Annotated in this window: 55 protein-coding genes and 1 tRNA gene; 27 read left to right on the top strand and 29 right to left on the bottom strand. The window is 62.2% G+C overall.

What is annotated here, in order from left to right:
- Positions 1-103: 103 nt before the first annotated feature.
- From AC1D1N_RS30845 to AC1D1N_RS30830, 4 genes are all read right to left on the bottom strand, one after another.
- Entirely contained in the window at positions 104-511 is a 408-nt protein-coding gene (locus AC1D1N_RS30845) for a GFA family protein (protein ID WP_203280391.1), read from the bottom strand.
- A 41-nt stretch (positions 512-552) separates the two neighbouring features.
- Positions 553-1684 (bottom strand): peptide chain release factor 2 gene (gene prfB / locus AC1D1N_RS30840; protein WP_112564354.1). Its coding sequence is split into 2 segments (ribosomal slippage): positions 553-1617 and positions 1619-1684, totalling 1131 coding nucleotides; the frame shifts between segments, so codons are not numbered across the junction.
- Positions 1685-1814: 130 nt separating this feature from the next.
- Positions 1815-4271, bottom strand: a complete 2457-nt coding sequence (locus AC1D1N_RS30835; protein WP_112564352.1) for a penicillin-binding protein 1A — start codon at positions 4269-4271, stop codon at positions 1815-1817.
- 213 nt (positions 4272-4484) lie between these two features.
- Positions 4485-5744, bottom strand: coding sequence for an N-acetylmuramoyl-L-alanine amidase (locus tag AC1D1N_RS30830; RefSeq protein WP_477353051.1), 1260 nt, complete (start codon positions 5742-5744; stop codon positions 4485-4487).
- A 649-nt stretch (positions 5745-6393) separates the two neighbouring features.
- Here AC1D1N_RS30830 and AC1D1N_RS30825 point away from each other — a divergent pair.
- A complete protein-coding gene (locus AC1D1N_RS30825; RefSeq protein ID WP_477353049.1) occupies positions 6394-9366 on the top strand; it encodes an Rne/Rng family ribonuclease in 2973 nt (990 codons plus the stop codon).
- Positions 9367-9595: 229 nt separating this feature from the next.
- On the opposite strand, the gene AC1D1N_RS30820 is transcribed toward AC1D1N_RS30825, so the two are convergent.
- A complete protein-coding gene (locus tag AC1D1N_RS30820) occupies positions 9596-10525 on the bottom strand; it encodes a glutaminase (protein ID WP_477353047.1) in 930 nt (309 codons plus the stop codon).
- A gap of 11 nt (positions 10526-10536) precedes the next feature.
- Complete coding sequence (locus AC1D1N_RS30815; protein ID WP_477353045.1) at positions 10537-11685, bottom strand: pyridoxal phosphate-dependent aminotransferase; 1149 nt, start codon at positions 11683-11685, stop codon at positions 10537-10539.
- A 156-nt stretch (positions 11686-11841) separates the two neighbouring features.
- Here AC1D1N_RS30815 and AC1D1N_RS30810 point away from each other — a divergent pair, with 156 nt between their 5' ends.
- The 6 genes from AC1D1N_RS30810 to aat all read left to right on the top strand — a co-directional run bounded on the left by AC1D1N_RS30810 (position 11842) and on the right by aat (position 17188).
- Positions 11842-13254, top strand: coding sequence for a M48 family metalloprotease (locus tag AC1D1N_RS30810; protein WP_477353043.1), 1413 nt, complete (start codon positions 11842-11844; stop codon positions 13252-13254).
- A 57-nt stretch (positions 13255-13311) separates the two neighbouring features.
- Entirely contained in the window at positions 13312-14115 is an 804-nt protein-coding gene (locus tag AC1D1N_RS30805; protein ID WP_477353041.1) for a DsbA family protein, read from the top strand.
- A 151-nt stretch (positions 14116-14266) separates the two neighbouring features.
- Positions 14267-14701 (top strand): type II 3-dehydroquinate dehydratase, encoded by a 435-nt coding sequence (gene aroQ / locus AC1D1N_RS30800; protein WP_112564337.1) that lies wholly within the window; start codon positions 14267-14269, stop codon positions 14699-14701.
- 26 nt (positions 14702-14727) lie between these two features.
- Positions 14728-15189, top strand: coding sequence for an acetyl-CoA carboxylase biotin carboxyl carrier protein (accB, locus tag AC1D1N_RS30795; RefSeq protein ID WP_477353039.1), 462 nt, complete (start codon positions 14728-14730; stop codon positions 15187-15189).
- A 10-nt stretch (positions 15190-15199) separates the two neighbouring features.
- Entirely contained in the window at positions 15200-16543 is a 1344-nt protein-coding gene (accC, locus tag AC1D1N_RS30790) for an acetyl-CoA carboxylase biotin carboxylase subunit (protein WP_112564333.1), read from the top strand.
- 27 nt (positions 16544-16570) lie between these two features.
- Entirely contained in the window at positions 16571-17188 is a 618-nt protein-coding gene (aat, locus tag AC1D1N_RS30785) for a leucyl/phenylalanyl-tRNA--protein transferase (RefSeq protein WP_142864893.1), read from the top strand.
- A 45-nt stretch (positions 17189-17233) separates the two neighbouring features.
- Here the strand turns inward: aat and AC1D1N_RS30780 are convergent, their stop codons facing one another.
- The 3 genes from AC1D1N_RS30780 to AC1D1N_RS30770 form a co-directional block, all read right to left on the bottom strand.
- On the bottom strand, positions 17234-17620 hold the full coding sequence (locus tag AC1D1N_RS30780; RefSeq protein WP_477353037.1) for a hypothetical protein: 387 nt from the start codon (positions 17618-17620) through the stop codon (positions 17234-17236).
- Positions 17621-17694: 74 nt separating this feature from the next.
- Complete coding sequence (locus tag AC1D1N_RS30775; RefSeq protein ID WP_352585943.1) at positions 17695-18246, bottom strand: DUF2155 domain-containing protein; 552 nt, start codon at positions 18244-18246, stop codon at positions 17695-17697.
- 116 nt (positions 18247-18362) lie between these two features.
- Entirely contained in the window at positions 18363-18761 is a 399-nt protein-coding gene (locus tag AC1D1N_RS30770; protein ID WP_112564327.1) for an NADH:ubiquinone oxidoreductase subunit NDUFA12, read from the bottom strand.
- A 226-nt stretch (positions 18762-18987) separates the two neighbouring features.
- Here AC1D1N_RS30770 and panB point away from each other — a divergent pair, with 226 nt between their 5' ends.
- From panB to AC1D1N_RS30755, 3 genes are all read left to right on the top strand, one after another.
- Positions 18988-19818, top strand: coding sequence for a 3-methyl-2-oxobutanoate hydroxymethyltransferase (panB, locus tag AC1D1N_RS30765; protein ID WP_477353035.1), 831 nt, complete (start codon positions 18988-18990; stop codon positions 19816-19818).
- A complete protein-coding gene (gene panC, locus AC1D1N_RS30760) occupies positions 19815-20672 on the top strand; it encodes a pantoate--beta-alanine ligase (RefSeq protein ID WP_477353033.1) in 858 nt (285 codons plus the stop codon). The genes panB and panC overlap by 4 nt, the downstream gene beginning before the upstream one ends.
- A gap of 218 nt (positions 20673-20890) precedes the next feature.
- On the top strand, positions 20891-22051 hold the full coding sequence (locus AC1D1N_RS30755) for a helix-turn-helix transcriptional regulator (RefSeq protein ID WP_477353031.1): 1161 nt from the start codon (positions 20891-20893) through the stop codon (positions 22049-22051).
- A 17-nt stretch (positions 22052-22068) separates the two neighbouring features.
- Here the strand turns inward: AC1D1N_RS30755 and AC1D1N_RS30750 are convergent, their stop codons facing one another.
- Both AC1D1N_RS30750 and gatB read right to left on the bottom strand, forming a co-directional pair.
- The gene (locus AC1D1N_RS30750; protein ID WP_436260104.1) at positions 22069-22557 is read right to left on the bottom strand and encodes a GNAT family N-acetyltransferase; all 489 of its coding nucleotides are present in this window, start codon (positions 22555-22557) and stop codon (positions 22069-22071) included.
- Between the two features lie 4 nt (positions 22558-22561).
- Complete coding sequence (gene gatB / locus AC1D1N_RS30745) at positions 22562-24061, bottom strand: Asp-tRNA(Asn)/Glu-tRNA(Gln) amidotransferase subunit GatB (protein ID WP_477353029.1); 1500 nt, start codon at positions 24059-24061, stop codon at positions 22562-22564.
- Between the two features lie 283 nt (positions 24062-24344).
- Here gatB and AC1D1N_RS30740 point away from each other — a divergent pair, with 283 nt between their 5' ends.
- Positions 24345-24602, top strand: a complete 258-nt coding sequence (locus AC1D1N_RS30740) for a YjhX family toxin (RefSeq protein WP_477353027.1) — start codon at positions 24345-24347, stop codon at positions 24600-24602.
- Between the two features lie 48 nt (positions 24603-24650).
- On the opposite strand, the gene AC1D1N_RS30735 is transcribed toward AC1D1N_RS30740, so the two are convergent.
- Together AC1D1N_RS30735 and AC1D1N_RS30730 are read right to left on the bottom strand one after the other, a co-directional pair.
- On the bottom strand, positions 24651-25082 hold the full coding sequence (locus AC1D1N_RS30735; protein WP_112564313.1) for a CBS domain-containing protein: 432 nt from the start codon (positions 25080-25082) through the stop codon (positions 24651-24653).
- Positions 25083-25175: 93 nt separating this feature from the next.
- On the bottom strand, positions 25176-25946 hold the full coding sequence (locus AC1D1N_RS30730; RefSeq protein WP_477353025.1) for a rhomboid family intramembrane serine protease: 771 nt from the start codon (positions 25944-25946) through the stop codon (positions 25176-25178).
- 273 nt (positions 25947-26219) lie between these two features.
- On the opposite strand from AC1D1N_RS30730, the gene AC1D1N_RS30725 reads away from it, so the two are divergent.
- From AC1D1N_RS30725 to AC1D1N_RS30700, 6 genes are all read left to right on the top strand, one after another.
- Entirely contained in the window at positions 26220-27302 is a 1083-nt protein-coding gene (locus AC1D1N_RS30725; RefSeq protein WP_477353023.1) for a WD40/YVTN/BNR-like repeat-containing protein, read from the top strand.
- 5 nt (positions 27303-27307) lie between these two features.
- Complete coding sequence (locus AC1D1N_RS30720) at positions 27308-27601, top strand: MoaD/ThiS family protein (protein ID WP_192251590.1); 294 nt, start codon at positions 27308-27310, stop codon at positions 27599-27601.
- Positions 27602-28076: 475 nt separating this feature from the next.
- Positions 28077-28715, top strand: coding sequence for a PAS domain-containing protein (locus tag AC1D1N_RS30715; RefSeq protein ID WP_112564304.1), 639 nt, complete (start codon positions 28077-28079; stop codon positions 28713-28715).
- 168 nt (positions 28716-28883) lie between these two features.
- Positions 28884-29501 (top strand): PilZ domain-containing protein, encoded by a 618-nt coding sequence (locus tag AC1D1N_RS30710; RefSeq protein WP_142864907.1) that lies wholly within the window; start codon positions 28884-28886, stop codon positions 29499-29501.
- A 294-nt stretch (positions 29502-29795) separates the two neighbouring features.
- Positions 29796-30404 (top strand): transglutaminase-like cysteine peptidase, encoded by a 609-nt coding sequence (locus AC1D1N_RS30705; RefSeq protein WP_477353020.1) that lies wholly within the window; start codon positions 29796-29798, stop codon positions 30402-30404.
- Between the two features lie 250 nt (positions 30405-30654).
- On the top strand, positions 30655-31215 hold the full coding sequence (locus tag AC1D1N_RS30700) for an ankyrin repeat domain-containing protein (RefSeq protein WP_477353018.1): 561 nt from the start codon (positions 30655-30657) through the stop codon (positions 31213-31215).
- Between the two features lie 46 nt (positions 31216-31261).
- On the opposite strand, the gene AC1D1N_RS30695 is transcribed toward AC1D1N_RS30700, so the two are convergent.
- Complete coding sequence (locus AC1D1N_RS30695; protein ID WP_436260114.1) at positions 31262-31789, bottom strand: gamma carbonic anhydrase family protein; 528 nt, start codon at positions 31787-31789, stop codon at positions 31262-31264.
- A gap of 100 nt (positions 31790-31889) precedes the next feature.
- Positions 31890-32258, bottom strand: coding sequence for a DUF6949 family protein (locus AC1D1N_RS30690; RefSeq protein ID WP_477353015.1), 369 nt, complete (start codon positions 32256-32258; stop codon positions 31890-31892).
- A gap of 116 nt (positions 32259-32374) precedes the next feature.
- Between AC1D1N_RS30690 and AC1D1N_RS30685 the strand changes: the two genes are divergently transcribed.
- The gene (locus AC1D1N_RS30685; protein WP_477353014.1) at positions 32375-33100 is read left to right on the top strand and encodes a hypothetical protein; all 726 of its coding nucleotides are present in this window, start codon (positions 32375-32377) and stop codon (positions 33098-33100) included.
- Between the two features lie 262 nt (positions 33101-33362).
- Here AC1D1N_RS30685 and AC1D1N_RS30680 read toward each other — a convergent pair whose 3' ends face one another.
- The 3 genes from AC1D1N_RS30680 to AC1D1N_RS30670 all read right to left on the bottom strand — a co-directional run bounded on the left by AC1D1N_RS30680 (position 33363) and on the right by AC1D1N_RS30670 (position 35388).
- Positions 33363-33566: a DUF3126 family protein gene (locus AC1D1N_RS30680; protein ID WP_006200852.1), complete on the bottom strand. Its 204-nt coding sequence runs from the start codon at positions 33564-33566 to the stop codon at positions 33363-33365.
- Positions 33567-33719: 153 nt separating this feature from the next.
- Entirely contained in the window at positions 33720-34568 is an 849-nt protein-coding gene (gene cysE / locus AC1D1N_RS30675) for a serine O-acetyltransferase (RefSeq protein ID WP_112563436.1), read from the bottom strand.
- A 193-nt stretch (positions 34569-34761) separates the two neighbouring features.
- Entirely contained in the window at positions 34762-35388 is a 627-nt protein-coding gene (locus AC1D1N_RS30670; protein ID WP_477353012.1) for a VOC family protein, read from the bottom strand.
- A gap of 110 nt (positions 35389-35498) precedes the next feature.
- Between AC1D1N_RS30670 and AC1D1N_RS30665 the strand changes: the two genes are divergently transcribed.
- A complete protein-coding gene (locus AC1D1N_RS30665; protein WP_477353010.1) occupies positions 35499-36110 on the top strand; it encodes an HD domain-containing protein in 612 nt (203 codons plus the stop codon).
- 25 nt (positions 36111-36135) lie between these two features.
- Here the strand turns inward: AC1D1N_RS30665 and AC1D1N_RS30660 are convergent, their stop codons facing one another.
- The 5 genes from AC1D1N_RS30660 to AC1D1N_RS30640 all read right to left on the bottom strand — a co-directional run bounded on the left by AC1D1N_RS30660 (position 36136) and on the right by AC1D1N_RS30640 (position 39149).
- Positions 36136-36636, bottom strand: coding sequence for a GNAT family N-acetyltransferase (locus AC1D1N_RS30660; protein WP_477353008.1), 501 nt, complete (start codon positions 36634-36636; stop codon positions 36136-36138).
- Positions 36637-36684: 48 nt separating this feature from the next.
- Entirely contained in the window at positions 36685-37011 is a 327-nt protein-coding gene (locus AC1D1N_RS30655) for a hypothetical protein (protein ID WP_477353006.1), read from the bottom strand.
- 65 nt (positions 37012-37076) lie between these two features.
- Positions 37077-37844 (bottom strand): alpha/beta fold hydrolase, encoded by a 768-nt coding sequence (locus tag AC1D1N_RS30650; protein ID WP_436260121.1) that lies wholly within the window; start codon positions 37842-37844, stop codon positions 37077-37079.
- 9 nt (positions 37845-37853) lie between these two features.
- On the bottom strand, positions 37854-38429 hold the full coding sequence (locus tag AC1D1N_RS30645) for a DUF192 domain-containing protein (protein ID WP_477353004.1): 576 nt from the start codon (positions 38427-38429) through the stop codon (positions 37854-37856).
- Between the two features lie 123 nt (positions 38430-38552).
- Complete coding sequence (locus AC1D1N_RS30640; protein ID WP_112563409.1) at positions 38553-39149, bottom strand: cold-shock protein; 597 nt, start codon at positions 39147-39149, stop codon at positions 38553-38555.
- Between the two features lie 358 nt (positions 39150-39507).
- On the opposite strand from AC1D1N_RS30640, the gene AC1D1N_RS30635 reads away from it, so the two are divergent.
- Both AC1D1N_RS30635 and AC1D1N_RS30630 read left to right on the top strand, forming a co-directional pair.
- Positions 39508-39948 (top strand): VOC family protein, encoded by a 441-nt coding sequence (locus AC1D1N_RS30635; protein ID WP_112563411.1) that lies wholly within the window; start codon positions 39508-39510, stop codon positions 39946-39948.
- 133 nt (positions 39949-40081) lie between these two features.
- Positions 40082-40375, top strand: coding sequence for a DUF2218 domain-containing protein (locus tag AC1D1N_RS30630; RefSeq protein WP_477353002.1), 294 nt, complete (start codon positions 40082-40084; stop codon positions 40373-40375).
- Here the strand turns inward: AC1D1N_RS30630 and AC1D1N_RS30625 are convergent.
- Positions 40341-40934 (bottom strand): DUF1697 domain-containing protein, encoded by a 594-nt coding sequence (locus AC1D1N_RS30625; RefSeq protein ID WP_477353000.1) that lies wholly within the window; start codon positions 40932-40934, stop codon positions 40341-40343. The two genes, AC1D1N_RS30630 and AC1D1N_RS30625, sit on opposite strands and share 35 nt — an antisense overlap.
- Positions 40931-42187: a threonine ammonia-lyase IlvA gene (gene ilvA, locus AC1D1N_RS30620; protein ID WP_477352998.1), complete on the bottom strand. Its 1257-nt coding sequence runs from the start codon at positions 42185-42187 to the stop codon at positions 40931-40933. The genes AC1D1N_RS30625 and ilvA overlap by 4 nt, the downstream gene beginning before the upstream one ends.
- Positions 42188-42303: 116 nt before the next feature.
- On the opposite strand from ilvA, the gene AC1D1N_RS30615 reads away from it, so the two are divergent.
- The 3 genes from AC1D1N_RS30615 (at position 42304) to AC1D1N_RS30605 (ending at position 46172) form a co-directional block, all read left to right on the top strand.
- Positions 42304-43707, top strand: a complete 1404-nt coding sequence (locus tag AC1D1N_RS30615; RefSeq protein WP_477352996.1) for an aminopeptidase P family N-terminal domain-containing protein — start codon at positions 42304-42306, stop codon at positions 43705-43707.
- A 101-nt stretch (positions 43708-43808) separates the two neighbouring features.
- Entirely contained in the window at positions 43809-44882 is a 1074-nt protein-coding gene (locus AC1D1N_RS30610) for an alpha/beta hydrolase (protein ID WP_112563417.1), read from the top strand.
- 132 nt (positions 44883-45014) lie between these two features.
- Positions 45015-46172 (top strand): alpha/beta hydrolase, encoded by a 1158-nt coding sequence (locus AC1D1N_RS30605; RefSeq protein WP_477352993.1) that lies wholly within the window; start codon positions 45015-45017, stop codon positions 46170-46172.
- 8 nt (positions 46173-46180) lie between these two features.
- On the opposite strand, the gene ade is transcribed toward AC1D1N_RS30605, so the two are convergent.
- Positions 46181-47992 carry an adenine deaminase gene (gene ade, locus AC1D1N_RS30600; RefSeq protein ID WP_477352991.1) on the bottom strand — a complete coding sequence of 604 codons (1812 nt, stop codon included), beginning with the start codon at positions 47990-47992 and terminating at the stop codon, positions 46181-46183.
- Positions 47993-48334: 342 nt separating this feature from the next.
- Between ade and AC1D1N_RS30595 the strand changes: the two genes are divergently transcribed.
- The gene (locus tag AC1D1N_RS30595) at positions 48335-49186 is read left to right on the top strand and encodes an alpha/beta fold hydrolase (protein ID WP_477352989.1); all 852 of its coding nucleotides are present in this window, start codon (positions 48335-48337) and stop codon (positions 49184-49186) included.
- A gap of 115 nt (positions 49187-49301) precedes the next feature.
- Positions 49302-49958, top strand: a complete 657-nt coding sequence (locus AC1D1N_RS30590) for an outer membrane protein (RefSeq protein ID WP_436260129.1) — start codon at positions 49302-49304, stop codon at positions 49956-49958.
- A 113-nt stretch (positions 49959-50071) separates the two neighbouring features.
- Here the strand turns inward: AC1D1N_RS30590 and AC1D1N_RS30585 are convergent, their stop codons facing one another.
- The 3 genes from AC1D1N_RS30585 to AC1D1N_RS30575 form a co-directional block, all read right to left on the bottom strand.
- The gene (locus tag AC1D1N_RS30585) at positions 50072-52069 is read right to left on the bottom strand and encodes an acyltransferase family protein (RefSeq protein ID WP_477352987.1); all 1998 of its coding nucleotides are present in this window, start codon (positions 52067-52069) and stop codon (positions 50072-50074) included.
- Positions 52070-52437: 368 nt separating this feature from the next.
- Positions 52438-53094, bottom strand: a complete 657-nt coding sequence (locus AC1D1N_RS30580) for an outer membrane protein (protein WP_436260130.1) — start codon at positions 53092-53094, stop codon at positions 52438-52440.
- Positions 53091-53426 carry a hypothetical protein gene (locus tag AC1D1N_RS30575; RefSeq protein ID WP_477352985.1) on the bottom strand — a complete coding sequence of 112 codons (336 nt, stop codon included), beginning with the start codon at positions 53424-53426 and terminating at the stop codon, positions 53091-53093. The genes AC1D1N_RS30580 and AC1D1N_RS30575 overlap by 4 nt, the downstream gene beginning before the upstream one ends.
- Positions 53427-53785: 359 nt before the next feature.
- Here AC1D1N_RS30575 and AC1D1N_RS30570 point away from each other — a divergent pair.
- A tRNA-Leu gene (locus tag AC1D1N_RS30570) sits at positions 53786-53871 on the top strand.
- Positions 53872-55776 lie beyond the last annotated feature (1905 nt).

Genomic DNA, 55776 nt, shown 5'->3' with positions numbered 1-55776 from the left:
TGCATAGGTACTACAGTGCCGCACCCCGAGCGCCGACATCTGCCATCCAAAGGGTGCGCCGGCTTGGTTAACGAGAGGTTAACGACGCGGCGCCCAAGAGGCGTTAGCCGTCGGAGGCATGCCCTTCATATTGCGGCAGGTCGTCGGCGATGGTGAACCACGGCGCCTTGGAGCCGACGAAAATATGCGCGGTCGGCCGTATGGTGGGATCGTCGACCAGCGTGCCCATGGCGACATGGACATAGGCGCCATCGCGGACAAGCGAATAGAGCAACGAGCCGCAGCGGCTGCAATGCGCATCGTGGCCGCTGTCGTCGCCGAAATGAATGAGCCCGTGATGCCCTTCGGCAAGGGCAAACTTGTCGCGTTCGATGCCGGCGAACGGCTTGAAAGCCGAACCTGTGGTGCGCCGGCAGTTCGAACAATGGCAATTCGCGGCATAAACGAATTCGTCCGCCACCTCATAGTGGACCGCGCCGCAAAAGCACTTTCCGCTGAGCTTGCGTGTCACCGGCTTCTCCTTTGCCCGACGCCTGAGGATATGGACGTACCCTAGTCTAGATCGGCAACCGCTTCACCAGCCCCGCCTTCAATGCGCTGCGACAGCGAGGCTTCCATGAAGTCGTCTAGATCGCCGTCGAGCACGCTCGACGGGCTGGTGCTTTCGACGCCGGTGCGCAGGTCCTTAACCAGCTGGTAGGGCTGCAGCACATAGGAACGGATCTGGTGTCCCCAGCCAATGTCGCTCTTCGATGCCTCGGTGGCGTTGGCCACCGCTTCACGCTTCTTCAGCTCTTCCTCGTAGAGCCGCGAGCGCAGCATTTCCCAGGCCTTGGCCTTGTTCTTGTGCTGCGAGCGTTCCGCCTGGCAGGCGACCGCGATGCCCGTGGCGATATGGGTGATGCGGACCGCCGAATCCGTCGTGTTGACGTGCTGGCCGCCCGAACCGGACGAGCGGTAAGTGTCGATGCGCACGTCGGATTCAGAGACGTCGATCTCGATCCTGTCATCGACGACCGGATAGACCCAGATGCTGGAGAAGGACGTATGGCGGCGCGCATTGCTGTCATAGGGCGAAATGCGCACCAGGCGGTGGACGCCGGATTCGGTCTTCAGCCAGCCATAGGCATTATGGCCCTTGATCAGCAGCGTGGCGGACTTGATGCCGGCCTCTTCGCCGTCATGGACTTCCAGCACTTCGACCTTGAAGCGGCGCCGTTCGGCCCAGCGCGTATACATGCGCAGAAGCATCGAGGCCCAATCCTGGCTCTCGGTGCCGCCGGCGCCGGCATGGACTTCGAGATAGGTGTCGTTGGCGTCGGCTTCGCCCGACAGCAGCGTCTCGACCTGGCGGGCCTTGGCTTCGCCTTGCATCGATCGGATGGCGGCTTCGGCCTCGGCGACGACGCCCTCGTCGCCCTCTTCCTCACCAAGCTCGATCAGGCCGATATTGTCTTCCAGTGCCTGCGTCAGGCCCTTGACCGCGGCGATGCCCTCTTCGAGGCCCTGACGCTCGCGCATCAGCTTTTGCGCTTCCAGTGGTTCGTTCCAGAGACTGGCGTCCTCAGCCCGCACATTCAGGTATTCAAGCCGCTTTATGGCCTGATCCCAGTCAAAGATGCCTCCTCAGCAGGGTTATCGCCTGCCTGATCTCGTCGACAATGTTCTGCGTTTCCGCGCGCATGGCTGGTTGTTCTGTCCTGTTTTTGAAGTGGCGCTTGGGTCGGCGCGATACATAGGGACGGCATTGCTGCCTGTAAAGCGAAATGGGCCGGCTCAACAAGCCAGCCCACTCGGCATGGGAAATCAGATCGTCAGTAAAGCCCGCCGCCGGGCGCCTGGATGGCTTCCGTCGCCTGCGGCGACAGCGGTCCCCCGGCGCCATTGGAGCCGTCGGCCCCCATGCCGATCACCCAATAGCTGTCGGCAGGGCCGGTGCCCGGCTTGAAGGCTTCGATGATGGTGCCGGCATCGCCCGCCGCGGCACGCATGCCGGTCTTGCGATTGATGGCGACCAGGTTCATGCCTTCCGGCACCTTGAAGTCGACATTGGGCGTGCCGTCCAGCGCCACGCGCATGAAGTCCTTGAAGATAGGCGCCGCCAGACCACCACCGGTGGCGCCATGGCCAAGGCCGCGCGGGGTGTCGTAGCCCATGTAAAGGCCGACGACGAGGTTCGGCGTATAGCCGATGAACCAGGCATCCTTCTCGTCATTGGTCGTGCCGGTCTTGCCGGCAATATGGCGGCCAAGCTCGGCGATCGTGGCGCCGGTGCCGCGCTGGACGACACCTTCCATCATCGAGGTGATCTGGTAGGCGGTCATCGGATCGAGCACCTGCTCGGAATTGTCGACCAGATCCGGTTCGGGTTGGTTGTTCCATTCGGACGCATTGCAGCCTTCGCAGCCGCGCTCGTCCTGCTTGAACACCGTCTTGCCGTAGCGGTCCTGGATGCGGTCGATGAGCGAGGGTTTGATCGACTTGCCGCCGTTGGCCATGATCGAATAGGCCGACACCATGCGCATCACGGTCGTCTCGCCGGAGCCCAGCGCCATCGGCAGATACGGCGCCAGATGGTCGTAGACGCCGAAACGCTCGGCATATTCCACCACCAGCTTCATGCCCATGTCGTTGGCCAGCCGCACCGTCATCAAATTGCGCGACTTTTCGATGCCGGAGCGCAAGGTCGCGGGGCCGGCGACCGTGCCGTCATAGTTCTTCGGCGTCCAGGTCGTATTGCCGCTCTGGATGGTGATCGGCCCGTCCATGATCACCGAGGCCGGCGTATAGCCATTGTCGAGCGCTGCCGAATAGACGATCGGCTTGAATGACGATCCCGGCTGGCGCATCGCCTGCGTGGCGCGGTTGAACTCCGACTGCGCATAGGAGAAGCCGCCGACCATGGCCAGCACGCGGCCGGTATGCGGATCCATGGCGATCAGGCCGCCCTCCACTTCCGGCACCTGGCGCAGCGTGTAGGCGCCTTCCGAACCTTCGTTTTTCTGCACGAAGATAACGTCGCCCGGCTGCAGCACGTCGGCCGGCGACTTGGCCTTGACCGTCTTGCCATCGACCACATGGCGCATGGCAAAGCTCATGTCTTCCTTGCTGACGGTGCCTTCGACGCGTTCCTTGACGATATCGCCTGAAATCTGCCGCGTCGGCTGCAGGCCGATGGAAAGGCCGGTATCCGAGCTGTCGAGCACGACGGCAAGCGACCATTCCGGCACGTCTTCCAGGCCCTTGACGGCGCCCAGCGCCACACCCCAGTCGCCGGAAGCATCGATATGCGTCACCGGTCCGCGATAGCCGCGCAGCGTATCGTATTTGAGCAAGCCGTTCTGCATCGATTTGCGAGCGATGAGCTGGATCTTCGGATCGAGCGTCGTGCGCACCGACAGGCCACCCTCATAGAGCGCGTTCTCGCCATAGCGGGAGATGATCTGGCGGCGCACTTCCTCGGTGAAGTATTCGCCCGCGAACAGATAGGAGCCGTTGCGGCGCGGCGTCACGCCGAGCGGCTCGGCCTTGGCCTTGTCGCCTTCCTCGCGCGTCACGTAGCCGTTCTCGACCATCTGGTCGATGACCCAGTTGCGGCGCTCGATGGCGCGGTCGGCATGCTTGAAGGGATGGTAGTTGTTGGGACCTTTCGGCAGCGACGCCAGATAGGCGGCTTCCGCGACGGTCAGTTCGTTGACCGACTTGTCGAAATAGGTCAGCGCCGCGCCCGCGACGCCATAGGCGCCGAAGCCGAAGAAGATCTCGTTGAGGTAGAGCTCGAGGATGCGGTCCTTCGAATAGGCCTGCTCGATGCGGAAGGCCAGGATCATCTCCTTGATCTTGCGCTCGTAGGTTTGGTCCGAGGACAACAGGAAGTTCTTTGCCACCTGCTGGGTGATGGTCGAGGCGCCGACCTGGCGCCTGCCCGAGCCCACATTCTGCAGGTTGACGTAGATGGCGCGGCCAAGCCCGGTGATGTCGATGCCGGGATGGTTGTAGAAATTCTTGTCCTCGGCTGACAGGAACGCCGCCTTGACCCGGTCCGGAACCGCCTGGATCGGCAGATAGAGCCGCCGTTCGCGCGCATATTCTGCCATCAGCGAGCCGTCGGAAGCATGGATGCGGGTCGTCACCGGCGGCTCGTATTTGGCCAGCACTTCGTAGTCGGGCAGGTCCTTCGACAGATGGCTGATGTATATCGCCACGCCCGCGGCAACCAGAAGCGCCAGCGTCGTGCCGATACCAAAGAAATAGCCGATGAGACGAATCATGCCCGCTCCAGTCCGAGGTTCGGGAATTTCCTAGACGAAGCCGCCTTTCGCGCAAGCCTTCGCAACGGTCCCGATCCGTGATGGAAAACCCATGTCGCCACCATGTGGACAAAATGGGGCAGCGCCCGATTTCTGCATCCCCCACCGGAAATAAAAGCGCCCGGTGTTGTCGTCGTGCAACGCTGCCTCTGGTTGTAGGCGGCGTCGGCCATCTCAGCCTCCGGTTCCCGTTCCCATCTTGGCGGAGGCAAACAAAGCGACGGCGTTGGTGATGCTCTGCGCCGCCTTGCCGCGCCAGTCGGCGTCGAGTAGCTGCGCCTCGTCCTTGGCGTTGGAGAGATAGCCGAGTTCGACCAGCACCGATGGCACATCGGGCGCCTTCAGCACCTTGAAGCCTGCCGAGCGCTGTGGATTGTTGATCAGGCCGACGCTGGTGGACAGCTGACCAACCAGGGTGTGGGCGAAACTCATCGAGAAATTATGCGTCTCGCGGCGGATCAGGTCGATCAGTATGTCGGTGACTTCCTTGTTGTCGTCCTTGATCACCATGCCGGCGAACTGGTCGGAGAGGTTTTCGCGATCGGCCAGCGCCTGCGCTTCCGGGTCGGATGCCTTGTCGGAGACGGTGTAGACGGTGGCGCCTCTGATGCCCTTGACGCTGATCGTATCGGCATGGATCGAGATCAACAGGTCCGCCTCATGCTGGCGGGCGATGCGCACGCGGTCGTCGAGCCGCAGGAATTCGTCGGCCTCGCGCGTCATGAACACGTCGTAGTTGCCGACGGCGGTGAGCTTGTCGCGCAATTCGATGGCGAAGGCCAGCGTGACGTTCTTCTCGATGGTGCCGTTGAGGCCTTCGGCGCCACCGTCGATGCCGCCATGGCCGGGATCGATGACGACGGTGAAGCGATGCCCCGGGTTGGAGACCGGCCCGGTGCCGACCCTGGCGCCCTTGTCGGTGGAGACGGTCGAGCCGGTGGTCAGCGCCTGGTTGGCAAGGGCTTCATCGAACTCGCGATCCGAGGCCGCCGACATGTCGATGGCGATGCGGTAGCCGGTTCCGTCATCATTCTTGAGCACGTCGAGCTTGTCGACCGAGAACGGCCCCTTGCCGGTCAGGATCAGCCGCGATCCCTCGCCTTGATCGCCATAGCGCACCGCCTTGACCAGGCCGCGCGCCTTGGCGTCCTTCGCGCTGATTGCGAATCGTGTGCGCGGCAGGTCGACGACCAGCCGGTTGGGGCCGCGCAACAGGAACCATTTGATATCGGGTTCGCGGTCGAAATCGATGACGATGCGCATCTTGGTGGCGTCGCCCGCCATCTTGTAGGCAGTGGCGCCGAGCGGCGCATCAGCCGCGCGTGAGCCCGGCGCAAAACCGAAGCAGAGCGCCAGCAGCAAAAGCACAATCGCAGGGCGCAGCAAAAGGCCTGCACGGCCATGGCCCTTGTCTGTGGTGCCCGCCAGTCCCATCTCTTTGCAGTCGCTCCCGGTTTGGCGCCTCGCGCCCGCGTGGTTGGTCGAAATGCCGGTCAGGCCGCAGACTCGATTAACGATTGGTATCCAGAGAAGGTTAACCAAGCCTTTTCATTGAGCATTAAGGCCTGTGCTTCCGTTACGGCACTGCTTTTTGCCGGCATCCGAAATCGGGGTTGCCTTCCACCCCGTCAAATCATAAAAGCGATGGTGGATCACTGCAATCCTGGAACCGCTTCTCCCGCAGCTTCCCGCTACAGGTCAGATGAAAGGCGGCTCCTTTCGCTTCCAGCGAAAAGGCTTCAGGTGATCGCGACGAATTTCGCAGGTGTGCGCCCGTGGCGGGGGAATCGCCTGCGTGAGGAAAACGGCCGGGTTTGTTCCCGTGCCGGCTCTGTATGAGCAAACAAGCTGGTCCGGTTCGTCCGGGCTTTGGTTCAAAAGGTTCTGCTGGTGACGATGGCTTCAAGCGCAATCATGGAAAGGTCCGCATCAAACCGCGCCATTATGGCTGCGGGCGGCACCGCCATGGCGCTCAAGCGGCGGCCAGCAACCATCCAGACATCCGGCACCCACATGACAGACACGCAGCAGCGGGCTTTGCCTCGCAAGCTGCGGCTGGCGGCTGCCGGGAGGAAACGTAATAATGCCCAACAAAATGCTGATAGACGCCTCCCACCCGGAGGAAACACGCGTTGTCGTTATCCGCGGTAACCGTATTGAAGAATTCGACTTTGAATCCCAGGACAAGAAGCAGCTTAAAGGAAACATCTATCTCGCCCGCGTAACGCGCGTCGAACCTTCCCTTCAGGCAGCCTTTGTCGAATATGGCGGCAACCGTCACGGTTTCCTCGCCTTCAGTGAAATACACCCCGACTATTACCAGATCCCGGTCGCCGATCGTCAGGCTCTGCTGCGCGCCGAAGCGCAGGAAGCCGAGGACGAGGAGAACGAGGACAATGACGGCGACGACCGCCAGAGCCGTGATCGCGGCCGGCGCAGCCGCCGGCGCGGCGGCAAAGGCCGCGAGCGTGGCGAACACAAGCGCGACGCCGGCACCGATGATGAAAGCGGCGAAATTGGGGACACCGGCAGCGATGCCGTTGCCGAAGAGCCTGCTTCCGAGCATGCCGCGGCTGATACCGCCGGGCATGAAGATCACGCCGCGCATAGCGACAGCGAAACCTCCGAGACCGAGACATCCGAGACCGAACCGTCAGAAGGCGGCCCGACATCGATCGCGGCAAGCGTCGAGGCGGATGTGATCTCCGAAGCCATCCCGCCGGCTGAGGCCGGCGACGAGGCGGCCTCCAGCGAGGCTAGCGGCGAAACTGTTTCGGCCGATCACAGCGGCGAATCCACCTCCAGCGACAATGATCGCGGCATGCTGGAAGAGGTGCAGTCCTCGCATCTCGACGACCACGAGATTGAATCGGTCGGCGCCGAGGATGCGCTGGAAGAGGTGCGCAACCGCCGCAAGCCGGTGCGCCGCCAGTACAAGATCCAGGAAGTCATCAAGCGCCGGCAGATCCTGCTGGTCCAAGTGGTCAAGGAAGAGCGCGGCAACAAGGGCGCGGCTCTCACCACCTATCTGTCGCTTGCCGGCCGCTATTCGGTGCTGATGCCCAACACGGCGCGCGGCGGCGGCATTTCGCGCAAGATCACCAGCGCGGTCGACCGCAAGCGCCTCAAGGAAGTCGTTGCCGATCTCGAAGTGCCGCAGGGCATGGGCGTCATCCTGCGCACCGCCGGCGAAAGCCGCACCAAGGCCGAAATCAAGCGCGACTACGAATATTTGATGCGGCTTTGGGAAAACGTCCGCAATCTGACGCTGCAATCCACCGCCCCTGCCCTCGTCTACGAGGAAGGCAGCCTGATCAAGCGCTCGGTGCGCGATCTCTACAACAAGGATATCGACGAGATTCTTGTCTCCGGCGAGGAAGGCTATCGCGAGGCCAAGGATTTCATGCGCATGCTGATGCCGAGCCACGCCAAGGTGGTTCAGCCGTTCCGCGACACGACGCCGATCTTCGTGCGCAACGGCATCGAGGCGCAGCTCGACCGCATGCTGCAGCCGCAGGTGACGCTGAAGAGCGGCGGCTACATCATCATCAACCAGACCGAAGCGCTGGTCGCCATCGACGTCAATTCGGGCCGTTCCACCAAGGAGCACTCGATCGAGGACACCGCGCTCCACACCAACCTTGAAGCGGCGGAAGAAGTCGCCCGGCAGTTGAGGCTGCGCGATCTCGCCGGGCTGATCGTCATCGACTTCATCGACATGGAGGAGAACCGCAACAACCGCTCCGTCGAGAAGCGACTGAAGGATCACCTCAAGAACGACCGGGCACGCATCCAGGTCGGCCGCATCTCGCATTTCGGCCTGATGGAGATGTCACGCCAGCGCATCCGCGCCAGCGTGCTGGAATCGACCATGAAGCCCTGCCCGCATTGCGGCGGCACCGGCCATGTCCGCTCCGACTCGTCGGTGGCGCTGATGGTGGTGCGGGCGATCGAGGAATTCCTGCTCAAGGATTCGCGCAGCCACATCACCGTGCGGACGCCGGCGGCAACCGCGCTCTATGTGCTCAACCACAAGCGCGGCACCCTGGTGGAACTCGAAAGCCGCTTCGGCCTGACCATCACCATCGAAGCTGATGACACGGTCGGTGTGCAGCACTATGCCATCTTCCGCGGCGCTATTGCCGAAAAGCCGGAAGGCTTTGTCGAGCAGCGCAGCCTGCCCGCCTATGTCGAGCCGGAAGAGCCCGAGGACGAAATCGTCATCGAGGAGGAAGACGACGAGGTTGTGGTGCAGGTCGAGCAGCCGCGCCAGGCGCAGCCGCAGTCGCAGCAGCAGCCGAGATCGGCTGAGGACGGCGAAGGCCGCGACCGCAAGCGCCGCAAGCGCCGCAGGCGGCGTGGTGGCAAGGATCGCGACCGCGAGCACGGCGAGCGCGAGCATGGCCAGACCGCCGAAGGCGCTTCGGCCGCTGCGGCAAGCGCTGACTTTGCCTCTGAACCGGGCGGCGACGATGCTGCACCGCAAGACGAACCCCCGGTTGGTGCCGTCGAAACGGTGGAAGCGTCTGATGACACCCAGGGCAAGAAGCGCCGGCGCGGCAAGCGCGGTGGCAAGCGCAATCGCCGCGAGGACGGCGAAGGCGGCACCGAGACCGAAGCCGGCGAAAGCGCCGACGCTTCGGTGGCCGATGCTGCTGAAGCCGAAACGGTCGCAAGCGAACCGGTCGCTGCGGTAGCGGTTGAAGAAGCCGCGGCTCCCGCCGCGGCGAACGACGACACGCCAGCCGAAAAGCCGAAGAAGAAGCGCGCCTCGAGGGCGAAGAAGGCCGCGGCCGAAATCCCCGCCGAGACGGTGGCCGAAGTGCCGGCTGCCGCCGCTGTCGAGGACATTGCACCGGTCGAGGCGCAGACGCCTGCGCCTGCCGCCCCGGCCGCCGAGGAACAGGCACCCGCCAATGCCCGCCCGACCCGGCGCAAGCCTGTGGCGATCGATGCCCCTGTCGTGCCGGTGGTCTCGTCGACTGTCGCCGATGAGGCCAAGGCCGAGGAAAAGCCGAAGCGTGCCGGCTGGTGGCAGCGGAAGGGCTTTTTCTAAGCTTTTCAGCTAATTAAGATAGATTTCTGACAAAACCCGCGTCGTTCGAACCACGACGCGGGACTTTTTGTTATGTGGCGCGACGTCAGGACTTGCCGAGATTCAGGTCAGGCCGAGTCGAGAATGGTGGCTTCCGAGAACCGGAGCGGAGCGTACTTAAAGTACGTGAGCACCGGAAGCGCAGGAAGCTGCCATTCGCAGGCCGGCCTCACCTGAATATCGGTAAGTCCTAGGGCGCGAAGATCGACCAGTTCATCATCCTGGCCAGCTTTTCCAGCGCGATCGACCCCAGCTTCGAATTGCCGTTGGCGTTGAGACCTGGCGACCACACGGCGAGCGAGGCGACGCCCGGCACGATCCCCAGAATGCCGCCGCCGACGCCGCTTTTGCCGGGAATGCCGACGCGGAAAGCAAAATCGCCGGAGCCGTCATAGTGGCCGCAGGTCAGCATCATGGCGCCGATGCGGCGTGCGCGCTCGGCCGACACCACGGAATGGCCGGTCGCTGGGTTCTTGCCGCCATTGGCGAGGAAGCGGCCGGCCAGCGCCAGTTGCCGGCAGCTCATGGCGATGGCGCAATGGTGGAAGTAGACGCCCAGCGCCAGCTCCGGCGCATGGTGAAGATTGCCGAAGGATTTCATGTAGTTGGCAAGCGCAAAATTGCGGAAGCCGGTGGCGCGCTCGGACACCGCGACCTCGCGGTCGATGATGATTGTCTCGTCATCGGCCAGGAACTGGATGAAGCGCAGGATCTCGCCGATCGCTTCACGCGGCTGGTGGCCGGCGAGCAGGATGTCGGAGACGACGATGGCGCCGGCATTGATGAACGGATTGCGCGGGATGCCGTTCTCATGCTCGAGCTGGACGATCGAGTTGAACGGATTGCCCGACGGCTCACGCCCGACACGCTGCCACAGTGCGTCGCCGACATTGCCCAGCGCCAGCGTCAGGGTAAACACCTTCGAGATGCTCTGAATCGAAAACGCCTGGTCGGCGTCGCCGGCGACGAGCACGCGGCCGTCATTGGTCACCGCCGCAATGCCGAATTTCTTCGGATCGACTTTGCCGAGCTGCGGGATGTAGGTGGCGACGTCGCCACGATCGGTGCGTTCCGCCATCTCGGCGGCGACATCGGCCAGCGCCTGTTCGAGTTCCGGCATTGTCGTCCCCGCTATTTCAGCCAGCGCTCGATGCGCGTCATCGCCTCGACCATATCGTCATGGCTGCCGGCATAGGAAAAACGCATCGTTCGGTGTCCGGCCAGCGGATCGAAATCACGGCCGGGCGTCGCCGCCACATGCGCCTCGGCCAGCATTTTTCGCGCAAAGGCCATGCTGTCATTGGTATGCCGGGTGACATCGCAAAAGGCGTAGAAGGCGCCGTCCATGGGGGCTGCCAGCGGAAATCCGAGCTCCGGCAGGCGCTGCATCAACAGCTCGCGATTCCAGGCGTAGCGCGCCTTCACCGCTTCCAGCTCTTCCGTCGCCTTGAAGGCTTCGATCGCCGCGATCTGCGACAGTTCCGGCGGCGAGATGTAGAGGCTCTGGGCAATGCGCTCGATGGGCCGCACCAGAGCGTCCGGCAGCACCATCCAGCCGATACGCCAGCCGGTCATGCAATAGTATTTTGAGAAGGAATTGATCACCGTTACGCCCGAGCCATAGGCCAGCGCCGTAGTGTCGGGCGCGGCATAGGCCAGCCGGTGATAGATCTCATCCGATATGACCGCGATGCCGAGTTCTTCGGCTGTCCTCACCAGCGCCGAGAGTTCATCGGCGGGAATGACGGCGCCGGTCGGATTGGCCGGGCTGGCGAACAGCACGCCCTTCAACGGGTTTTCCCGATGCGCCACCTTCAAATGGTCGGCATGCAGATAAGCGTCCAGGCCGAGCTCGATCTCGACGATCTCGATGCCGAGCGCGGCCATGATGTTGCGATAGGCGGGATAGCCGGGTGCCGCGATGGCGACGCGGTCGCCCGGATCGAACATCGCCAGGAAGGCCAGATTGAAGGCTGCCGACGATCCCGTCGTCACGGCGATGCGGTTCGGCGCGACATCGATTCCGTAGTGATCGCCATAGTGCGCGGCGATCGCCTTGCGCAGATCCGCCAGGCCGAGCGCATCGGTATAGCCGATGCGGCCGATCTTCAGCGCATTTACGGCGGCTTCCCTGACCCCCACCGGCGCCGGATCGGATGGCTGGCCGACAGCCATGGAGACGACAGGCACGCCTGTCGCCTTCAGCCGGTTGGCCTCGGCCAGGATGTCCATGGCGTGAAACGGCTCGACTTCACCGCGGCGCGACAGCGAAACAACCATTTGACCTCACCTCTTCCGCCCAATCCTTGCCGCTCCAGGTCAGCAACCCCGATGGCAGCGCCGCACAAATGCCCGATTGATGTGAGGATCACAAGTTAGCCTAGTTTCGGTGCCGACTCTTTTCATCGTTCGCCCGCTCGTTTACCAGTGGACCTCATGCTGAGCCGACCCAAATCGACGATTTCAAAATATTCCATCGTGAAGACAGCGCGCGGCTTCGCGACGCTTTTCCTTGCCGCCACTGTTGCGATCTCCGGCACGGTGACAGCATTCGCACAGGCGGTGCCGGTGGTGCGCGATGCCGAGATCGAGGCGCTGGTGCGCGACTATGCGCGGCCGATCTTCAAGGCGGCTGGTCTCGCCAATGACGGCGTCGATATCGTCCTGGTCAACGATCAGAGTTTTAACGCCTTCGTCACCGGGCGCCGGCTGTTCATCAACACCGGCGCGCTGATGCAGGCCGAAACGCCCAATGAGATCATCGGCGTCATCGCCCACGAGGCCGGCCACATCGCCGGCGGCCATCAGCAGAAATTGCGCGACCAGCTCGAGCGCGCCAAGACGATGGCCATCATCGCCACGCTGCTTGGCGCCGGCGCCATCGTTGCCGGCGCCACCACCAACAGCCGCGGCCTTGCCGGTGCCGGCATGGGTGTCGCCGCCGGCGGCGGCGAGATGGCGCAGCGCAGCATTCTTGCCTACCAGCGCACCGAAGAGTCGACCGCCGACCGCTCGGCCATCACCTATCTCAACGCCACCGGCCAGTCCGGCATGGGCATGCTGAAGACCTTCGCCCGCTTCCAGAACGCGCTGTCTCTGTCCGGCACGCAGGTCGATCCCTACCGGATCAGCCATCCCATGCCGCAGGAGCGCATCGCCAATCTCGAAGTGCTGGTCAAGCAAAGTCCCAATGTCGACAAGGTCGATCCGCCCGCGCTGCAGCAGCGGCACGACATGATGCGCATCAAGATCGCCGCCTATATGGGCGGCCAGGCCGCCGCGACGCGGCTGATGCGCAAGGCCCCGGGCAGCCTCCCATCGCGCTATGGCGAGGCGCAGATGGCCTATCTCTACGGGAATCTGGGTGCGGCACTGACCAAGACCAACGCCTTGATCAAGGAACAGCCGAAGAACCCCTATTTCCAGGAATTGCGCGGCGACATCCTGATGAAGGCCAACAAGCCGAAGGACGCGGCGGATGCCTATGCCAAGGCGGTCAGCCTCGATCCGGTGAAGTCGGGCCTGTTGCCCGTGTCCCTCGGCCAGGCGCTGATGGCCATCGGCACGCCCGATTCACTGAAGAAGGCGGTGGTGCAGATCAACAACGGTCTCGGGCGCGACAAGGAAAACACCGCCGGGTACCGCTATCTGGCCCAGGCCTATGGCGAACTCAGCAACATCCCGGCCGCGGAGCTCGCCACCGCCGAGGGCCATTTCTATTCCGGCGACTACAAGAATGCGAAAATCTTTGCCATGCGCGCGCAAAAGGACTTGAAGCGCGGCGAGCCCGGCTGGATTCGCGCGCAGGACATCATAAACTACAACCCTTCAGGCAAACTCAAGAAATGAACCTTCCGGTCGCTCGCAGCGACTAAGATAGACCGGAACCGGTAAGAGGATCAGACGATGAACAAGGCAATATTGCTAGGCACGACGGGAGTGGCGGCTGCTCTTGCCATGCTGGCTTTCGGGTTCGTCGCCGGCAGTCCGCAGGTGGCTAAGGCCGATACGGCGCAGATCGTGCAGGTAGCGTCCTCGGACACCAAGATCGACCGCGCCGAGGTCGAGGGCATCATCCGCGACTATCTGCTGAGGAACCCCGAGGTTCTGCTCGAAGTGCAGGACGCGCTCGAGGCCAAGCAGAAGGAAGAACAGCGGATCGCCGCCCTCGGCGTTATCGAGAAGGCCAAGGATGAGATCTTCAACTCGACCTTCGACGGCGTCGTCGGCAATCCGAAGGGCAAGGTCACCATCGTCGAGTTCTACGATTACAATTGCGGCTTCTGCAAACGCGCCATCGAGGACATGCGGGCACTGACCAAGTCCGATCCGGACCTGCGCTTCGTGCTCAAGGAATTCCCGATCCTCGGCCCGGATTCGCAGAAGGCCAGCGTCGTCTCGATGGCCTTCCACCTGATGAAGCCGGAAAAGTATGGCGAGTTCCACAATGCGCTGCTGGGCGGCCAGGGCCGCGCCACAGAGGCTGCGGCCATCAAGGTGGCGCTGTCGCTCGGCGCCGATGAGGCGGAGTTGCGCGAGAAGATGAAGGATCCGACCATCACCGAGGCTTTCTCCAAGACCTTCGACCTCGCCAACAAGCTGGCCATCACCGGAACGCCGTCCTACGTGGTCGGCAACGAGGTGGTGTTCGGTGCGCTTGGCCAGGAAGTGCTGGCCGAAAAGATCGAGGCGGCGAAAGCCGCTCTCTGATCTTGCGCGCGAGCCTATTTCTCACGGGCACATTTCGGCCTGTTGTGGACAGGGAAAGATCGCACTTGCGCTCTTTCCGCGGGCGACTATGCCCATTATAGAAGGCCCTGCGCGCCGGCTTGAGGCAGGTGCTGGGAAAAGGTCGGCATTTTTGAAAACGATTTTCGTCCTGAACGGTCCCAACCTGAACGCGCTCGGCAAGCGCGAGCCCGGCATCTATGGCGGCAAGACGCTTGCCGCGATCGCCGACGACTGCAAGCAGGCAGGCGCCGCACTTGGCCTCGAGATCGATTTTCGCCAGTCGAACCATGAGGGCGACCTCGTCGACTGGATCCAGGAGGCCGGCGACAAGGCCGCCGGCATCGTCATCAATCCGGGTGCCTACAGCCACACCTCGATCGCCATTCACGACGCCATCCGCGCCATCGCGCCGCTGCCCGTCGCCGAAGTTCACCTCTCCAACATCCACGCGCGGGAACCATTCCGCCATGTCTCCATGGTCGCGCCGGTCGCTGTCGGCATGATCTGCGGGTTCGGGCCGCTTGGCTACTCGCTGGCGCTGCAGGCGCTGGCGGCACGCCTATGACCGGCCCACAAACAGAAGGCTCGAAAATGTCGATAAAGAAGACCGGTGTTGACCAGCAACTGATCCGCGATCTGGCGGGCATACTGAACGACACCAACCTCACCGAGATCGAGGTCGAGCTCGGCGACCTGAAGGTGCGCGTATCGCGCCAGGCGCCGGCGGCCGTCCACGCCGTTGCAGCACCTCAAGCAGGCTATGCGCCGGCCGCGCAGCCCGCGGCGAGCGCTGCTGCACCCGCGGCGGCCGATCCGTCCAAGAACGCGGTCCCCTCGCCGATGGTCGGCACCGCCTATCTCGCCCCCTCGCCCGACGCCAAGGCCTTCATCGAGATCGGCCAGAAGGTCAAGGAAGGCCAGACGCTGCTGATCATCGAGGCGATGAAGACGATGAACCAGATCCCTTCGCCGCGGGCCGGCACGGTGACGGCGATCCTGTTCGAGGACGGCCAGCCGGTCGAATACGGCATGCCGCTCGTCGTGATCGAGTAGAGCGGGCCGGATGTTCCAGAAGATCCTCATCGCCAATCGCGGCGAAATCGCGCTTCGGGTGCTGCGCGCCTGCAAGGAACTCGGTATCCAGACCGTGGTGGTGCATTCGACCGCCGATGCGGACGCCATGCATGTCAGGCTTGCCGACGAGAGCGTGTGCATCGGCCCGCCGCCGTCGCGCGACAGCTATCTCAACATCCACCAGATCGTCGCCGCCTGCGAGATCACCGGCGCCGACGCCGTGCATCCGGGCTACGGCTTCCTGTCGGAGAACGCCAAGTTCGCCGACATCCTGGCCGCCCACAACATCACCTTCATCGGCCCGTCCGGCGACCATATCCGCATCATGGGCGACAAGATCGAGGCCAAGCGCACCGCGAAGCGTCTCGGCATCCCGGTCGTGCCGGGTTCGGACGGCGCCGTCACCGATCAGAAGGAAGCCAAGCGCATTGCCGCCGAGATCGGCTATCCCGTGATCATCAAGGCTTCGGCGGGCGGTGGTGGGCGCGGTATGAAGGTCGCTCTTACCGAGGCCGACCTTGAGATCGCCTTGCAGACAGCCTCCACGGAGGCGGGTGCGGCCTTCGGCGACGATGCCGTCTACATCGAAAAATACCTGCAAAAGCCGCGCCACATCGAGGTGCAGGTGTTCGGCGACGGCGCCGGCCGCGGCGTGCATTTCGGCGAGCGCGACTGTTCGCTGCAGCGCCGCCACCAGAAGGTCTGGGAAGAGGCGCCCTCGCCGGCCCTCAACGCCGAGGAGCGCGCCCGCATCGGCGGTATCTGCGCCAAGGCCATCGCCGACCTCGGCTATTCCGGCGCCGGTACCATCGAATTCCTCTACGAGAACGGCGAGTTCTACTTCATCGAGATGAACACGCGCCTGCAGGTCGAGCATCCGGTGACGGAAGCCATCACCGGCATCGATCTCGTGCACGAGCAGATCCGCGTCGCCTCAGGCGGCGGGCTTTCGGTGCGCCAGGAGGACATCAAGTTCAATGGCCACGCCATCGAATGCCGCATCAACGCCGAGGATCCGCGCACCTTCACGCCCTCGCCCGGCACGATCACCCATTTCCACACGCCTGGCGGCCTCGGCATCCGCGTCGATTCCGGTGTCTATTCCGGCTACAAGATCCCGCCCTATTACGACAGCCTGATCGGCAAGCTGATCGTGCATGGACGCAACCGCGTCGAATGCATGATGCGGCTGCGCCGGGCGCTCGACGAATTCGTCGTCGACGGCATCAAAACGACGCTGCCGCTGTTTCGCGACCTTGTCGGCAATGCCGACATCGCCAATGGCGACTACGACATCCACTGGCTGGAAAAGTATCTGGCCAAAGAGGAATAGCGCCCAAATTGCCGCTATGATGCAGCGATGACCCGCCCCTACGCGCCCGGCTATCGCATTCCGACCGACCTTTTGCTCAAGGCTTATGCCTCGGGCGTCTTTCCGATGGCCGAGAGCGCTTCGGACCCTGAGGTGTTCTGGGTGCGGCCGGAGACGCGCGGCATCATCCCGCTCGAGGCGTTCCACACGCCGAAGAGCCTGAAGAAGACGATCCGCAAGCACCCGTTCGACATCCGCTTCGACTTCGATTTCGAGGCGACGATCGATGGCTGCGCCGAAAAGCGTGAGGAGCGCCGCTCGACCTGGATCAACGCGCCGATCCGCGAAGCCTATATCGAACTGCACCGGCTCGGGCACTGTCACTCGGTCGAGGCCTGGCGCGAGGAACGGCTTGTTGGCGGCCTCTATGGTGTGTCGCTCGGCCGGGTGTTCTTCGGCGAAAGCATGTTCGCCCGGGAGACCGATGCGTCCAAGACATGCCTTTATTATCTCGTCGAGCGGTTGAAGGCGCGCGGCTTCGCGCTGCTCGACACGCAGTTCACCACCGAACACCTCAAGCGTTTCGGCGCGGTCGACGTGCCGCGTGGCAAATACGAGAAGATGCTGGCCGACGCGCTGAAGGGCGAAGCAGTATTTTATCCCTGACCGGCATACCGGGCGCGGCCGGTCCGCTTGACCGGTGAAAGAAGATCAGCCCTTTGCCGCGGTCTCCATCGGTGTCTGCGAGTGGAACATCATCTTCCAGCCGTTGACGCGGTGGACATAGCCGGTGCTGACAAGCGCGGCGTAGGGCTCGCCGTTTTCCCTGACAGCGCGGGCCTCATAGGTCAGCATGATAATGTCGCTGCCCGGCTCAATGATGCCCTTGAGGTCGATCTGCAGATCGCGCCAGCGGTTGGGCTTGGTCGCGGTCTTGGCGAGGTCGGCATTGTCCATCGCCTTTGCCATCTCAGGAAATGCCACTAGGCATTCTGTGTCGGCGTTGGCCGCGTAATAGGCCGAGTCGCCCGTCCAGAACCCCTTTTCAAGGTCGAGCAGTTCTTTCTTGCTGGCCGTGATCCGCTTGCTGTCTGACATCGCAAAATCCTCCAAGCGCATAAATGCGCGGTCGTCATGGCCAAACGCGTGGTGGCCATGACGGTTCCGGAGGATCAGTTGGTGTCGGTCGCGTCAGGTTCCGCGGGATCTGGCTGTTCCACAGCCGGAGCAGCGGCGGGCTTCGGCTTGGAGGTATCGACCTTGGGGGTCTCGGCCTTGGCCGCGTCCGGCGGCGGCACATCCGACTTCTGCTTGCAGCCCTTCAGCCACACGTCATAGACGGCATGCTCGACGGCATTGAGACCGGGGCTTTCGGCGAACATCCAGCCGGTGAAGATACGGCGGATCTTGCGGTCGAGCGTGATCTCATCGACCTCGACGAAGGAATCGGTCTTCGGTTCCTCGTTCTCCGGCCGCGAATAGCAGATGCGCGGCGTCACCTGCAAAGCGCCGAACTGCACCGTTTCGTCGATATAGACATCGAATGTGATGATGCGGCCGGTGATCTTGTCGATGCCGGCGAATTCAGCGACCGGGTTAGTGATGCGTTCCGAGATTGCCGGCGCCGCGGCAGGCTCCTGGGCTGCCGCAAACGCTGTCGGGCACATGGCAACAGCGGCAACTGCCGTCAGTCCGGCCATCGATGTCAGGCTGAAAATGTTCATGCTGATATACCGGTGGTTTGGGCCCTGGGTGATTCTGTCACGCCCAAGGCTAGTCGCCGTTGTCATACCAACAAGCAGCTAAACGCCAATTGTGGCGACAAAAGACCGGCCGGCGGTCAAGAGCCAGGCGTCCACGCATCGTAATCGCCCGTCACCTGCGGACGGTGCTGATTGGTGAGCACGGAACCCTTCGGGCGATAGGCGGCCGGCGTTCCCGTGAGGTTCGGCTCATGCGCCTTTTCCCATTCGCGCGGGCGATAGTCGTCGCTCGGCGGCGCGACATCGACGCGGTGATGGATCCAGCCGTGCCAGCCCGGGGGAATAGCCGAGGCTTCCGAATAGTTGGCGTAGATGACCCAGCGGCGGGTGCGGCCTTCCGAATCGACGCCGCCTTCGTAGTAGACATTGCCGGTCGCGTCCTGGCCGACCTTGCTGCCGTGGCGCCAGGTGTGGAAACGCGTCCCCAGCGTCTGGCTGTTCCACCAGGTGAAAAACTGCGTAAGGAAGGTTTTCATCAAAATCCTCGCGGCGCGCGCGGCGGTGCCTGCTTCCCTGCTTATGGCGTCAGGTCATCGCGAAGGCAAGGGTTTTGCGGCGACTGCGGCACTGACGGCACACCGAAAGCATAAGCATGGGTCGATCCATTTCGCAGCTGCGAGCACTACGCTTGCCAAGCCGGCTGTGTCTTCCTAAAGCTCTCATCGCCCGGCGCTGGTCAACGCCGGCTGCGGGAGGTGAGGAATGGCCCCAGCTGTCGTCAGGATCAGCGCGGAGACTATACGCGCCCGCAAGGGCGGCGTGCCGATCGTCTGTCTGACCGCTTACACCTATCCCGTCGCCCGCCTGCTCGACGACCATGTCGACCTTCTCCTGGTCGGCGACAGCGTTGCCATGGTGCTGCATGGCCACAAGACCACGCTGGGCGCCTCACCGGAGATGATGATCGCCCATGGCCAGGCTGTGATGCGCGGCTCGGCAAAGGCTTGCGTGGTGGTCGACATGCCGGCCGGCAGCTATGAGAAATCGGCCGCGCAAGCCGTTGCCTCGGCGCGCCGCATCGTCGGGGAAACCGGCTGCCAGGCGGTGAAGCTGGAAGGCGGCGTTGACGTGGCCGGTCAGATCGCGGCCATCGTCGCGTCCGGCATTCCGGTGATGGGCCATATCGGCCTGCAGCCGCAATCGGTGGAAAAGGACGGCGGCTACAAGATCAAGGGCCGCACGCCGGAGAATGTCGCTGCCCTCATACGCGACGCCGATGCGGTCGAAAAGGCCGGCGCGTTTTCGCTGGTTATCGAAGGTACCGTCGAGACTGTTGCCGCCGACCTGACCCGGCGCATCGCCATTCCGACCATCGGCATCGGCGCCAGCAGCGATTGCGACGGCCAGATTCTGGTCATCGACGACATGATCGGCCTGACCGTCGACCGGGTGCCGAAATTCGTCAAGGAATATGCCGATTTGCGCAGTGTGGTCGCCGATGCCGCCGCGCACTATGCGGCAGAGGTGCGCAGTCGCACCTTTCCCGGACCGGGCCATGTCTTTTCAGCCAAAACGGGCAAGGATAACGCATGAACCAGCCTGTCGTTGTTGACACTGTGCTTGCCCTTCGCGCCGCGATCCGCGACTGGCGGCGCGACGGCCTCAGCGTTGCCATGGTGCCAACCATGGGCGCGCTGCATGACGGCCATATCTCGCTGGTCAGGGCCGCGCTTTCGACGGCCGATCGCTGCATCGTCTCGATCTTCGTCAATCCTGCCCAGTTCGCGCCCACCGAAGACCTCGACAAATATCCGCGCCAGCTGGTGCGCGATCTCGACCGGCTGACACAGGCCGGCGCCCATCTTGCCTTCACGCCGGCGGTTTCCGAAATGTACCCGGAGGGTTTCGCGACCAGGATTTCGGTCGGCGGCCCGTCGTCGGGGCTGGAGTCGGATTTCAGGCCGACCTTCTTCGAGGGCGTCGCAACCGTCGTGGCCAAGCTGTTTCTGCAAGCCTTGCCCGACCGCGCCATCTTCGGCGAAAAGGACTACCAGCAGCTTTGCGTCGTCCGAAAACTCTGCCGCGATCTCGACCTGCCGGTGGACATTGTCGGCGCGCCCACGGTGCGCGATGCGGACGGCCTCGCAATGTCGTCGCGCAATGCTTATCTCGGCGCTGCCGAACTCGGTGTCGCACGCCAGCTCAACGTCATCCTGCGCCATGCGGCGGCAGCGCTTGCGGCCGGCACCGACGAAAGCAGCGTGACCGCCAAGGCTGCCGCCTCGCTTCTCGAGGCAGGCTTCGACCGCGTCGACTATGTCGCCGCGCGCGAAAGCCTGACCCTTGCCCCCTGGCGGCGTGACAGCGACGGCCGCCTTCTCGCTGCGGCCTGGCTTGGCAGGACCAGGCTGATCGACAATGTGGAAGTTTCCTCATTTATTCCCTGAAGAATTCCAAATCCGTTCAATTTGATTTGTATCGCGGCTTGGCGCGAGTGCCCGTAAACAGCGGTCCTTCAGGGTCATATCGGCTGGTCTGATAGCGATAACACACCAAAACGTCGCTGTGAGATGTTTCACAGACGCGGCGTACCCGGCAATGTGGTGTTACCTCAGGCAGAGATAATGTGTGACCTGCCACTACGCTGCGATGCAAACGAGGCTCTATGTCTATCCAGCCCAACATCAACGGTCGCGCTCTGCCGCAGATCGTCGAGGCAATTTACGATTCGATTGCCGATGTCGGCCGTTGGCAGTCGACGCTTGAATCAATCTGCAAATTGGCGATCGGCCGGCTTGCCATGCTGGCGGTTGTCGACATATCGAGCAATTCGGCGCGGTTTTCGATGTGTTGCGGCGACCCGGCCCTGCTCGAGCCGCTGCAGCGCGACTACGCCTCCGAAGTGCCGTTCTTCAAGGCGCTGCCGAAGATGGAGATCGACATGCCGTTCACCGTCGATAGCGTCTATGCGCTGCAAGGCCCTGACGCGCGGCAGAACTGGATTGAGAGCCGCATCGTGCGCGAGTGGGTGGAACCCAACCGTCTCGACGATTTCTTCTGGGTGGCGCTGATGAAGCAGCCGGCGCGCACCGGCACGCTGATGGTGGTGACCGACAAGGACAGGCCGCAGATTTCAGCCAGGGATCTCGACCTGATTTCCACGCTCGCACCCCATGTCCGGCGCGCGGTGACCATCGGCGACCTGTTCGAGGCCGAGCGGCGCAAGGCCGACATCTTTGCCTCGATCATCGAGAGCCTGGACCATCCGGTGCTGATCGTCGCCGACGACATGCAGATCATCTTCGCCAATCCGGCAGCCGAGGCGTTGCTCTCGGAGAACACCTCGGTATCCTCGGTGCGCGGCCAGCTCTCCTTCGCCTACGGAAACGCCAACACCGCGATCGGCCGCGCCGTGCAGCTCGGCACGCGCAACGAATTCGCGCTCGGAGCTTCCGGCATCAACATCCCCCTGGTCCGGTCCATGATTCCGGCGGTGGCGCATGTCATGCCGCTGGCGCGACGCGACATTTCGGCCCGCATGTCGCAACGCGCCGCCGCCGCCATCTTCATCGCCGCCGCCGGCGCAACACCCGTGCCGGCGCTGGAAGCGATCGCAGCGCTGTTCGGATTGACCGCGGCGGAAAAGCGCGTTGCCGGCCATGTCTTCGCTGGCCGGACGCGGCGCGAAATCGCGGCTGCCAGCGGCGTCTCGGACGGCACCATCAAATCACAGCTGGCGACGATCTTCGACAAGACTGCCACCGGCGACCAGCGCGAGCTCCAACTCTTGATGCGCGAATTGACGCCGCCGCTGCGCTCGGCCTGACATGCGCCGTCAGCTATCTATCCCAGTGGCTTCTCAAAGATCAGCGCTGGCAATCCTGAGCCACCGCCGCAATCGGCAGTGCTGCCGGCTGGCACAAACCCTTTCGCCCGATAAAAGGCAATGGCCGGCTTGTTGGCCTCTTCCACCTCGACGCGCAAGGTGTTTGCCTCGGGAAAGCTGGCCTCGACCTCGTCCAGCAAGGCCTGGCCGATGCCTTGCCGCTGGCAGGCGGGCAGGACATAGAGCTGGTTCAACAGCACGATCTTCGCATCCGTCGTAGCGGCGGCGAAAGCCATGCCGCCGAGGCGCTTGCCGTCGTCGGCGACCAGGAATTCTGAATTCGGCCTTATCAGCCGCGCCTTGAGCGAGGCGATCGAATGCCAGTCGTCGGTGATTTCTCTCACCCGCTCAGTGCCGTAGATAGCGTCGTAGGTCGCATGCCAGGTTTCGACCAGCAGCGCGCGGATGGCGGCAAGGTCGCGCTCGCTGGCGGTGCGGACGAACATGGCCCTATTCGATGCCGAGCTTGGCCTTGACCAGATCGTTGACCGCCTGCGGGTTGGCCTTGCCGCCGGTGGCCTTCATCACCTGGCCGACGAACCAGCCGGCCATGGTCGGCTTGGCGCGCGCCTGTTCGGCCTTGTCTGGGTTGGCGGCGATGACCTCGTCTACCGCCTTCTCGATGGCGCCTGTGTCGGTGACCTGCTTCATGCCGCGGCTTTCGACCAGCTGGCGCGGGTCGCCGCCCTCGTTCCAGACGATCTCGAACAGATCCTTGGCGATCTTGCCGGAGATGGTGCCTTCCTTGATCAGGTCGATGACGGCACCGAGCTGCTCCGGCGAAACCGGAGCATTTTCAATATCTTTACCGGCCTTGTTGAGCTGGCCGAGCAGATCGTTGATGACCCAGTTGGCGGCAAGCTTGCCGTCGCGGCCGCTGGCCACCTGCTCGAAATAATCGGCGATCGGCTTTTCCGACACCAGGATCGAGGCGTCGTAGGTCGATAGCCCGAGCGAAGAGACCAGCCGCGCCTTCTTGTCGTCGGGCAGTTCCGGCAGGTCTTTGGCCAGCGCATCGACATAGGCCTGGTCGAATTCCAGCGGCAAAAGATCGGGATCGGGGAAATAGCGGTAGTCATGCGCCTCTTCCTTCGAACGCATGGAGCGCGTCTCGCCCTTGACCGCATCGTACAGCCGCGTTTCCTGCTCGATCTTGCCGCCGTCCTCCAGGATGGCGATCTGGCGGCGCGCCTCATAGTCGATGGCCTGGCCGATGAAGCGGATCGAGTTCATGTTCTTGATCTCGCAGCGCGTTCCGAACTCGCCACCGGGCCGGCGTACCGAGACGTTGACGTCGGCGCGCATAGAGCCTTCGTCCATGTTGCCGTCGCAGGTGCCGAGATAGCGCATGATGGTGCGCAACTTGGTGACATAGGCCTTGGCCTCGTCTCCGGAACGCAGGTCAGGCTTGGAGACGATCTCCATCAGCGCCACGCCCGAACGGTTGAGGTCGACATAGGACATGGTCGGATGCTGGTCGTGCATCGACTTGCCGGCATCCTGCTCCAGGTGCAGGCGCTCGATGCCGACCTCGATATCCTCGAATTCGCCCTGGCGGTCGGGGCCGACAGAAACGATAACCGTGCCTTCGCCGACGATCGGCTGCTTGAACTGCGAGATCTGATAGCCCTGCGGCAGATCCGGATAGAAATAGTTCTTCCGGTCGAAAACCGACTTGTGGTTGATCTGCGCCTTCAGCCCGAGACCGGTGCGGATCGCCTGCTTGACGCATTCCTCGTTGATCACCGGCAGCATGCCCGGCATGGCCGCATCGACCAGGCTGACATTGGCGTTGGGGGCCGCACCGAAAGCGGTCGAAGCGCCAGAAAACAATTTTGCTTCCGAGATGACCTGCGCGTGCACTTCGAGACCAATGATGATTTCCCAATCGCCGGTGGCGCCGGAGATCAGGCGCTTGGCGTCGGGCGTGCGGGTATCGATGAGGGTCATGGTGGCCTGCGTACCTAGAATTCTCGGATATGCATGAGACGCATATTTGGATGTGAAACTTCGCTAGTGCAAACCGCCAAAAGAGACAAGGCCAAAGCCGCAGTCTGGCCTTTTCCGCCACTTTCGCCTATAGGACGCCCATCCCAATGGAGAGTGGATGTCCACTTACGCTCAGTCCCGGTAAGGCCCTGACCTCGTAGCGAGGCAGGGCAAGAAGACCTGAAACCCCGTGCCGCGAAGCTTCGCGGCGGCGGCATTTTTCGTTTTCCCGGGAATTTCTCCAATGGATATTTCGCGCACTGAACAGCGCATCCTGCACCTGCTCGCACGGGGCGGGCGCATCGAAGTCGAAAAGAACGACAAGAAACGCATTGCCAACGTCAAATGCATGACGCGCGACGGCTGGCACTATCCAGGCGTCGATCTCGATCTGTTTCGAAAACTGAGGCGAAGGAAGGCGGTTTCATCTTGCGATGGCGGCCCCTACCGCATCACAAGGCGCGGACTGCAACTCGTCCGCTCCGAACTAGACAACCGATAGAGTAAAATACCGCCGGCCGGTCTTCCGGTCGGCGGATTCTTCGTCGAGTCAAGCCGTTGCGATATAGGCCCGGATCTCTTCAGCCTCGCGCTCGACATCCTCGATGCGGCGCTTGACCACGTCGCCGATCGACACGATGCCGTCGAGCATCCCGTCCTTTTCCACCGGCAGATGGCGGAACCGGCCTTTGGTCATAATCTCCATCACCTCGTTGACCGTGTGGTTCTCGTTGCAGATCTTCACTTTCGGCGTCATCGCCGAGCGCACCGCTATATCAAGTGCGGCAGCGCCTTCCTTGGCAACCACCCGCACGATGTCGCGCTCGGAAAGGATACCGACGATCTTGCGATCGCCATTGGTGATGACCAGTGCACCGATCTTGTGGTCGACCAGGATTCGAATGGCTTCGCTCAGCTTTTCATTCGGCCCGAGCGTGAACACGTCATGGCCTTTTTTCTCGAGAATTGCCTTAACTGTCATGGCGTCCTCCTCCTCCTCCTGCTTGCCTAGCCAGCTCCCGCCCTGACCGGCTTCACATAAGAGTGAACATCGTGCGCCGTGAACGGTTGCATTTCAAGTGTGCTGGTCGCTCTGGTCCTCGGGGATCTCCCATTCAGGCGCCTGCCAGCGCGGGTCGAACCAGCGCAATCCGAAGAAACCGGCGACAAGCCCGCCAATATGCGCCTCCCAGGCGATCTGGCCGGGCTCGCCGAGCCCGAGACCGTAAAGGCCGGTGACGAGATTGATGATCATCCAGGCGCCGAGGAAATTGACGACGCCGCGCATCCGCAGAACGATTGCGATCGGCAGCACGGGACCGGCAAAGGCAGCCCTGCCGGACGAGCGGTCGGTACGGAACCCGAAACGCGCCGCAGCACCCATCATGCCCGATATCGCGCCGGAAGCGCCGACCAGCGGCGCTTCGCCGTATGGATGGACGGCCCAGAACAGCACCACCGCGGCCAATCCGGTGGCGGCGAAAAACAATGCGAACCAGAACCAGCCGAGACGGTTGGCCAGCGGCGAACCGAAGGCGGCCAGCGCAACCATGTTGATGGCAATGTGGGCAAGGCCGCCATGCATGAAGGCATAGGTGAAAGGACGGCTGAAGAGGAACCAGTCGAAGCCGTATTGGCCGGTGTAGAGGACGGGAATGAAGGCCCCGTCGGTGAGCAATGTTATCTGCTGGTCCTCAGTCAGCACATATTGCTGCAGCAGGAAGACGGCGACGCAAATGCCGATCACCGCCAGCACCACCGGCGGCAGGTTGAACACCGGCTCGCGGCGCGGCGGCGGCGGCTCTTCGGTCTGTTCGGTCTCGGCGGGGCTTGTCGGTTCGCTCATTCACTTGGGTCCAGGATTCGTTCCCGCGAGCTTTAGAGCAAGGATGCTTCGGTTGAAACTGCCCTGCATCCTCTGACACCTCGCATGGCGCTTTCCAGCCCGGCGTCAGGTGATGACAGCACAGATCGCGCTGTCCCCGATGCCAGAGCCAGGGAGGCGGCAGATCTTCTCACCTTGGCCTCGACGGGTTTAGACTGAAAAAAATCGTTGGCCCTGTCGGCTAGGCCCGCGCTCCGCCGTCCTTGATGAAAGCGACGCAATCGGGAGGAGAAAATGCCAGAAAAAATCCTCGTGCTCATCGGCACGAAAAAAGGCGCCTTCATCGCCGAGAGCGATGGCAAGCGCGGGTCGTGGAAGCTGCGCGGTCCGTTCTGCGAGCACTGGCCGATGAACCATGTCGTCGGCGACCCCGAGACCGGCGCGATCTATGGCGCCGGCGGCAACGAATGGTTCGGTCCGGCGGTCTGGAAGTCGGACGACCTTGGCCAGACGTGGACGCATTCCAGCGAGGGTCTGGCCTATGCAGCTGGCGAGGAACCGATCAAGGCGGTGTGGAGCCTCGCCAGGCGCAACGGCAGCCTCTATGCCGGCGTGCAGCCGGCCGGCCTGTTTCGCTCCGACGACGGCGGGGCCACGTGGAGCCACATCCAGGGCCTGCAGCATCACCCGAGCCGCAAGGACTGGAACCCAGGTGGCGCGGGCCTCATCCTCCATTCCATCGTCACGCACCCCCGAGACGAGGAGCAGATCTGGGTGGGCATCTCGTCCGCAGGCGTGTTCTACACCTGGGACGGCGGCAAGACGTGGGAGCCGCGCAACCGTGGCACCCGCGCCGACTTCCTGCCCGAAGGACAAAACTATCCAGAATTCGGCCAGTGCGTACACTGTCTGGTGATGGCGCCGGGCAAGCCCGACCGGCTCTACCAGCAGAACCATTGCGGCATGTACCGCTCCGACGATGGCGGCAAGAACTGGCAGAGCATCGAGAAGGGCCTTCCCTCGACCTTCGGTTTTCCCGCGGCCACGCATCCGCGCGACCCCGACACGCTCTTCCTTCTGCCGCTCAACGGCGACAGCGCCGGCCGTTACGTGCCGGACGCGAAGGCGGCGGTCTGGAAGACGGAGGATGCGGGGGCCACATGGCTCGACGAGCGCAAGGGTCTGCCGCAGGAGAACTGCTATGCGGGCGTGTTGCGGCAGGCTATGGCGACCGACAGCCTCGAGCCGGCCGGAGTCTATTTCGGCACCAGCGGCGGCTCGCTCTTTGCCAGTGCCAACGAAGGCGAAAACTGGTCGGAGATCGCTCAGCATCTGCCCACGATTCTGTCCGTCGAGACGATGGTGGTGGGCGAGTAGGGCAAATGTCGAACAACCCCGCCCGCAGTGTGCACCATGTCATCGCGCGGCTCCCGGGCGTGCTCATCGACCTGTTTCCTGGCGCGCCGCGCCGGGTCGAACTGCCGGCCTCGACTGTGAAGGAAATGATCGACGGGTTGGACGCGCTCTGGCCCGGCATGCGCGACCGGATGTGCGATTCCCGCCCTGCCATCCGCCGCCATATGAACGTTTTTGTCGATGGCGAGAAGGCAACCCTGGAAACCGGGCTCGCGCCCGGCACCGAGGTCTTTATCCTAACGGCAATCAGTGGCGGTTAGGCCAGGGAACAGGTAGCCCACCCTCCCGACGATATCCCTGGCCGCAAGCGAGGGAGAAGGGATCAGTTGGAGGGATCCAGCTGGTGGCGGCGCGTTCATCGCTCGCCGACGGCAGGAAGCTTGGCGTCGAGACCCTCGACCGTTTTCGAAGCGCGCGAATCACCGGTCGCGAATCAAAAAGAAGCCGTCCAAGGTTTCCCTTGAACGGCCGGTCGAGCCCCTGCTCCCCCTAAAACTCTTGACTGAAGTGCTGCCGATCGTCGCGAAACGACCGCTTCTGGAGTGGTTTTGCTGTGCCATGGCGGCCTCGCGCGCGCAACGTAAACCACTCGTTAACCTTAACGTCCCCGACCCGTGAACAAGTGTTAACGACGCTGGCACGCATCCTGCGAGGCACCGCATGTAGGTCATCGGAGAGCGCCCTTTCTGTTCACCGATGGGACACCAAAAGACAGATCGCGCGGAGCCGCATAGCATGAACCAGAACGGATCAATCACGCTGTTCCAATATTGGAACCGGCTGCGTGATGGGCGCCCTGCCCCGAAGCGGTCGGAAGTCGAACCCGCCGACATCAAGGCGCTTTTGGCCGATACATTCATCCTGGAAAGAGACACGCGCGGCGAAGCGGTGTTCCGGCTTGCCGGCACCAGGCTTTGCGCCGGCTATGGCCGCGAACTCAAGGGCTTTTCCTTCCCGTCGCTGTGGCGCGACAAGGACCAGCGGCTGGTGTCGCGGCTCATTCACGGCGTCTTCGAGCAGAAATCCGTGGTGCTCATCACCTATGAGGGGTTCAGCCGCAACGGCCGTTCGAACCGCTTCGAACTGCTTGCCCTGCCGCTCGACGGCGGTGTCGAGAACCCGCGCTGCCTCGGCGTCGTCAGCGCTGTCGAAAAGCCGTTCTGGCTGGGCGCAGACCCGATTACCGACGCCTTGATCGATGCCATCCGTGTCATCGATCCCGACAAGGAACCGATGTTCTTGAAAAACCGGCCGGAAATATCCGTTCCTTCGCTGGCTCCTACCGAGCTCGAAGCGCCGGAGACCATCTCGGCGCTCGGTCGGTCGCGACGCATCCGCCACCTCGTCGTGTTCGAGGGAGGGCGTGGCGAATAATGCATGTGGCCTGAATGCGTTCAAACACGACGCGCTTTAGGCTCAAATCCAGGCCCCGACCTTAAGTATCGGCGGCCCGCTTTTCCCCTTTGTTAACCTGATTTGCTGTAGCGTTTCAGCGTGAAGTTCCACGCGCGATGCGGGAATGCCAACGGGGTGTAGGCAGTCATGAGGTCAGCGGCGGTCGAATATGCGCCGTCCCGCGCCGAAAGGCGTAATTTTCAACGCGTCCGGGTCAAGATCTACGGACGCTTCATGCTGGAGGACCGCACCGAACACCCTTGCCAGGTGGTCGACATGTCGCCGGGCAATGTCGCGCTGCGCACCGAGCGCGTCGGCATGCCGGGCGAAAAAGTCATTGCCTATATCGATCATATCGGCCGCATCGAGGGCGTGGTGACACGCACCTTGCAGGACGGCTTTGCCATGACCGTCATTGCCTCGGACCGCAAGAAGGACAAGCTTGCCGCGCAGCTGACCTGGCTTGCCAACAAGCATGAGCTCGACCTGCCGGAAGATCGCCGCCACGAACGCGTGGCGCCGCGCAACCCGACCAGCGTGCTGCAGCTCACCGATGGGCGCCAGTATCAGTGCCGCATTATCGACCTGTCCCTGTCGGGCGCGGCGGTCGAGATCGACGTCAAGCCGGCGATCGGCATCCAGGTGATGCTTGGAACCATGCGCGGCCAGGTGGTGCGTCATTTCGAGGACGGCGTCGCCATCGAATTCGCTGTCATCCAGCGCCCGGAAACGCTCGATTCCGAGTTCAACGCGCCGCGCGCCTGAACGATCGGCAAACTCGCAGTAAAAAACGAACCGGCCCTTCGCGGCCGGTTTTTTGTTGCCCGGCATCCCGCCTCGGCACGCAAGCATGCGGGACCGCGCCTGAAATCCCCGTCTGTGGCCAGCGACCGCATGGCAAAAGCTCCGACTTTTGCGTCCGTGTCTGAACGATTTTATATTAAAATAGATCAAATTTTACGCTTATTCTATTGGGGTTTTACTCAATGTCTACTTCGGGCTTTTGCGTGAAATAAATCGACCCGTGTCATTGTCTCCTCAAACGGGGAGACTGACCAAATGGCGAAGACGTGGGGCAAGCTGTTGCTCTTGGCAATGGCGATGCAGCTTTCCGCTTGGGGAACGGCCGAAGCAGCGGGACCGGCCTACATGCACACTGGCGGCCGCACGACACAGCCCGTTGGTCATTACGAATTCTGTCAGAAGCTGCCGCAGGAATGCGCGCAGCGGACGCCCAAGCAGGCGCCGGTCGAGCTGACCCGCAAGCTGTGGGCGGCGATCGTCAGCATCAACAATTCGGTCAACACCCGGATCGTGCCGCGCACCGACATGGAAATGTGGGGCAAGGAAGAGGTCTGGTCCTATCCCGACAGCGGCTTCGGCGACTGCGAGGACTATGCACTGGAGAAGCGCCGCGAATTGATGGCGCTCGGCGTTCCGGCCGGCAATCTGTTGATGACCGTGGCGCGCCAGCCAAATGGCGACGGCCATGCGGTGCTGACCGTGAGCACCAGTCTTGGCGAGTTCATCCTCGACAATCTGGAGTCCAAGGTGCTGTCCTGGACCGACACCGACTACACCTATCTGAAGCGCCAGTCCGACACGAATTCCGGCGTCTGGGTGACGATCAATGACGGCCGCGCCGACGCGGTTGCCAGCGTCCGTTAGGACGCCGTCCGCTAAAGGCAACGCAAACAAGAGATACGTCCGCTCAGGACGCAACGAGAAAGCCCGGTCGAGTCCCCACCCWCCCCGTCCCCAACGACCGGGTTTTAGGAGCCGGCCCCGTCCCCGGGCCGGCTCCACCATCCCCACCACAAGGCAGAAGCCAGGCGCACCTGACGATCGCGACGCGCCTTTTCACGCACAGAAGATCGAAGCACTATATGCCGTTGGTTCCACCTTCTGGATCACGGCGATGTTGGAAATCCCGGAAGATCGATGCGAACGCCATCGCCTGTTCAAGGCGATCGACGATGCCTTCAAGGCCGGCGATTTCGAGGGGCTCGGCGTAGCATTGGGCGGCTCGCCCCGCTGGTTCGACGAGCACATGCCGTTCGAGCTCGGCCTCGGTCATCCGCTGGAGTATGCGATTTATTGGAGCCCCGTCGGCTTTATCTCGACGTTGATGGATGCCGGCTCAAATCCGAATTACCAGGATCATGGCGGGTTTCCGGCAATCATTGCCGCGCTGTCCACCGATCGAACCGATAGGCTGGAAATTGTCAGGGTGCTGATCGACGGTGGCGCCGACCCCAACATGCGGGGCGTGAACGACTGGACGCCGCTTCACTATGCGGTGGCCATCCGCAGTGTCGAGGCGATCCGCCTGCTTTTGGCGGCGGGCGCCGACCCGGCGCTCGAAACGCGGATTGATGACTATACGACGCCCCTCGAGGAAGCCGACAATGCCGGCTTTGAGGCCGGCGCTTCATTGCTGCGCGATGCAATGGCCGGGCGCGGCTCCGACAGACGGTGAGTTGGGCGCAATTTACCGCCGGCGACAAGGCTTGGCCCGCTGGGCTTTATGTCTCTTTCAGCCCGGCCTTGAACCGTTTGCCGTTGGCGACATAGTGCGCGGCCGAGACGCGCAGCCTGGCGATCGCGGCGTCGTCCAGCGGCCTGATCACCCGCGCGGGCGAGCCGACGATCAGGCAATTATCGGGGAATTCCTTGCCTTCGGTGACCAGCGCGCCGGCGCCGACCAGTGAGTTCTTGCCGATCCTGGCGCCATTGAGGACGATGGCGCCCATGCCGATCAGGCTGTTGTCGCCGATCGTGCAGCCATGCAGCAGAGCGCGGTGACCGATGGTGCAGCCATGGCCGATTGTCAGCGGAAAGCCGGGGTCGGTGTGCATCACCGTGTGCTCCTGGACATTGCTGTCGGCGCCGATGACGATCGGCTCATTATCACCGCGGATGACCACGCCGAACCAGAAGCCGACGTTGCGGCCGACCTCGATGTCGCCGATCAACGTCGCGTCGGGCGCAATCCAGTTGCTGTCGGCATCCTCGAAACGAGGCGCCTTTCCGTCGATCGCATAGCTCGGCATTTTAGTCTCCGATTCGTCTCAGGCGGAACGAACCCTAAAACAATCCAAGGAAAACCGCGTGGCGGTTTTTCCTGGGGAAAATCGCGCAGTGGTTTTCCGTTCAAGACAGATATCGGGCCAGCGATTCCACCAGAAGCTGAACTGCTCCAGGTGAGCCGACGCCCCACGCGGCAATGGCGATCAGAACGATGCCCAGCGCCAGCGCCCAGGCCATCACGGTACAGCCGCAGGACATCAGCATCAGCGTCGAAATGCGACCTTCGCGCCGCGCATCGAGCGCATCGTTGGCGAGCATGAACGGCCCGGCGCAAGCGGCTGCGGCCAGCGAGCGAAGGATATGCGCCGGCGATACATAAGGCCCGGCAAAGGTCAGCCGGCGGCCCGCGACCAGTTCCATCACGGATCCGGCAAGCCCGCAGCCGGTGAGCCCGACGGCAAAAGCGAACAGAACGGGCAGCAGCAGGCTCATCTTTACCTTCCGTTTACCATGAAATCGCACAGTCGCATCCGACAGCCGCGCTGCAAGAGCCATGCCGTGGCAAGTGTGCCGTCCAAGGACAGAAGGCGGCGATTGTGGGGATTGCGATGAAGCAGGCAGCGACCGCCGAAGAGTTCAACGTCGTCGATTCCGTGCTGATGAAGCGGGTATTCTATGCCTTTGCCGCACTGGCTTTGTTGTCGCTGGCGATCAGCCTTGGCGGCAAATGGTTCGGCCGCTCGATCGCCATGGCCGGCTATACCGACGACACCACGGTCCACCGTGTGGTGATCGGCAACAATGTCATTGCCGTGCCCGCCAACACCATCCGCTTCCTGCATGCGCGACGCGACGGCCTCGCTTCGCGCCTCGACCTCTATCTGCGTTATCCCCAGATGGACGGCTACAGCGAAGCCGCCCGCGACGATTTCAACCACACGGGAATGGCAAAAAACATCATCTTCCTGTCGTTCGAACCGCAGATGATGTCGCGCGACATGAGCGGCCGTTTCGCACCGATCTACAGCGCGCTGATCGACCAGCCCGGAACGCCAGGCCCCGGCGGCACGATGATTTACGGCTTCAGCGAAAAATCAGGCTATCTCAACGAGGTGCTTGCGGTTGCCGGCCGCGCCGGCAAGGACCCGTTCGTCGCCCGCTGCCTGAGCGGACCAAGTGCCGAGGAGTCGCTGGCGCCCTGCGAGCGCGACATTCAGGTCGGCGACAGCCTCAGCCTGACCTACCGCTTTCCCCGGGAACTTCTGGGCAACTGGCCGACGCTTGACGCGGCAATCGTCGCCGAGGCCACGCGTGTCCTCAAGGCAGCGAGATAGCCCCATTCGTCATCTACGGGCGGAGCGGGCGCGAAGCGATCGCGCAGACCCGAGGATCCAGTCCGTGCCTTTCATGGCGGCGAAGCGGTGCAGAATTCGCTGTTGGAAGAGCAGAGAAGGCAGTTCTGGACCGCCGCGTTCCTGGCCGACGCCCCGGCATGGATCCCAGGGTCTCCGCGACGCCGCTGCGCGGCTGCTTTGCCCTGGGATGACGATGGCACGACGAGCTGCCGGCAATCGCCGAGGTCTGTAGCCGTCTGGCTCAGGCCAGATCGATGTCGAGGATCGCCATCGAGAAATTGTAATCGCCGTCGTCCTCATCCTTGAAAACGATGCCGAGGAACTCGTCGCCGACATAGACCTCGGCCGAATCTTCCTTGCGCGGCCGCGCCTTCACTTCGAGTTTGGGATTCTGGAAGACGCGCTTGAAATAGGCGTCCAGCTTTCTGATTTCGTCCGGCTTCAAAAGTCTTCTCCGATCGTCGGGCTTGCTCGTTGGAACGCGCTTCTGGCACGTCGACAATGGCGATGTAAAGGCAAGCCGGCTGGATAGAACGCGAAGTTAAGGGGCAACAGCGCCGGCAGCCGGACTTCAGCCCGGCATACCGGATCGTGCAAATCAGATGTCGAAGCTGACGACCTGGTCCATCGACTGCGACGGCAAAAGCTGGTCCATCTGGCGCGAAGGCTGGTCGCAACCGGTCTCGCCGACGACGCGGGCCGGTACGCCGGCAACCGTCTTGTTGTGCGGCACCGGCGACAGCACCACAGAGCCTGCCGCGATCTTCGAGCAATGGCCGACCTCGATGTTGCCGAGGATCTTCGCGCCGGCGCCGATCAGCACGCCGTAACGGATCTTGGGGTGACGGTCGCCGCCGGCCTTGCCGGTGCCGCCGAGCGTCACACCGTGTAGGATCGACACATCATCCTCGATCACCGCCGTTTCGCCGACGACGAGGCCGGTGGCGTGGTCGATGAAGATGCCCTTGCCGATACGGGCGGCCGGGTTGATGTCGGTCTGGAACACCGAGGAGGAGCGGCTCTGCAGATAGAGCGCGAAATCCTTGCGACCCTGATTCCACAGCCAATGCGCCAGCCTGTGCGTCTGGATGGCGTGGAAACCCTTGAAATAGAGCACCGGCATGATGAAGCGGTCGCAGGCCGGGTCGCGGTCGTAATAGGCCTGGATGTCGACACGCACGATCGACGACCATTCCTTGTCGTCGGCCAGCATCGACTTGAAGGTCTGGCGGATGAGGTCGGAACCGATATCCTGATGCGCAAGCCGCTCGGCCAGCCGGTGGATGACCGCCTCTTCCAGGCTCTCCTGGTTGAGGATGGTCGAATAGAGGAACGCCGCCAGAAGCGGGTCGCGGTTGACCGCCTCCATCGCCTCGTCGCGGATCGAGCGCCAGATCGGATCGACCGGCTGCACCATTGTGGGGCGGGCAATCGTAATGCTGTTCATCGACGTCTCCGGCCTGCCGGCTTGTTGTCCGGCCGCACATATAGGCCAGATCATAGCACGATTGAACTCAATTTTCCTTAGTCACTGATCAAATGGATTTGGTTCACGCGGATTCAAGCCGCCATGGAAAACGAACCCTTGATCACCGGCCGCCCAGGAAACGGGCCAGCGGACCCGCCTGATGCCGAGCCTTTCAGGTCGGCAGCGGCCTTCCGGCCTGTTCCGCCACCATGTACTCGGCATACCAGTCGGGCCAGTTCACATCGTGCTTCCCGGCGGTCCGCTTCTCGTGCTCGCCATGTGCCGCCGCCGTGCGTCGCAGTGCCGCGGCAAGTTCGCCCGACGAGGTGAATATCGTGTCGCTGGCGTCCACGCGCCCCGGCAAGCGCTGGGTAATCTCCTGCAGGATGAAGCTGTTGCCGTCGGGATCGCTGAACGTGACATAGGAGGAATAGCTGCGCCCTTCCGGATGCCTGCCGCTGACCGGCGGCTGCCCAGGTCCGGTGCGGTGGAACACCTCGCTGGCCTCGACGCCGCGCGCCACGAGTTCGGCACGTGCGGCAACGAAATCGGACGCCACGAGATAAAGCCCCTTTGCCGAGCCTGGCGCGGCTGTCGTCAGGCCCTTGCCGAAATGGATCGAGCATGGGGAGCCCGGCGGCGTGAACTGCACCACCCGGAACGCATCGCCGACGACGAAGTCGGCATCGAGCCGCCAACCGAGACCACCATAAAACCGCTTGGACCGCTCGGCATTCGCAACCGCAATGATGACGGCCTCCAGCTTCATGTCGATCGTCCCCGGCAAGGTATTCGTCATGGCAGCCTCCTGGTTGAATGGAATGGCAACATTCCCCAAGGCCCCGGCCCGCGCAAGGTTTGAAATGATTGGTTTTGACTCCGAGGGGCTGAGATCGGTTAACTGGACGCATGACAAACTTGAAAGACCGGCCCTTGATCGACGAACCGCTGAAGCGGCAACTCTCGGAGCTCTATCGGGCCGAAGACCGCCACTACCATAACCTTAGACATATCGAGGCGATGCTGGCGCTGGCCGAGGACTATCGCGCATTGCTGCATGACCCCGAAGCCGTCGAAGCGGCAATCTGGTTCCACGACGCCGTCTATGACAGCAAGGCCAAGGACAATGAGGCGCAAAGTGCGGCCCTTGCCGAGAAAGACCTGGCTGGACGCACTGCTCCGGAACGGTTGAGCCGGATCAGCGCGATGATCCTCGCCACATCAACGCACCAGTTGCCGTCCTTCGACGATGCGGCGGCAATACGCGACGCCAGCCTCTTCCTTGACATGGATCTGTCGATCCTCGGCGCCGCGCCGGATGCGTTCGACGCCTATGAGCGCGCGGTCCGACAGGAATATGCCTGGGTCGAGGAGCCGATGTGGCGCGCCGGCCGCGGTGCTGTCCTGAAGAGTTTTCTCGCCCGCGACCACATCTTCCACACTGATGAATTCCGGCGCCGGTTCGAACCGCAGGCGAGGCAAAACATCGCGCGCTCGATCGAAGCTCTCGCGGTTGACTGACCAGAAACTCCGGAGGGAGGCCCGGCTAGTCTGGAAAAGTTTCCATGCGCTGCTCATACGGCTTGAAACCTGCCCGCCCATAGACCGATTGCGCGGACGGATGGTCATAGGTGTCCGTATGAAGCCAGACCCTTTGCGGCGCATGCGACCAGACGGCGCGAAGCGCCTGGTCGAGCAGGAACGGCCCGAGCCTGCGACCCTGGAAAGCGGGAACCAGCCCAAAGTGAACCAGCTCGACGTCAGGCTCGCCGACGCCGTTGAATTCGCACAGGCCGGCTGCCTCGCCTCCAACGCGCAGTACGTGAATGTGTGTCGACGGCAGCGCCAGCAGGCGCTCGAGGTCGTCAGCCGCCATGCGCAGCCGCTGGTCCCACTGCACAGGCTCGCCGACGGCGCGGTAGAGGCTGATGTAACTGGCGCTGTCCAGCCTCTCCAGCGCAACCGAGGCGCTGGCTGCCGGCTTGACGCGGGCAGGCGCCCGATTGGCCTGGCGCATTTCCATGTAGGTGACGAGAAGATCAACCAAAGCGGCACCAGTACCGCGAAAAGCAGCAGGGCCGCAGCTCGCGCGCAATCACGTAAAAGCGCCGATCGTCGAGGCCATTGCCGCCAGCAGCGCCAGCCCACCCGCCACCGACAGCCCGTTCAGCACAATCCCCAGCAGCCCAAGCCCGCGACTGTCGTTCGAGCGCGCCAGCGCCATCACGCCGAAGACCACGCCGGCGACATGCGCCACCGGGGCTGCCAGCAGAAACACCAGCATGAAGAAGCCCGTCGCAACGCCCTGCGTAAGCTGCGATGCGTCGCTCGGCATCGCCACCATGATGGCGATCGCAACCGCTCCGGCAACAAAGGCAGCCAGCGCCAGTATAACTGAACGTTTGCCGAGCTTTGTCTGCACGACCTCGCCTGGAACGGCGGCCGCGCCCCTTCCCCATTGCACCCAATTCCCCCTTGCCATCCGCCTCAGAGCGGATTTTCGACATAAAACTCCAACACGCGCTGCTTGAAGGTCTTGTCGCCGACGGCCAGCATATGGTCGCGGCCCTCGATGTGAAACGCCCTGGCATTGGGCATCAGTGCGGCAAGTTCATCGGGCGAACCGCCGATATCGTCTGTCGTCCCCACCGCAATCAACGTCGGTTGGGCGATGCGCGTCATGTCATCTTCGCTGAGCAGTTCGCGCGAGGTGGCTATGCAGGCCGCCAGCGCCCGGCGGTCGCTGCGTGTCTGATCGGCGAAGGCGCGAAACGAGCGGCCGCGCGGATGGCTGGTGGCGGCCGGATCATCGGCCAGCAGCGCTCCAGCGATCGGGTCCCAGTCGCCGACGCCGTCGACCATGCCGATGCCTAGGCCGCCGAAGACCAGCGTCGCCACCTTGTCCGGATCGGACAGCGCCAGGAACGCCGAGATGCGCGCGCCCATCGAATAGCCCATGACATGCGCGCGACCGATACCGAGATGATCGAGCAGCGCTGCCGCATCCGAGGCCATTTTGGCCGGCGTGTAGTCGGCCTCGTCATAGCTCTTCGACGACGAGCCATGGCCGCGATTGTCGAAGGCGATTGCGCGGTAGCCGGCGTCGTTCAGCGTCTTGAACCAGCCCGGCGATACCCAGTTGACATAGTGGCTGGAGGCGAAGCCGTGGATCATCAGCACCGGATCGCCCTTACCCGACGCCGGCTGGCGGTCGAGGAAGGCGAGATCGAACCCGTCATGCGAAAAGAACCGCATCGACGCCGCTCAGCCGGCGCCGGGCGTGGGCGAATCGCCCTTGTCCGCCGGCGGCATGCCAGGCCCAGGCACCGTGCCAACGGCCGGATGGCGCAGCAGATCGCCATATTCGATGCCGTTTTTGGCGGCGGTGCCGGCCTTGAGCTCAAGCACGAAGCGCACCGGCACACCCGGTGAAATGACCGCGTCCGATTGAGGCTCGCCATGCTTGACCGCCCTGATCTTGCCGTCCTGGCCGACAAAGATCAGGTCCAGCGGCATCGGCGTGTTGCGCATCCAGAAGCCGACCTGCTTCTGCATCTCGAAGACGAACAGCATGCCATGATCGTCCGCCATGTCCTGGCGATACATCAGGCCGGCCTCGCGCTCCGCTTCGGTGTTCGCGACTTCGATGGTGAAGGATTTGTCTCCGCCTTTCGTCGCCACCACCAGCGGTGTCGGATCGACGGGAAGGATCATCGCCTGGCTGTCGCCGGCGGGAGCCTGCTGGGATGCGGTCGGCTGCCCGGAATAGAAGTAAGCGCCGGCGGCCACCGCAACGATGACGCAGAGCGCGCCCGCAGTCAGCCAGTTCCTGTGCGCCATCTGAAATCCTCGACCGGAAACCATGATCCCAAAAAGTGGTCTCAGGTATTCGGATAAGATCGTGGTGAAACCAAGAAAACAAGGAACGAGAGCCGTCCCGAATTCGTCGGGGTGGCTCGCGTCCTAATGCGCGACCGGCAAGGTGCCCATATCGGGGTGAATCTCGGCAGCCATAAGGCCTTTGTCACCGCGTCCGAAGCGCACCAGAACAACCTGCCCTGGCCTGAGTTCGGTGATGCCGTAGCGGCGCAGCGTCTCCATATGGACGAAGATATCCTCGGTGCCCTCGCCCCTGGTCAGGAAGCCGAAGCCCTTGGTGCGGTTGAACCACTTCACCAGCGCCCGTTCGAGACCGCTTTCCGGCGTCACCGACACATGGGTGCGCTGTTCCTGCATCTCGGCCGGATGAATCGCGGTGGTGGTGTCCATGGACAGCACCCGGAACGCCTGCAAGCCGCGGTCGCCGTGCTTGACGAGGCACACGACACGCGCGCCCTCCAACGCCGTTTGGAAACCGTCCTTTCGCAGACAGGTCACATGAAGGAGGATGTCGCCCGAAGAACCGTCATCGGGAAGGATGAAGCCGTAGCCCTTGGCCACGTCGAACCATTTGATGGCGCCGGCGATTTCGACCAGATCGGCGGTATCGCCGCCACTGTCGCGCTTCAGGGCGTCGTCAAGGTTCTCATCCCGCCTCGTGAAAGAGGCCCTATCCCCCATAAGAACGCCCCCTTTTTTTCAAGAAAACCGCAAGTGATTCTTGACATCAGATTAACACCGCCGCTTCCCAGGTGTGCAAGACCTGCCGTGCCTTTTTTCACGGTTGGATACAAGAATAGCTGATTTGTTGTTTGCCGGCGTTGCTGCCGGCCGCAATGACGATCTGTCCAGGCCGTCAACCGGTCGGCAATTTGCGCAGGATTTTGCCGGAATCGGCAACCACTTGGCGTCCGACGCTTTTGTCAGAGCAATCTGACTTTTCCAAAACCGGCCACCGCTTTTTCGGTCCGATGCTCGTTGCCCTTCGGCGGGGTGGACCCTATGTTGCCTCGCAACCCAACATCCCCGAGGAAATCCTATGCGCTACCTCCACACAATGGTCCGTGTCGCCGACGTCGATGTCTCGCTCGATTTCTATGTCAACAAGCTCGGCCTGAAGGAAGTGCGCCGCTACGAAAACGAGCAGGGCCGCTTCACGCTGATCTTCCTCGCCGCCTCCGAGGACGTAGAGAGCGGCATCGCCGAAAAGGCACCGCTGATCGAGCTGACCTACAATTGGGATCCGGAGGACTACAAGGGCGGCCGCAATTTCGGCCACCTCGCCTATGAGGTCGACGACATCTACGCCACTTGCCAGCATCTGATGGACAATGGCGTCATCATCAACCGGCCGCCGCGCGACGGCAACATGGCCTTCGTCAAGTCGCCGGATGGCATCTCGTTCGAGCTGCTGCAGAAGGGACCGGCCAAGCCCAAGGCCGAGCCGTGGGCGTCGATGCCCAACACCGGCACCTGGTAGCGATCACGGCATCTTGAGCGAGGCGGCCGCGCGACCAAGCCGGCCGCCTTTGCCATTTCGGGCGACCGCACCTATTTACCTGCCTGACGCGCGAGCCAGTCAAAGCCAGCGCTCCGTCCAGGAGAATTCATTCATGCCGACCAGCCGTGTCGATGTCACCACCGCTTATGCCAGCCGCTATCTGCAGCAGCTGTGCAAGCACTGGGCACACAAATTTCCCGTCGAGTTCGATCCGAACCATGGCACCATCGATCTGTCGCTCGGCCGCACGGTTCTCGATGCCGATGCGGCAGCGCTGCATATCACGGTGTCGACGGATGAAGGCGGATCGCTGGAGCGCTTGGAAAGCGTGGTTGCCGATCACATCAAGCGTTTTGCTTTCCGCGAAGAGCTCATCTTCGATTGGAAGCACGCGCCGGCAGCCTAAATCCGTATTTGGCGCCGGCCTGACCGGCCATCTCCAGCAGCGCCAACACTGAACGCCAGTTGCGCGCGGTGCCGGGCACTTTTAGCGTGCGTGGAATAAGATTGGCGAACACCGATTTGCCAAGCCCATCGGGTGCCTTGAGGTAGAGCACGTCGCCTTTGACCTTAAAGCTCTCAGGGCCGGTGCACTTTTCGGCAAGCCTGGCAATTTCGTCCGCTGTCGGCTGGCGCTCCAGCGTATAGGCATGCAGCTTGGTCGGGTCGCCGGCAACTTCCGGATAGGGATTTTCACTCACCAGCCGTTCGAACCAGCCGAGATCGCGCACCATGATGCGCGAATGAAAGCCCCATTTCTTCTCGAACGCTGCCTCAAGCTGTTTGGTCAGCGTGACCGCATCGCCCTTTTTGGCGCGGAACACGACATTGCCGCTCTGCACATAGCTGGCGACATCGGTGAATCCGAGTTCCTCGAAGAATGCCCGCAACTCCGCCATCTTGACGATCCGGTTGCCGCCGACATTGATGCCGGAAAACAGCGCAACAAAGACCGTGGCGCTCATATGATGAACCCCGCCAGGGTCTCGTTGTCGGTGATGTCCTGATAGTGGACGCCCTCGGCCTCGAAATTCGCCTTCAGCAGGTCGAAATTGCGCCGGTCCTTTGTTTCGATGCCGATCAGCACCGAACCGAAATTGCGCGCCGATTTCTTCAGATATTCGAAGCGGGCAATGTCGTCGTCGGGACCGAGCATTTCCAAGAAGTCGCGCAGCGCGCCGGGCCGCTGCGGGAAACGGATGATGAAGTATTTTTTCAGGCCCTCGAAGCGCAGCGCCCGCTCCTTCACGTCGGGCAGCCGCTCGAAATCGAAATTGCCGCCCGACACCACGGCGACGATGGTCTTGCCGCGGATCTCCTTTCGCGAAAAATCCTTCAGCGCATCGATCGCCAGCGCGCCAGCCGGCTCCAGCACCACGCCTTCGATGTTGAGCATTTCGATCATGGTGGCGCAGAGCCGGTTCTCGGGGATCAGACGGACGGCGTCAGCGGCGAACTCCTTCAGGTAACGCAACGGCTCGCGGCCGATCTCGGCCACCGCCGCGCCGTCGACGAAATTGTCGACATTGGCGAGCTTGATACGCTTTCCGCTGGCCAGGCTCTCATGCAGGCTCGGCGCCCCGGCAGGCTCGCAGAAGACGTAGCGGGCTTCGCGCTGCTGATCGGCGAAATAGTGCGTCACCCCGGCCGCCAGGCCGCCGCCGCCGACCGGCAGCATGATGATGTCGGGCATGCGCGCACCGGGCATCTGGTCAGCGATCTCATAGGCAACGGTGGCCTGCCCCTCGATAATATCCTTGTGGTCGAAGGGCGGCACCATATGCGCGCCCGAACTTTCGGTGAATTCGAAGGCGGCGCGGTAGCAGTCGTCGAAGAAATCGCCGACCAGCCTGATTTCGACGAAATCGCCGCCGAACAGCCGCGTCTTGTCGATCTTCTGCTGCGGCGTCGTTACCGGCATGAACACGACGCCTTTCTTGCCGAAATGGCGGCACACGAAAGCAAAGCCCTGCGCATGGTTGCCGGCCGAGGCGCAGACGAACAACTCGGCCTCGTTGCCGGCGGCCAGAGCCTTGCGGAAGAAGTTGAAGGCGCCGCGGATCTTGTAAGAACGCACCGGCGAAAGATCCTCGCGCTTCAACAGCACCCGCGCCCCGGTCTTCTTCGACAGATAGTCGTTCTCCTGCAGCGGCGTTTCGGGAAAGATTTCGCGGATCGCTGCGGCAGCAATGGCGACGCGGGAGGAGAAACTGTTCATGGCGCCCGTGATCACGTGGTTGGAATGCCAAGCCTATTGCACAATTCGCCGTTTGCGGCCACCGATGCGGCGCGGCCGCTTTGGTGCGCCGAAAGAAATTCATTGGAGCCATCTTCATGCCTGTTTCGGCTGTCGCCCTGAAGACCGTCGCGCTTCCTGAATTCGGCGAGCCGACCACCATGCCGCTGCTTGCGCGCCGGACCTATGAAGCGCGCATCGAGGCTCTGCTGGCGCGCGGCGCCGAGGCGGGGCTCGACGCCTTCGCCGTCTATGGCGACCGCGAGCATGCCGCCAATGTCGCCTACCTCAGCGGTTACGACCCGCGTTTCGAGGAGACGCTGCTGGTCATCGTTCCAGGCAACCAGCCAAAACTTCTCGTCGGCAATGAGGGTTGGGGCTATGCCGAAATCTGCGACGGACCCTATGAGCGCGTCCTCTACCAGACTTTCTCGCTGCCGGCGCAGCCACGCGACCGTTCCGCCTCCCTGTCCGACACGCTTGCCGCCTGCGGCCTAAAGACCGGCCAAAAGATCGGCGCCATCGGCTGGAAACCGTTCGGCCCCGGCGATGGCGGGTTTGGCGAGGCGACGCTCGACCTGCCGTCCTTCATCGCCGATACGCTGCGCACACTGGCCGGCGACAAGGGCGCGGTGGTCAATGCCGCCAATCTTCTGATGAACCCAACGGATGGCCTGCGCGCCATCAACGAGGCCGATCAGCTGGCTTCCTTCGAATTCGCAGCGACCTTTTCCTCGCAAGGCCTGCGCAATGTGCTCAGGGGTATCGAGCCCGGCATGAGCGAATTGCAGGCGGCGCGGCTGATGGGCATGAACGGCCTGCCTCTGTGCTGCCACCCGATGCTGTCCGCCGGCAAGCGTGCGCCCTACGGCCTGCCAAGCCCCCGCCTGGACATCATCAAGCGCGGCGACCCCATCACCATGGCCTATGGCATCCAGGGCTCGCTCAATGCCCGCGCCGGCTTCCTGGTCGAGAGTGCGCAGGAACTGCCGCGCGGGATAAACGACTATGTCGACAAACTGGTCGCGCCCTATTTCGCCGCCGTAGTCGACTGGTACGAGACCGTCGGCATTGGCGTTGCCGGCGGTGCCCTATGGAAAGCCGTGCATGACCGTATCGGCGATCCATTCTTCGGCGTCTCGCTCAATCCCGGCCATCTCGTCCATATCGACGAATGGATGCATTCGCCGGTGTTTTCCGGTTCGGACATCAAGCTGCGGTCGGGCATGGCGCTGCAGGTCGACATCATCCCGGCGACCGGAACCAGCTATTTCACCACCAACATCGAGGACGGCATCGCGCTCGCAGACCAGGCCTTGCGCGAGGAGTTCGCGGCTCGCTATCCCGAGGCCTGGCGCCGCGTCGAGGCGCGCCGTGCCTTCATGGTGGAGGTGCTCGGCATAAGGCTGAAGCCCGAGGTGCTGCCCTTCTCCAACATCCCGGCGTTCCTGCCGCCATTTTGGCTTTCGCGCAACAGTGCGATGACCGTGGCTCGGCGCTGAACGCATTTAGGCTGGACACGACTTACTTCTGCCGCACTTGGCCTGTCCGGGAGGTGTCGCGGAGGGTGGATGGCCCTTTTGGGCTTAAGTGGAATTTTAACGTGCGTTTGAAGACGATTTGCATTCTTGCGCTTGCCTTGCTTGTGGCGGGCTGCGGCGGCCGCAAAACCGAGGAACTGCTCGGCAGCGCCGTCATGTCCACGCCGGTGACCGAAATCTCGGGCAATCACTCGATCTTCATCACCACGACACGCAAGAAATCCGACGATCCCAACAAGGTTTTCGACGGCGAGCGCTCGGCGACGCTGAGCTATGCGCGCGTCAACGTCACCGTTCCCGGCATCCACCAGACCGGCCAGATCGAGCGCCGCTCGCGCGGCAAGTCCAACGACCCGGCGAAATACTTCATGGCGTCCGAGGTCGTCGGCTATGATGCGCAGCCGAAGTTCTCCAGCGCGCTCAACGCCGATATCGCCGCGCGCGGCGGCCGCGTCATGGTCTTCGTGCATGGCTACAACACCGGCTTCGACGACGCCGTCTACCGCGTGACCCAGATCGTCCATGATTCCGGCTATCCCGGCACGCCGGTGCTGTTTTCCTGGGCATCGGGCGCCAAGACCACCGACTATGTCTATGACAAGGAAAGTGCGAGTGCTGCCCGCGACCAGTTGGAAGTGACCTTGCGCATGCTGCAGCAGTCCGGCGCGCGGCGCATCGACATCGTCGCCCATTCGCTGGGAACCTGGGTCACCATGGAAACGCTGCGCCAAATGGCCATCACCGGCGACCGCGATCTCGGCGGCAAGCTCGGCGATGTCGTGCTGGCCTCGCCCGACATCGATGTCGACGTGTTCAAGAGCCAGATGCGCCGCTACGGCAAGCCGGACAAGCCGTTCATCCTGCTGCTCTCCGACGACGACCGTGCGCTCAGGCTCTCGGGCCTGATCGCCGGCTCACGGCCGCGTGTCGGCGACTACAAGGATGCCGCCGATCTCGCCGCCTATGGCGTCACCGTGGTCGACCTCTCCAAGGTCAAGGGAACCGACAGCTTCAACCACACCAAATTCGCCGACAATCCCGAACTGGTGAAGATGATCGGCCAGCGGCTGCGCGAGGATGACGGCTTTGCCAGCGACCAGACAGTGACCGACCGCATCAGCCAGCTCGCGCAATAGGTTGTTGCCTTGCGGCTACGGTCGCGGCGCGAGTTCGCCAATGCCGCACGGCCGGATCATTTTCAACTGGACCGGGCCGGCCTCTGCCTCTATCGACAGTGAAATCGGCGCCATGCGCCAGCGGGAGCCCGCGTGAACGTGCGTTGGAAGACCGTCCTCGTCCTTGCGTTCGCGCTCGCTGTCGCCGGCTGCGCCGGCCAGAACACGCATGACCTCCTGAACAAGACGACGGTGTCGGTGCCTGCCTCCGACATCGCGGCCACCCACAAAATCTTCGTCGGCACCACCCGCCAGCCGGCGACCAAGGATCCGCGCCAGGTGTTCGACGGCGACCGTTCGCTGACCACCAGCTACGCCCGCGTCGACGTCACCGTGCCGAAGGTGCACCAGCTCGGCGCCATCGAGCGCGCCAAGGGTTCGGCCGACTCCAACCCAGCCAAGCAGTTCACGGCCACCGACGTCGTCCACTATGGCGACGCCCCGCAATTCGCCCAGGCTGTCGGCGCCAACATCGCCATGAACGGCGACCGCGCCCTGGTCTTCGTGCACGGTTTCAACAACGGTTTCGACGATGGCGTCTACCGGCTGACGCAGATCGCCCACGACACCAAATATCCGGGCACGCCGGTGCTGTTTTCCTGGGCTTCGAGCGGCAAGACCACCGGCTATATCTATGACAAGGAAAGCGCCAACGCCGCGCGCGACGACCTCGAGGCGACGCTCAGGATGCTGGCCAAGACAAAGGTCAAGAGCATCGACGTCATCGCCCACTCGATGGGAACCTGGGTGACGATGGAGGCGCTGCGCCAGCTCGCCATCACCGGCGACCGCGATCTCGGCGGCAAGCTCGGCTATGTCGTCCTCGCCTCGCCCGACATCGATGTCGACGTCTTCAAGAAACAGATGATCCGCTACGGCAAACCCGACAAGCCGTTCGCCATCCTGCTTTCGGGAGACGACCGTGCGCTGAAGCTGTCGTCCATTATCTCCGGCGACAAGCCGCGCGTCGGCGACTACGGCAATGCGGCCGACCTCGCCAGCTATGGCGTGGTCGTGGCGGATCTCACCAAGACCAAGGGCGGTGACCGTTTGAACCATGCCAAGTTCGCGGACAATCCGATCCTGGTGCAATTGCTCGGTGACCGGCTGCGCACACCAGCAGCCCTGCGATCGAACGATCCGGGCGAGTTTGACGACATCGGCCAAGGGATCGGCAAGGCGGTCGGCTCCATGGCCGAAGTCGTCATCACCACCCCGTTCAAGGTGCTGACCATCGCCACCGGGGGTTGACAGCCGGGTCAGATAAAAAGGTCGACCTTCTGGAACGTCGTCACGTCGATCAGCCCGACATCGGAAATCCTCAGCTCCGGGATGACGACCAGCGCCAGCAGCGAGTGCTGCATATAGGCGTTGTTCAGGGAACAGCCCATCTTGCGCATCGCCTCGGTCAGCTTCTCGGCTTTGGCCGCGACGATCTCGGCGCGTTCGTCCGACATCAGCCCGGCGATCGGCATTTCGACCAGCGCCAGTTCCTTGCCCTTTGAAAACAGCACCACGCCGCCGCCGACCTCGCCCAGCCGGTTGACGGCCAGCGCCATGTCCTCCTTGTTGGTGCCGACGCAGATGATGTGGTGGGCGTCATGCGCCACGCTGGAGGCCAGGGCGCAGTCGCCCATATAGCCGAAGCCGGAGACGAAGGCGTTGGTCACGCCGCCCGTACCGCGATGGCGCTCGACCAGCGCGATCTGGCAGATGTCGTTGCGGCGATCCATGGCGACCAGCCCGTCCTCGACCGGCAGGTCGGCCTCAAGCGCCCGCGTCGGCGCCTGGTTCTCGATGACGCCGATGACCCGCACCCGCACCTCATTGGCGCCCTTGGGCGCTACAATATCGAAGTCGCCTGCCTTGAGCTTCTTGCCGAGCTTGACCGTGTTCTTGGCCGTCTTCGGATAGTCATAGGCCGGAATGTCGATCTCGAGCTTGCCGGCCTTGGCCAGCCTGACGCCGCGGCCATAGACCTCGTCGATGGTCATGGCGGCGAGATCGGAGACGATCAGCAGGTCGGCCAGCCGTCCCGGCGCGATCGAACCGATCTCGCGCTCAAGCTTGAAATGCTGAGCGGTGTTGAGCGTCGCCATCTGGATCGCCGTCACCGGCTTCAGGCCCTGTTGGATTGCGTGGCGCACCACCCGGTCCATATGGCCTTCATGCACCAGCGTACCGGAATGGCTGTCATCGGTGCACAGGATGAAGTTGCGCGGATCGAGCCCGCTCTCCGTCACCGCCTTGATCTGCGAGGCGACATCGTACCAGGCCGAGCCGAGCCTGAGCATCGCCTTCATGCCCTGGCGCACGCGCGCGATCGCATCCTCGGCGCGCGTGCCTTCGTGATCGTCCTCCGGACCGCCGGCGACATACCCGTGGAACGGCAGGCCGAGATCGCGCGAGGCGTAGTGGCCGCCAACGGTCTTGCCGGCCCTAACCGTGGCGGCGATCTCGCCCGCCATCACCGGATCGTTGGCGGCGACACCGGGGAAGTTCATCACCTCGCCGAGGCCGATGATGTTCTCCCAGGTCATCGCTTCGGTGACGTCGGCGACCGTCAGCTCGGCGCCGGCATGCTCCAGCCCGGGTGCAGACGGCACGCAGGACGGCATCTGAACGTGCACGTTGATCGGCATGGCGACAGCTTCGTCATGCATCAGCCGCACACCGGGGAGCCCCAGCACATTGGCGATCTCATGCGGGTCGATGAACATCGAGGTGGTGCCGTGCGGGATGACGGCACGGCAGAATTCGGTCACCGTCACCATGCCGCTCTCGACATGCATGTGCGCATCGCAAAGGCCCGGCACCAGATAGCGGCCGCCGGCGTCGACCACCTTGGTGCCGTGGCCGATGGCATGGCTGGCATTTGGCCCGCAATAGGCAAAGCGTCCGCCGGCAATGGCGATGTCGGTGCCGGCGATGATCTCGCCCGAATGCACATTCACCCAGCGGCCGTTGCGAATGACGAGATCGGCCGGCTTGCGCCCGGTCGCGACGTCGACCAGATGCGTCGCCATCTCGATCCAAGGCCTGGGTTTCGTCGCGCGCGCGGTCTTTGCCATGGGAGACTCCTGTTTGCCCCGACTGTGCCAAGCCGGCGTGGCTTTGACCAGCGATTGCGGGCGAAATCCGCTCGGCGAGGTTTATTTGTGCCGGCACTTATGCTATTGTTTTATAGATGGTGCTGATTTGCGCCAATGACCCGCCGCGAGGCGGGTTTTTTGTTGCGATTGCCGTCACAGGCGGAACCGGACGCGTTGCGGCGGGCGGCACGGATTGAAATTTCAATTCACGCCGCCAGCCCGCCCCCCCGTTCGTTGACTTCGCACACGGGAAGACTGTTAAATCGACCTTCGCAATCGTCCGGGGCCGAACCCGAGGACGAAACCTCCTGAGGTGAAGTCATGACCCGGTTCCTGAAAGCGTTCGTCTTCGTCACCCTGTTCCTGATCTCCGCCGGCTTTGCATCCGCCGAGGAGCGCTGGCTGACGCTGCCGGAGCCGGCGGCGATGCCCAAACCGGATCAGAGCGGCTATGCGCCGGTCAACGGCATCCAGATGTACTATGCCGTTTTCGGCGCCGGGGATCCGATCCTGTTGATCCATGGCGGCCTTGGCCACGCCGATATCTGGGCGAGCCAGGTGGCGACTATGTCCAAGACCCACAAGGTGATCGTCGCCGACAGCCGCGGCCATGGTCGCTCCACGCGCACCGAGCAACCTTACGGCTACGACCTCATGGCGTCCGACTATCTGGCCCTGCTCGACTACCTCAAGATCGACAAGACCGCTCTTGTCGGCTGGAGCGACGGCGGCATTATCGGTATCGACATCGCGCTGCATCATCCGGAGCGGCTGACCAGGCTCTTTGCGCAGGCCGCCAATGTCACCACCGATGGCGTCGATCCCGGCGTGATGACCAACAAGACCTTTGCCGCCTACATCGAACGCTCCGGCCGCGACTACAAGAAGATGTCGAAGACGCCGGACCAGTACGACGCCTTCGTTTCGCAGATCAGCCACATGTGGGAGTCGGAGCCTGCCTGGACCAAGGAACAGCTCGCCAAGATCACCACGCCGACGGCGATCGTCGCCGGCGATCATGACGAGGCGATCAAGCGCGAACACACCGAATACATGGCCTCCGTCATTCCGGGCGCCAAGCTCATCATCCTGCCCAACGCCAGTCATTTCGCCATGCTGCAGGCACCGGACGAATATAGCCAGGCGGCGCTGGACTTCATCGACGCCAAATAGAGAATAGCGCGCAGCAACAGGCGTATTTCGATTGTTGAACAATGGGTTCCGTTTTGCGGCGAATAGGGTTACCTTCCGGCAAGACGTCTTCTGAACCGCCAATTCGGAGAACTCAATGCGTCGCCTGACGTTCGCAAGTGCGCTGATCGCTCTGGCCGGGCCGGCTTTCGCCGCCGACCCGATGGCGGTGCCGATGACCGAACCGGGCTTCGACTGGACCGGCTACTATGCCGGCCTGCAGGCCGGCTACGGCTGGGGCCAGTCCGACATATCAGGAACAGAAGGCGCGCCGTTTTCCATCTCGCCCGACATTGACGGCGGTTTCGTCGGCGGCCATGTCGCTGGCCTCTGGCAGTTCGATCAGGCGGTTATCGGCGCCGAGGCGGAGCTCAACTATTCCTCGATCGATGGCACGGCGGAATCTGGCCTTGGAAGCATATTTGGCACCGACATCAAGTGGTTCGGGTCAGTCAACGCCAAGGCGGGCTTCGCCATGGACCGCGTGCTGGTCTATGGCGTCGGCGGCGTCGCCTTTGCCGGCATCGAAACGTCGCAAGTCGCGGGGGCGTCGTTCGCCAGCACGCGCACGAACGTCGGCTGGACCGTGGGTGCCGGCGTCGACTACGCGCTGACCGACAAGTTCATCGTCGGCGCGCAGTATCGCTACTATGATTTCGGCTCCGAGCACTATGACGTGGCGCAACCCTTCAACGATCGCGATCAGGATGTGAAGCTGAACGCGGTCGGCATCAATTTGAGCTACAAGTTCTGATTGTCCTCAAGACTCTGATATCCTCGGCAACATCTTGTTTTGAATGGCGAACTCGTCGGTAGAGGCGCCGTGGTGATGTCCGATCGCCAACGCAGAAAACAACACCTGCATCGCTAATTCACCGTGATCGCGCCGTCGATGCGCCTGCCAAATACGTCGGCCATAGAGCGTGAATAGGTTGCGGTTAGGTGATCGGTGTCGCGCCACACAAAGACATTGCCGATAACCGCGGGACAATCGCCGCTTGGGCACACGATGTCATTGAAATTGACGAGTGCAACATGTGGATAGAGGCGCTGAGCGAGGACGAGAGGATCGGACCCCGCGACGAACTTATACGGAATGGAGCAGTGACGGTCCCGAGCCAGGCATAGCTCGGGCTTCACTCCCCAATATGGAGTATCGGCGATGACGATCACCTTGGCACCCGACGCCTCGACGTTGCGCCACAATTGCACCAACGTATCGCTGACGGGCACTTGCTTCCCGTCGTCGGGGTAAGCACGCAGATTGTCTCTCTGCCCCAGAATGACAACATCAGGCTTTTGCTGTTGAATAATTCGCAACACGTACTGCCCCCAGCTCAGGCAATCCGGAAACGGACGATCGGTGTTCGCGAATAGGGTCATCGTCGGAAATAGTGGGCACCCGGGCTTGGTAAAGCTCTTTGCATTCCAGCCACGATCCGCCGCGGTCCTTTCAAACGCCGGCACCCACTGTTCAGCGTGGGAATCGCCCACCAGAAATACCTTGAGGCGCCCGTTTGGGTCGCCAAACTGGCAACCGACAGGCTCGCCACCATCGGAGGGCGGCCGGCAACCATCCCTTTGTGGGAGGTCCCGCTTTATCGTCGGCAAGGAGGGGGCATAGGCGTCCACCTTCGGCACGGGTTTGTTGGAGAACAACGATCTGGCGCCTGGATAATCGTCTGGGTTGCCCGAGATTAGTGCTTGCTGTCGCGCAATTGCTATCGAGACCGCACAGAACGCAATTAGAGACACGAGCGGGACAGGAGCAAAAAGAGCTGCCGATCCGACGAACCGGCGACGTAACGTCGCCGACGGCTGCGGAAATCTGAAGCGGTCCTCGACATACACCTTCGAGATGGCGGCCAGACCGACGCTTGCGGCAAGAACGGCCAGGCCGCCCCAAAAGTTGATAGCCTCGCCAGTTTGCTGCGTGAAAAAGACGACTATCGGCCAATGCCAGAGATAGAGCGAGTAAGAAATATCGCCGAGGAACTGGAACGGCCGCATTTTCAGCAGGGCATACGCACTAAGCTGCGAAGTGCTTTGGCCCGAGACGATCACCAATGCCGTCCCTACCGTTGGCAACAGCGCCGCATATCCCGGAAATGGCGTTTTGGTGGAGAACAGGAACGCAGCAGCCAATATCGTCGCAACGCCGGCAAACCCAAGAAATCGCCTAGCTCCTTCTTCAAGCGCGGGCACACCCAGAGCAACCAGCCCCCCGAGGCCAAGTTCCCAGATTCGCGTATATGTGACGAAGTAAGCTGGCGCGGGGTCTGTGAAAGTGAGCCACACCGAGGCGGCGAGCGAGCCGGCGACGACGGCTCCGAATAGAATTCGAAGCAAGGTACGCGAGGACAAACGCAGCGCCCGCGAAGCCCAGAAAGCGCAAATGATCAGCCCGGGCCAGACAACGTAGAATTGTTCTTCGACGGACAGTGACCAGTAGTGCTGGACTGGGCTCGGAGCGTTGGTCGCAGCCAGGTAATCAATTGCCTTCGCGGCGAGACGCCAGTTCTCCAACTGGAAGGCGCTGTAGGCCAATTCGTTCGTGCCGTCTCTCCAAAGGGCCGAGGGGAGCCAAAATGGAGTCAACAGGCCGACGAGCAACAGCACAAGCATGGCGGCGGGTAAAAGCCGTCGAGCGCGGCGAACATAAAAGGCGAGTAGGTCTATTTTTCCGGTTCGCTCCCCCTCGCGCAGCAGAACGCCCGTGATGAGATATCCGGAAATGACGAAAAACACATCGACGCCGACATAGCCGCCAGGAACCAGATGCGGCCAAACGTGGAATACCGCCACGAAACAGACAGCGATCGCGCGCAGCCCCTGAATCTCGGGTCGAAAATTAGAGGTGCTCAATACTTGTTACCAGTTGCCCGCAGAATCGCGTTCAAACACTTTTGAAGAAATAGCATAAACACTGCATGGCATGTGCTGGCACAATACGGTTCTCGGAAATAAAAGGCTCGATGCGCTGTTAATTCGCGCGCTGACGGCGCGTTAAATTCAGGTCGTTGGCCTCAAACCTGCAAATACATTCGATCGCCTTCGATCAGCGCAACTGTAGCTGCGGGCGAAAGGTTGTTAGGGCTGAAGCCCCCATCTCGTTGCCGGCGGTTGATTGAGATTCCCGCCGACGACGCATCGCCGGGATATTTCTTCTGATTCCTGCGCAAAGAAAAAGCCCGTCGCGGTTTGCGACAGGCTCTTTATGAGACTTCAGAGGACTAGAATTTGTAGGCGATGCCGAGGCGAACCTCGTTGGTCTTCAGATCAACATCCGATGCGAAATCTTCAAATGATTCTGAGCCGAAGTCAGTGTAGCGATACTCGGCGCGCAGCAGCAGATTGTCGGTCATGGCATAATCCAAGCCCACGCCTATTGTCCATCCTGTGAATGTATCTCCGAACGAACCTGGACCGTTATCATTGCTTATGTCGATGTCGCCAAACGCAACGCCACCCGCGATATAAGGAAGAAAGCGATCAGCGGCATACCCCAAGCGAAGTCTTGCCGCCCCACTCCAATTGAGTTCTTCGGTGGCGGAGACGCCGGCTGGGACACCAGGAGCGAGGAATACTTGGCCGCTGCCATCAACATTCGCATACACGATGTCCAGTTCCGCACCAATCACGATGTTGTTCGACATCTGATAGTTGTAACCGGCGTAGACGCCTCCAAGGAACCCGTCAGGGTCTGTGTCGATAAAGCCCGGTCCACCGATCTGGTCTACGTTGCCATTACCCCAAGCATAGCCTGCCTGAAGCCCGATATACCCGCCTGTCCAGCTAAAAACCGGCGCGGCTTCTGCGATGATGGCATCGGCAGCATAGGCCGATGACGCCAGCAGGGACAACGACAAAGCAAGAAGCAGCTTCTTCATAGGTGATCTCCCGTAAACCCACCCTTTTGGTAGCAGAGCGCACCGATACATGCAGTTGTATTTCCGCCACAGTTGACCGAATTCAAATTGCGAATAACGCGGCCTGCGTTAGCCGCCAAGCCGTCGTCGCGGAGTGAAAGACCGCATCCAGCCTGCCCTGAGCCGCAGAAACCGTTCTTGGCGTAGAAGCGAATGCCGTCTTCGTCCTTGATGCCCCAGGGTGCGGTAACCGTCGAATTTGCAGAGCTTGGAGGAAAGAGCGACAGGGCCAGGTTCAAGGCTCCAAAGTCGAAGAACGGCATCCGCACCATATCGTTACCGACGAGCGTCATCGATGCGCTAAAGGCACACAGGCGCCAGCCTGAGCAGCGCATCGACTTGTGGTTGGGGAAGCCAGGGAAAGATGCTCTCGTGTTCTGCGGGCCTGGGGGCACACAGGTGTCCCTCGCAGGGAACTATGAACAGCAAACACAGCAATGCAGGGTGAAGTGTGTCCAGACGACAGGCAAGCCATACCCAATGTGTATGAATGAGTGCAATCACAACTCGGAAGGCCTACGACTGATCGACTGAGATTTTCGCCACAACCAATTGTTTTAAAATCACGAACCACCTTTCATGAATTCGAGTGGCGACACTCGGCAAAAGATGGCTTGACGGGTTTTCGCTGGCGTCTGAAAAGGGCTGGCCTGCGGACGTGGCGGAATTGGTAGACGCAAGGGACTTAAAATCCCTCGATCTCTGATCGTACGGGTTCGATTCCCGTCGTCCGCACCACATTGAAATCAATCAACAATTTCTCCCTAGTCGAATTTCTGGCTACCCTAATGACATTAGGCTAGGGTAGCCGACAGAGCCAACTAGGCAGCTCCTCCGAGATCGATCGCTGCGAAATCCGGTGTTCGACCCATGTCAATCTCAAGCCGTAGAAACCTTTCTGCAAGTACCTGAGCTTGGCCTATCGTGTCGATTTGATTTGGCGACGGTCCGACGACTGCCCCACGAACCACGCGGCTCCTTATCGAGTAGAAGCTGCCTATGACCTTCGCGAGATCTTTGCGCTCATCATATGTCGACCCTAGCAACATTGAGGCCCTGACCTTTAGACGGTGTGAGATTTCGGAACCGCTTTCCGGCGGTAACGGCAGCGCCTCCGCTGCGATGCTCGCTGGCGCAGTCTGGCGCTACCGGCAGCGCGATATGATCGGCATGGCAGTTTGCCTCCTGTGGCCGTCCTTGCGGTCGCAGTGCTGATGCTGCCGGCCAGCGACTGATTTGCGCGATCGCACCATATTCGCCGCCACTGCCCCGCTTATGCTTCCAAGCGGTGGAACCCCACCCGCCCTGGCCGGCGCCAACCCACCCGAGTCCCCAACTCACACGACGCCGGCCATTTTCTCTGCAACTACTTGCTTTGTCTCCGCGTACCTTATGGGGACGGTAGGCTGCGCTGGGTCATGGGTTTGGGGGTGCGGCCTGCCGTCACTACGGGGCGCCGGGTGGGGTTGCTCACTGCCTGTTTTTGACCGACGCCTGCCCCACCCGAGGTTCCCCAACCCCTGGCGTCGGCCACTTGCCTGTTCCAGCCAACCGTCGAGCTTTTGCCGGACAAACTATGATGATGGCCTGCGGTTTTCAAAGATTGCCATTTTGTACGAATAAGTCAGGCGGATCTCATTGCCGCAACCCTCACATGTCAGAGACTTGGCGCTTTTGATCAGGCGCCCTTTGCGGATCATCATTCGCTTGCAGTTAGGACATTGGACGATCATATCGTCTTCGTCCCGATCTCGTGAAAGTATCATGTGGTTACCTCCTGCCGGTTAGCAGGAAGCAAGCTGCATGCCGCACTAGCGTCTCTTTTCGAAACACTTCGCACGCGAGACGTTGCGTTCACCAAAGCGTTCAAACCTTCGAAGCAACTATCGCAGGCTGAAATCGACCGCTTTCTCTTGGCAGCAGATGCACAACAGCATCGTCCGGCCGCTCCTGGCGTACCACAGTTGAACACTACCGAGCGCTTCGTGAGGTCCACGGGCCGCTTATGAAATCGAGCGAGAAAATCACCGGGCAGAAAGCTAGGTTTATTCAATGGAACCTGAGAGGGCCGGCGCGGCCTCCTACGGCGGGGTAGTCCATACGGCTTAATTGCGCGATTGCTAATACACCCATAGGGTCATCCGCGCGGGGACCAAACTCACCCGCAGTGGCCGGCATGACATTAGCCCCACAAGGCAACCCAACCCTGCCGGCCACTCATCTTTGGCTGGGTAGCGCCTACTTGCGCACGATCCATTCGAGCATGTCTTGCGGGCTCAGGCACGGCTGGCATACTTCACCTTGCCCCACTGACTGCATTGAGGACACAAAGGATGGAGATAGGCCAACTTGTCGCCCGAAATATTTCCCGAACTAGTGATCGTCAGGCTGCTGCCCTCGAAACCCTCCAAGCTGTAGGATTCCCAGGTGCCGCTGAGGGGCTGAGCGTCTTCTCGTAGTTTCAAATACCCGGTGCGACCGCATTCGCAAACCAGCTTTTCCCGCAATACAGTTGAGAGCACTTAGGACAGCCTTCTGATAATGCGGCGAACTGGTCCGATGCTACCCATGGGACATTTGGTATTCGGGTTTCCCGCACTGCCCAAGCTACAGGCATATTAGCGATCGCTCAACTAAGACTGG

Source organism: Mesorhizobium sp. P2_B5, from assembly GCF_056404775.1.
Note: the sequence above shows the minus strand (reverse complement) of the source record. Positions and strands in the feature narration are given on the sequence as shown.

Bases quoted from the DNA above. Each gene is read 5' to 3' on its own strand.
- AC1D1N_RS30580 (WP_436260130.1), bottom strand. From the start codon at position 53,094: ATGAAGAAGCTGCTTCTTGCTTTGTCGTTGTCCCTGCTGGCGTCATCG.
- AC1D1N_RS30730 (WP_477353025.1), bottom strand. From the start codon at position 25,946: ATGAGCGAACCGACAAGCCCCGCCGAGACCGAACAGACCGAAGAGCCG.
- AC1D1N_RS30630 (WP_477353002.1), top strand. From the start codon at position 40,082: ATGCCGACCAGCCGTGTCGATGTCACCACCGCTTATGCCAGCCGCTAT.
- AC1D1N_RS30595 (WP_477352989.1), top strand. From the start codon at position 48,335: ATGACCCGGTTCCTGAAAGCGTTCGTCTTCGTCACCCTGTTCCTGATC.
- AC1D1N_RS30735 (WP_112564313.1), bottom strand. From the start codon at position 25,082: ATGACAGTTAAGGCAATTCTCGAGAAAAAAGGCCATGACGTGTTCACG.
- AC1D1N_RS30690 (WP_477353015.1), bottom strand. From the start codon at position 32,258: ATGAGCCTGCTGCTGCCCGTTCTGTTCGCTTTTGCCGTCGGGCTCACC.
- AC1D1N_RS30830 (WP_477353051.1), bottom strand. From the start codon at position 5,744: ATGGGACTGGCGGGCACCACAGACAAGGGCCATGGCCGTGCAGGCCTT.
- accC (WP_112564333.1), top strand. From the start codon at position 15,200: ATGTTCCAGAAGATCCTCATCGCCAATCGCGGCGAAATCGCGCTTCGG.
- AC1D1N_RS30665 (WP_477353010.1), top strand. From the start codon at position 35,499: ATGACAAACTTGAAAGACCGGCCCTTGATCGACGAACCGCTGAAGCGG.
- AC1D1N_RS30650 (WP_436260121.1), bottom strand. From the start codon at position 37,844: ATGCGGTTCTTTTCGCATGACGGGTTCGATCTCGCCTTCCTCGACCGC.
- aat (WP_142864893.1), top strand. From the start codon at position 16,571: ATGACCCGCCCCTACGCGCCCGGCTATCGCATTCCGACCGACCTTTTG.
- cysE (WP_112563436.1), bottom strand. From the start codon at position 34,568: ATGAACAGCATTACGATTGCCCGCCCCACAATGGTGCAGCCGGTCGAT.
- AC1D1N_RS30700 (WP_477353018.1), top strand. From the start codon at position 30,655: ATGTTGGAAATCCCGGAAGATCGATGCGAACGCCATCGCCTGTTCAAG.
- panB (WP_477353035.1), top strand. From the start codon at position 18,988: ATGGCCCCAGCTGTCGTCAGGATCAGCGCGGAGACTATACGCGCCCGC.
- AC1D1N_RS30590 (WP_436260129.1), top strand. From the start codon at position 49,302: ATGCGTCGCCTGACGTTCGCAAGTGCGCTGATCGCTCTGGCCGGGCCG.
- gatB (WP_477353029.1), bottom strand. From the start codon at position 24,061: ATGACCCTCATCGATACCCGCACGCCCGACGCCAAGCGCCTGATCTCC.
- AC1D1N_RS30805 (WP_477353041.1), top strand. From the start codon at position 13,312: ATGAACAAGGCAATATTGCTAGGCACGACGGGAGTGGCGGCTGCTCTT.
- AC1D1N_RS30710 (WP_142864907.1), top strand. From the start codon at position 28,884: ATGAGGTCAGCGGCGGTCGAATATGCGCCGTCCCGCGCCGAAAGGCGT.
- panC (WP_477353033.1), top strand. From the start codon at position 19,815: ATGAACCAGCCTGTCGTTGTTGACACTGTGCTTGCCCTTCGCGCCGCG.
- AC1D1N_RS30625 (WP_477353000.1), bottom strand. From the start codon at position 40,934: ATGAGCGCCACGGTCTTTGTTGCGCTGTTTTCCGGCATCAATGTCGGC.
- AC1D1N_RS30645 (WP_477353004.1), bottom strand. From the start codon at position 38,429: ATGGCGCACAGGAACTGGCTGACTGCGGGCGCGCTCTGCGTCATCGTT.
- AC1D1N_RS30720 (WP_192251590.1), top strand. From the start codon at position 27,308: ATGTCGAACAACCCCGCCCGCAGTGTGCACCATGTCATCGCGCGGCTC.
- AC1D1N_RS30780 (WP_477353037.1), bottom strand. From the start codon at position 17,620: ATGTCAGACAGCAAGCGGATCACGGCCAGCAAGAAAGAACTGCTCGAC.
- AC1D1N_RS30725 (WP_477353023.1), top strand. From the start codon at position 26,220: ATGCCAGAAAAAATCCTCGTGCTCATCGGCACGAAAAAAGGCGCCTTC.
- AC1D1N_RS30740 (WP_477353027.1), top strand. From the start codon at position 24,345: ATGGATATTTCGCGCACTGAACAGCGCATCCTGCACCTGCTCGCACGG.
- AC1D1N_RS30705 (WP_477353020.1), top strand. From the start codon at position 29,796: ATGGCGAAGACGTGGGGCAAGCTGTTGCTCTTGGCAATGGCGATGCAG.
- AC1D1N_RS30755 (WP_477353031.1), top strand. From the start codon at position 20,891: ATGTCTATCCAGCCCAACATCAACGGTCGCGCTCTGCCGCAGATCGTC.
- AC1D1N_RS30685 (WP_477353014.1), top strand. From the start codon at position 32,375: ATGAAGCAGGCAGCGACCGCCGAAGAGTTCAACGTCGTCGATTCCGTG.
- ilvA (WP_477352998.1), bottom strand. From the start codon at position 42,187: ATGAACAGTTTCTCCTCCCGCGTCGCCATTGCTGCCGCAGCGATCCGC.
- AC1D1N_RS30615 (WP_477352996.1), top strand. From the start codon at position 42,304: ATGCCTGTTTCGGCTGTCGCCCTGAAGACCGTCGCGCTTCCTGAATTC.
- AC1D1N_RS30810 (WP_477353043.1), top strand. From the start codon at position 11,842: ATGCTGAGCCGACCCAAATCGACGATTTCAAAATATTCCATCGTGAAG.
- AC1D1N_RS30715 (WP_112564304.1), top strand. From the start codon at position 28,077: ATGAACCAGAACGGATCAATCACGCTGTTCCAATATTGGAACCGGCTG.
- AC1D1N_RS30670 (WP_477353012.1), bottom strand. From the start codon at position 35,388: ATGACGAATACCTTGCCGGGGACGATCGACATGAAGCTGGAGGCCGTC.
- AC1D1N_RS30815 (WP_477353045.1), bottom strand. From the start codon at position 11,685: ATGGTTGTTTCGCTGTCGCGCCGCGGTGAAGTCGAGCCGTTTCACGCC.
- AC1D1N_RS30820 (WP_477353047.1), bottom strand. From the start codon at position 10,525: ATGCCGGAACTCGAACAGGCGCTGGCCGATGTCGCCGCCGAGATGGCG.
- accB (WP_477353039.1), top strand. From the start codon at position 14,728: ATGTCGATAAAGAAGACCGGTGTTGACCAGCAACTGATCCGCGATCTG.
- AC1D1N_RS30835 (WP_112564352.1), bottom strand. From the start codon at position 4,271: ATGATTCGTCTCATCGGCTATTTCTTTGGTATCGGCACGACGCTGGCG.
- AC1D1N_RS30695 (WP_436260114.1), bottom strand. From the start codon at position 31,789: ATGCCGAGCTATGCGATCGACGGAAAGGCGCCTCGTTTCGAGGATGCC.
- AC1D1N_RS30575 (WP_477352985.1), bottom strand. From the start codon at position 53,426: ATGACGCTCGTCGGTAACGATATGGTGCGGATGCCGTTCTTCGACTTT.
- AC1D1N_RS30635 (WP_112563411.1), top strand. From the start codon at position 39,508: ATGCGCTACCTCCACACAATGGTCCGTGTCGCCGACGTCGATGTCTCG.
- ade (WP_477352991.1), bottom strand. From the start codon at position 47,992: ATGGCAAAGACCGCGCGCGCGACGAAACCCAGGCCTTGGATCGAGATG.
- AC1D1N_RS30770 (WP_112564327.1), bottom strand. From the start codon at position 18,761: ATGAAAACCTTCCTTACGCAGTTTTTCACCTGGTGGAACAGCCAGACG.
- AC1D1N_RS30825 (WP_477353049.1), top strand. From the start codon at position 6,394: ATGCCCAACAAAATGCTGATAGACGCCTCCCACCCGGAGGAAACACGC.
- AC1D1N_RS30775 (WP_352585943.1), bottom strand. From the start codon at position 18,246: ATGAACATTTTCAGCCTGACATCGATGGCCGGACTGACGGCAGTTGCC.
- AC1D1N_RS30640 (WP_112563409.1), bottom strand. From the start codon at position 39,149: ATGGGGGATAGGGCCTCTTTCACGAGGCGGGATGAGAACCTTGACGAC.
- AC1D1N_RS30750 (WP_436260104.1), bottom strand. From the start codon at position 22,557: ATGTTCGTCCGCACCGCCAGCGAGCGCGACCTTGCCGCCATCCGCGCG.